The sequence below is a fragment of the Paenibacillus ihumii genome (assembly GCF_001403875.1).
Classification (GTDB): domain Bacteria; phylum Bacillota; class Bacilli; order Paenibacillales; family Paenibacillaceae; genus Fontibacillus; species Fontibacillus ihumii.
Map to the genome: position 1 here is coordinate 56798 of NZ_LN884295.1, position 57671 is coordinate 114468.

A 57671-nucleotide genomic window follows, 5' to 3' on the forward strand; every position below is an offset into this window, starting at 1 on the left:
ATTTTTATTAATATCTAACCTATATTATCTTGTAATGATAAAGCAAGGTCAATATTTGCAGCAGTGACGTTCAGTGAAGTTTGCATGAAGGAATCATGAACAGGCCTGTAGCCGATTGGCCGCGTCATGCTTCGCGCACCGCGCGGTAAAAGGCTGTGCACGGTGCGCGGGAATGGCTCGCGGTATGCGATATTGGCTCACCGGGCATTGTTTCGGCTCACTGTATGCGAGAATGGCTCACCAGGCACTGTTACAACTCTTATATACGAGAGTGCTGCTTAATCATCTGCCTCAACGAAGCAGACGCAGCCCATTCAGAATGACGAGAAGCGTGCTTCCCTCATGACCGATTACGCCAAGAGGAAGCGACAGTCCCTGGACGAAGTTTCCGACAATTAGCATCAGTATGATGCCAACGGCGAAGACGAGATTCTGCTTCACGATCCGACGAGCTCGGCGAGCCAGGGCAACGGTCTCGGACACCATCTCTAAGTTGTCGTTCATCAGCACGACATCCGCGACCTCTAAGGCTGCCCCGGTTCCGCCTCCCCCCATAGCCATGCCAACGGTCGCTGCGGCCAGAGCCGGAGCATCGTTGACGCCGTCCCCGACCATGACAATATGACCGTGTTTTTCCCGCAGACTCTTGATATGGTTGACTTTATCTTCCGGCAGCAAATCACCGAACACTTGATCCACGCCTGCCGCTTTCGCTATCGCCTCAGCCGTTTCACTGCGGTCGCCCGTCAGCATCACCGTAGCTATCCCCATTTCGCGCAGCTTGGAAATCGCCGCAACGGCCTGGGGACGAATGACATCTTGGAGAGCAACAAGGCCTACGTAATTATCGTCCTGCATAATCACCGAGACGGTATTGCCCTCTGCGGCTAACTCTCTCAGCCGATCCAGCAGCTCAGCTGGCATGGCCGAATCCTGCTCATCCGCCTTGCCGATCCGCCACAGCCGTCCATCTACCTTAGCCTCAATTCCCCAGCCGATGATGGACTTCATGTCCTCGGCCGCCTTGATCTGCAGGCCTTCGCTAACAGCTCTGCTTACTATGGCCCTGGCAAGCGGATGCTCAGACAGGCTCTCCGCCGATGCGCAAGCCGCCAGTACCTCAAGGCGGTCATATTCGCCAGCTACGAACAATTCCGTAACAACCGGCTGTCCCGCTGTCAGTGTACCAGTCTTGTCAAAAGCAACAACCTTCGTATTTCCTAAATTGTCCATATGTGCCCCGCCTTTGAAGAGTACACCCTTTCTGGCGCTCTTGGACATAGCCGAGAGCATGGCCGGCATGATCGAGGAAACCAGCGCGCAAGGCGAAGCTACAACGAGAAAGACCATAGCTTTATAGAAGGTAAGCGACCAGCTCCAACCGAACAGCAGCGGAGCAAGTAAAATAAGAGCTGCTGTCGATGCTACGACAGCCTTGGCATAGATCCCTTCCAACCGCTTGATGAAACGCTGAGACTCCGGCGCCTCATTCTGAGCCTGCTCGACCAGCGCGATAATTTTAGCAAACAGGGTTCCCTCAGCCGGGCTTGTTACTTCTACATATAGGGCTCCTTCCCCATTCAGCGTTCCGGCATATACGCTGTCTCCGATCACTTTATCGACCGGAATGGACTCTCCGGTAATGGTGGCTTGGTTGACGGCCGAGCCGCCACTGCGCACCAAACCGTCTGCTGGAATTACCTCGCCTGGCTTAACAAGCAGTAAATCGCCGATCGCCAATTCCTCCACGGGAACGACCTTCATGCCGTCTTGACCGACTTTTACCGCCGTTTCCGGCTTCAAGGAAATAAGCTCGGATATATCCTTCTGGCTGCGCTCGCTTGCAAAGGACTCAAGCGCACCGCTCAAAGCGAAGATAAAAATCAGCATCGCGCCCTCATTCCAGTATCCGATCGAGGCAGCCCCAAGCGCCGCGGCGATCATCAACAGATTGACGTCCAGATCGCGTTCCTTGATTAACGTCTCCAATCCTTCCTTAGCCTTCAGGAACCCTCCTGTAAAATAAGCAGCAATATAAAGAATCACGGATATCGTTTGCGAAAAGGTTCCCACGCCCCAGGCCGTCAACATAAGCAGACCGCTTCCCAAAGCAAAAACGATCTCGCGGTGTCTCAGCATGTTCAACAGCGTGTGGCGGCGGCGCCTTCTCGGATCAGGTGTATTGGCAGATTGCTGAATGGAGGTAACTCCCTTATGAATAGCTTGCATGTAAATCTCCTCCTTTAAGGTGATGTCTAATTGAGAATGAATACTATTGTTAATGCCCTTAAAATGGCACATGCTGCCCCGGGATGATCCCGGAGCAGCATGTAATTGAGAACGATAATCATTTTTGCATTAGAACAATAATTTTTCCTTAATGAAACTTTGGCTTTATTTTAACCCTTTTTTTGTTTTATGTAAATAGGCGAATAGGAAAATAAAGCTAAATAGGTTACATAGGCTAAATTAATGCGTATGGTTCGCTGCATGACGGCGGTCGGTAGACTGGTTAGTATCTACCTCTCCCTAGTTGGCTTGGTTGACAGGTATGATTTCATTGAAGTTAGTTGGCTGGCTGGTGGATTTCATCGGAGTTAGCTGTATTTCATGCATCTAGCTTGACCTTGATTAGAGCAATATTGCAAAATAGATGCATTTCTCGCATCTAAAACTCATCTTTTTACCTTTATAACCCAAAACCCTTCGATCTAAATGCAACAAATCCAGCTAGTTATAATCCGCGACTAGAGAACATCATTTTAAATACAACAATGCAGTTAGTTACGTCCGTGCATTATATACATATCCCACGTGCATATTGACGTATCCGAACGGGGGCAATGTGTGCGTATCCCTACGTACCTTGTGTGTATCCCCATGTGAATTATGTACCTAATCTCTCGTGCATCATGTACGTACCCCCGCGTGAATTGTTTACGTCCTACATGCTTGTATACATGTCCCCACGTGAATTGTTACGTTCTCCGCACTCTTCCCTCTTCAACAACCCACTCCAACCTTTTGCACCGGGCGCAGTTGCCAGCGCGCGTATGGTTCGCTGCATGACGGCGGTCGGTCGACCACAACTACAACCACGGCAGACACAACATTACTGCTATAACACTACTGCAAATACATTACGCCACTATACTACTGCCACTACACTGCTGCTGCTACATTACTGCTACTACATTTACTGCTACTACACTACTGTCATAACGCCACAGCTACAGTACTGTGATAACACTACCGCTACAGTACTGCTGCTATAACACTACTTCACCACGTACTTCCACAACATTACTTCCACTACGCTAGCAGCCACTGCCAAATTCTTTTAATGTCCAGTTCCCATAAAAAAACTGCTCCCGAAAGTTCAAAGGCAAACTTTCGGGAGCAGCTTCAATTCGTTAGTCTAACGGAGTATGAAACATAATTAGGCCTGGCTGGCCTCAATCGCTTGATCCAGATCATAGAGAATGTCCTCAATCGACTCCGTGCCAATCGACAAGCGAATGAGTCCAGGAGTAACGCCTGCCGACAATTGCTCCTCCGGAGACAACTGCAGATGCGTCGTGCTAGCCGGATGGATGATCAGGGACTTGGAATCGCCGACATTGGCCAAATGCGAGAACAGCTTCACGCTGTTGATCAGCTTGCGGCCTGCCTCTACGCCGCCCTTGATTTCGAAGGTAAGGATGGCGCCTTGGCCTTTTGGCAGGTATTTCTGTGCGAGCGCATAGGATTCATGGCTAGGAAGCCCCGCGTAGCTCACCCATTCGACGTTTGGATGTGCTTCCAGATGCTTCGCCACCTTTAGCGCGTTCTCGCTATGACGCTCTACGCGAAGGTGAAGCGTCTCGAGACCTTGGAGCAGCAGCCAGGCGTTGAATGGGGACAAGGATGCGCCAAGATCGCGCTGCAGTTGAACGCGAGCTTTAATAATATAAGCCAACGGGCCAAGCGCTTCCGTATAGACGACACCGTTATAGCTCGGATCCGGCTCGGTCAGTCCCGGGAATTTGCCGCTGGCCTTCCAGTCGAATTTCCCGCCGTCAACAATGACCCCGCCGATGGAAGTTCCGTGCCCGCCGATGAACTTCGTTGCCGAATGCACGACGATATCCGCTCCGTGCTTAATCGGCTGAAGCAGATAAGGGCTTGGGAAGGTGTTGTCCACAATAAGCGGAATGCCATGCTCATGGGCAATCGCAGCGACCGCCTCGATATCCAGGACGTCCCCCTTCGGGTTGCCGATGGTCTCCGCATAGAGAGCTTTGGTCTTGTCTGTAATCGCTGCGCGGAAATTCTCCGGGTTCGACGAATCCACGAAGGTCACCTTGATTCCCAGCTTGGCCAGCGTAGTGGAGAACAGGTTATACGTTCCGCCGTACAAGGTTGCGGAGGATACGATTTCATCCCCGGCCCCTGCAATGTTGAGAATGGAAAACGTAATCGCCGCCTGTCCGGAGCTCGTGGCTAGAGCGCCGACGCCGCCTTCGAGCGCCGCGATTCTTTTCTCGAACACATCGTTCGTCGGGTTCATGATACGGGAGTATATGTTGCCGAATTCCTTTAAGCCGAACAAATTGGCCGCATGCTCCGTATCGCGGAAGCCATAGGATGTTGTTTGATACAGCGGGACCGCGCGCGAATAAGTAGTGGGATCAATTTCCTGACCCGCATGAACCGCAAGTGTTTCAAGACCGAGTTGACGCTCTTCAGACATAGTTAAATCCTCCTTTAAATTTGCATATCCCAAAAGGATGTCATTGTTTTTTCATATTCTCTCACATAATGAATCGTTTGAAAATACCAAATCCGATAAAATTCCTATGAATTGTTTAATTTCTCAATCTGCTGTGGACAACAAACGTTCCACTGCAATAGAAACAAACGCTTCTCTGCAATGAAAGCAAACGTTTCTCTGCTGGGACAGTAAACACAGCTCCGCTGTGGACAGCAAGCATACAGCGCACAGCTCCCGGCGCGCGGTGCCTGTCATAACGGTGGACAACAAATAAGCCGACGGCTGAGAGCCGCGGCTTGTTTGTTCATATGTGCATGGAAATGTGCATACTGTTCATAATTTATATGAACAAGGCCAAATTCGCACACATATCCACATTTAAGGCCTGCAGAACACCCCGCTTCCTCCCCAATTAGGGTTGTCCACATGTGGATGATTGTCCGCCCCGGAGCTTCGCCGACAATTTCCGCACGAAATAGGCATCCTCCATAGAAGGCAGAACCTCCTCCATGCCGGGATAGGGGAGCTCATCCGCAACCAGCCTTACAAAGAGACCCTCCTCCTGTTCCCTCATAAAAATCACAGTCTGCTCGGGAAAGCGGTGCATCTGCTTCCTCTCCACAACGCCTTCCCAAACCTTCAAGGGGAGATTCCACTTCCACTCCGCTGCCCTGCCTTCAAAGCGAAGCCTGCCATTCTCCAGCCACAATATGCGGTTCGCAGACGCTTCCCATTCATTCATTTCATGGATGGCAGCTACGACGACCCGGCCCAATGCATAGCGGGTCAAATAGGTAATCGCCATTTTGCGCTCCCCTGAATCGAGCGCATTCAGCGGCTCATCGAGGAAGAGGAATTTAGGCTGGGCCAGCAGCGACTGAGCGATCGCAATCCTTCTCTGCACGCCGATCGACAGCCGTTTGATCCGGGTGTTCCGGTACGACTCCAGCCGAAAATCCCGGATCAGACGGTCGACCATCTCGATATGGAACACTCCCTTCAGTTCGGCAAGATAAACGAGCAGCTTCTGCGTCGTCATCTCCTCATACAGCTCGAGATCTGAGGGAACGTAACCGATCTGGCTGCGAATGAGCGGCAGGTGATCGGCCGCTTCCCGGTCCTGGTAGGCGATCCTGCCCTTCCGCGGCTTATCCACCGTAGCCAGCAGCTTTAGCAGCGTCGACTTCCCGGCCCCGTTAGAGCCGACGAGCAGCGTTAGCCCCGGGTATAACCGCAGCTGTTCAATCTCCAGCGCAAAGGTGCCCACAGGCTGCCGCATATAGTCAATGGATATCATGGCCTGCACCCGCATTCATCTCGAATTTTACTTTCCGGCTGCGGTAATAAGAGCGAAGCAGCAGCAGCACGCCTACTCCCAGCAGCACGCCATCGATCAATGCCCGGTACTCGACGCGCAGCATATAAGAACTCGAATTATCGATGTAGATGAACCATAACGCATACACGCCCAGAGCGCAGGCCAGAGCATAATAAATTCCTTTGCGGAACAGAACATACATCGCCGCCCCGCTCGTCAGCAGCGTAATACCGAGCCACTGCAGCAGAAAAGGCCCCAGCGGCAGAACAATCTCGCCCGCCTGGAATATCCGGATGCTGACGACGATTGAGCTGATGAAGGCCCAGCCGACGATCAAGGCGATGACCATCAGCATCCGGCTGTACATGACGAGCGACGGAGGATAAGGGGTGATGCTCTCGATCGACCGCATTCCGGGATCCCAGGTCCGATAGCTGAATAGCATGGAAGCAATCAGCATAAGCGGTGTAATAACAGGAAACAGCGAGCCCGGCATTACCCCGATGGATACCACCGGCTGATAGGGATCAACGAGAAGCACGAGCATCAGAAACACCGCTGAACTGGACAATATCAATGATTTGCGATTCAGGCGAAATTGGCTGCGCAGCAGCTTTCGCAAGGTCGGTGCTTCGACCTGCTCATTGAACTGGAGCGACTCTGAGCCATGTTCTGCCTTGAGCGCGTCGAATTCGGGCTGCAGCCTGCGAATCAGCTCCGCCGTCTCCGCTGGGGATGGCGGAGGCTGCATCGCGCGCCGCAGCGGCTCCTGCAGCTGCTGCTCCAGCAGCTCAAGCTCTTTATCGATAGACGGATTCATGAAGCGGCACCTCCTTCTCCTTGTTTGGTTGGTTGCGCCTTCCCGCTGGCGGGGAAAATAGACCCGGATCGGAGCCTTTAGCCAATACGCGTTTTAATTTGCGTAAGGCTCCGTATAAATGCGACTTGACGGAGCTGAGGGGGATTTCCATCAGCTCCGCGATTTCCTGCAGCTTCAGGTCATGGAAGAAGCGCATTCTCACTACTTCCTGCTGAATATCCGGCAAATGCTCTAGCGTCGCGGCAATCTGCCTTGCCGTCTCCTGCCTTTCCAGCAGCTCCTCCGCGCCGGGGCCAGGATCGGCATCCTCCGGCATGTCCTCGGCTGCGGTATGCTCCGAGCGGAAGGCGGCGCTGCGCCAGTAATCCCGGCACAGGTTCAGCGCCACCTTATAAAGCCAGGCCCGCAGCTGCTCCATCCCGCCATGCTGCCGCAAATGGCGGATAAGCCGGATGAATGTCTCCTGGACGATATCCTCGGCTTTGCTGCGATCCTTCAGCTGCTGGGTCACGTAATTCAGCAGAGGGCCATGGTAGCGGGTAACAAGAAGCTCGAAGGCCTCCTGCTCCCCCAGCGCCATCCGCTCCGTTAATTGCTGATCGGAAATCATTGCTCCCCCCCTCTCTCTCTTTTTATCTATAGAAAAAATAGCGAGCCAAAATCCGCCCTATTCCTCATCCCTGCCAATCCAGCGTTCCCGTACGCCGATCAACCCGAGGGCCACAAGCAGGATCAGAACTGCAAAGGCCCCAAGAATAAAGCGATTCAGCAAAAACGAGGAATCTTCCGGCAAATAGGCCGTGTACAGCGTTTTGCCTCCAAGAATGCTTCCCGCGCTCATCGTATCCAGCACCCATAAAGCAAATGAAAGGGCCATGCCCCCGTAGAGCTTCTGGAACCAAACGATGCCGAGGACCGCTACGGAAGCAAGCAGCATATAGGCCGGCAGCGTCTGCAGCAGTAGGGCCAGCCCTCCTGTCTTCCGGAATGCGGCCTCACCGCCGCTCCAGGAATGCATGTCGGTCACGATGGCTCCGAATTTAATTCGGTATACAGCCATCCAGCCCATTCCCGCCAAGGCGGAGAGCACAAGAGCCAGCACCCACTTCCTCACAGCCATAAGCCGGAGTGAGACGGGGTAGGTGGCAATGACCTCCATGCCTCCCCCGCCGATTTCCCGCGCAAACAGCAGCACGGTAAGCATAATGACGATCGGGAACATCCCCATTTCCGCAAAATAAACGACCGGCTGGGGATATTTCGCGTCACCAGTCAGGATCACTACCCAATAGGAAAGGTAAATGAGCAGCGTCAAAACAAACAGCGGCTGCTTGCCCATATTCAAGTCGAGCCGCAGATGGCTGCCCAGCGTCTTAAGCCCCGTTTTCACGCTCCATCCCCCTTTTCCACTCCCGCTCCCAGGCTTCATAAGGTATCGGGCGGACTTTGACCGGACTATCCGGAGTCTCTACCGGTATTTCCAGCCCCTGGCTGTAGAAATAATTCAGAATTTCCTTCACTTCACTGATTCTCCCGGCATCTATCGCTTCGCCCACCTGCTTGCCCATGCTGACACCCAAATTGTCGGGGTCTTTATCGGAATTCGCATGAAGCAGCGCGCTAAGCATGCGAAAATCAGCCCGCCCGTCCTCTATGTCTCTATGGCTTAATCCTTCAGCTTCCCTATAATAAACGTACCACATCAAGCTGCGCAGAGGCAGCCGGATATCCTCCCTCGTATTCTCGATTTGATAAGAACCTCTTCGTGTGCCGAGCAGCATTTCGGTCATCAGCAGGCCGGCATAGCCATTATCCCCGCCGCCCCTTGAGAAGATTGCATACATCCCGTTCTCGGCGGTATCAGACATCATCTGCTCGGTCTCGAAGTAGCCCACCTGATGGATTTTCGGCTCAAAATCAACGACCCAGGAAGTGAAGTACTGGTAGTATCCGCTCCATTCCTGCAGTACATGCTTCGCCAGTTCCGTGCTGTTCGGGGTCGTAATGATGCGGCTGGGCAGCGATGGATCGCTGACCTCGACGAAGGGCCCGCCGAATAAACTGATGCCGTCCTTGCCAGGACCCTGAAACGTCTGCGTCTTCCCTTCAGCGGCATAAGGCCGTTCGACGCTGCCCTGCGGTCCCGTCTCCGGCAGGCTCGTATACAGCTTAGAATTGAAGCCTTTAACCGTTAACCTGTACTGGGCATCCGGAAACGAAATTTCCCGGAACACCCAGCCGGCCTGCAGCGAGTTTGACCAATCGTCCTTCACATAGAGATGCTGCTTTCCGGGAAGCGGGTACCAGGCGAAATAACCTGGCAGCATAACGAGATCCCGGCGGGCGAATGCGTAAAAGCCGCCTCTGCCGTTATACTCCATAACTGCTCCAGAATAGCGGAGCTCCAGGAGCACGCTCTCCTGCTGCTGAAGCTCCCCGCTCCATGGCACCGACAGCAGATCTCCCCGCCGGGCAAAGGATACCGGACGGCCCCCGGCTTTGACCTCCGAAACAGTGAACAGCCGGTTGAGCGTCAGATTTATTTCTTGTTCTCCTTGCAATGCCGCCGCTGGAATGTCCAAACGGGCCGTGACAGCCAAGACATCATTCTTTGTTCTCTCCAGCACAAGGTCGTAATTCGCGATCTCAAAAGCCTTATTGGGGTTTTCCCCCAAATCGTCGGCCATCGGGATCGTATCATCCTTGATTTTATCAAAATAGCTGCTGTACCTGCCCTGCCATAATAAACCATAGGGCGCAAAAGCGCCGCAGGCGAGCAGCAGGGACAACCCGGCAACAACCCATTGGCGGATCGCGTGCTTCGTCGGCCGCAGCAGATTGAGAATCGTCACAGCCGCCGCCAGCAGCAGTCCCGCAAAGGCCAGGACAAACAGGCCGGACTTCAGCAGCTCATCGACCTCAAGACTGTACCCCCACAGCTCATATCCCCGTTTCCCTTGGACAAACAGCTCGCTCAAATGGAAAATCCCCAGAATATATAGATGGTACCTCTCCACGATAAACAGCTGCATAAAAAACGTCCCGAACATCCAGGCGCAAAAGCCGATCAGGTAGACGACGCGATTCGGCAGACATACCGCGAGGAGCATGGCCAGCGCCAACGTCACCATATATGAAATTTCATAAGACAAGAAGAAATATACACCATGCGCAATGTTGACCGCGGCGTCAACTCCCCTCCCATAAGAGAAGGCGATGAACAGAGCACCAGCCAGCAGGGAAAACAGGGTCAAATACGTTAGGGCAGCCGCATATTTAGCCGTAATCCGCGTGCCGTAGGTCAAGGGCAGGCCCGTACTCCACTCGTAGCTGGGGCGGCGAATGTCGCGCCGAATGGCTATAATGCCCAGAAGCATGGCAATGCCCAGCGTAAGCGTATGAACAAGGGAATTGAAGCCATAGGCCTCGTTAAACAGATTATTAAACGGCGAGGCCGCGGATAGAAACCAGGCATAAATTATGCCAAAAAAGGCCGGCAGCACCATAAGCCATACATTGCGAAAAATAGGGTTCCACTCCAGTGCAAATTGCCGCCGCCATTTCACCATGGGCGCATCGCCCCTTCCTCCTGCCTGGATCTTAACAGCGCCAGATAGCCGTCCTCCAGAGTAGGCCGGACTGCCACCGCCTCCATCCCTAGGGGCGGAGCGTCGGCAATGACTCGGCAGAGCAGCCCTTCATCCGTTCGCCGCGTTGAAACTACCGACATCGGATCGAGCTCGGAGAATAGGCCCTCCTCCACGATGCCTTCCCACACCTTGCCCTGGCCGGAGGCCTGCAATTCCGCCAAATCCCCGGAGAAACGGACTCCGCCCTGATCAAGCACGGCGATCTGCCGGCAGTTGCTCTCGATGTCCGCGACGATATGCGTGGACAGAAGCACGATTCGGCCCAGGCTGAAGCGCGTGAGCAGATTGCGGAAGCGTACGCGCTCCTCCGGGTCCAGCCCCGCGGTCGGCTCATCTACAATCAGTACCTGTGGCGAGCCGAGCAGTGCCTGGGCGATTCCCAGGCGCCTTCTCATGCCGCCGGAATACGTGCGGATGCGTTTATGCGCCTTCTCAGCGAGGTTGACCTCCTCCAGCAGCCGGGCCGTCTCCGCCCTGCGCTTGCGGGGATCGCTCATCCCCTTCATTACGGCGACGTAATCCAAGAACTCGGCGCCGGTCAGCTGAGGATACACCTGAAACTGCTGCGGCAAATATCCGATCATCGCCCGGATATCCTCCGCCTGCTTCAGCGAGATCCCATGAATCAGCGCATCCCCTGAGCTGGGGCGGATCAATGTCGCAAGGATGCGCATCAGCGAGGTTTTGCCTGCCCCATTCGGACCGAGAAGGCCGACCATGCCCTCGCGGAGCGTCAAATTGACGTCATCCAGCGCCAGATGACCCTTTCGGTACATTTTATATAAATGGTTGATCTCGATCATGCGTGAATTTCCTCATTTCATAACGGTAATGTAATGAATCGCCCCGCGCGGTTGGCAACTGTTACTGTAACGGGATTCGGAATGAAAAAGTTCGGGTTCCTGGCGGATTTTATTAATTTTCTTAGACCGATGGCCGATTTTTTGCTAGAGTCTATATAGCCGTGCAAGTCGGCTGAAGGGAGAGTATCATGCTGTATTCTGTTGTATCCACCATGCTGCAAGTCATCGTGCCGATCTCGATTCCCGTCATTTCCGGCGCGCTGCTCAAGCGATTCCAGAAGCTCGATACTAAGCCGCTGGTCTCGCTATACTTGTATTTCCTGAACCCGGCCCTGATTCTTGATACGCTCGCCAAAGCAGATATTTCGTATCAGGATATTTACCAGACGCTCGGCTTCTCGCTGCTGAATCTCATCCTGCTCTGGTTAGTCGCCGTCATCGCAGGCCGGCTGCTTAAGCTTCCATCCGACGAGCGGGCGGGGCTGACCCTGGTTTCTACCTTTACGAACAGTGTTAATTACGGCCTTCCGCTCGTTCTGCTCGCATTCGGGCAGCTCGGTCTGGACAAAGCCTCAGTCTACGTCATCGGACAAATGATCATCGTAAATACGATAGGTGTGTATTTGGCTGCACGCTCCAATTTCTCTATCCAGGCAGCCGTGAAATCCGTGTTCACCCTGCCGTCCATCTATGCTGCCGCTGCCGCTATTTTACTCAGGGTAACCGGGATCTCGCTGCCCTCTGGAATCGCTCAAGGCATTACGATGGCCGCCGCGGCGTATTCCCCCGTCGTGCTCGCCATTCTCGGCGCCCAGATGGTCGGTGTAGCCGGCGTCCCGATGAATTCCGGCTCAAGGCGCGCGTTCCGGTCAGGTATTGCGATCCGGATGCTGCTGTCGCCGGCCGTAGCGCTGCTCGCCTTGTGGCTGCTGCAAATCGAGGGGATACTGTTCGCGGTATTGTTCATTCTCGCCTACATGCCTGCGGCGGTGAACGCTTCCGCGCTAGCGGAGAAATTCGGCGCATCGCCGCAGACCGTAGCCAAATGCGTTCTGTGGACAACGATCACTTCCTTCATAACTCTGCCGGTTCTGATTGTTCTGCTGCAATAAGTAATTGCAAAAGGCCAGCCCGTTGCGGGGCTGGCCTCTATTTCACGCTGATTTTGGTCCTGTAGATATGTTGTACTGATGCTGTTTCATGCTGTTTCATGCTGTTTCATGTATTTTCGTACTGCTTACTGGTTCATGACATTTCATGCTGGCTCAGGCTGTTTCACGCATCATAGTTATACCGTCTACTGGATCATGATATTTCGCGTGCTTCACACCCTTAAATACAGACTGATCCCGATGTGGCTCCGATCTCCTCACGGATCTCCCGTAGGGATTTCCTGCACGGACTGCATGCCTGATCTCCTACACAGACCTGCTGACTCGGATGCTGTACCCGCTGCATCTGACGTATCCCTGCCCTTAATACAAGCTGGCAATAGGCACGCCGGCCGGCAGCTTGTAGGGATTGTCTTTATTAATATGGTCATAGAACATGATCCCGTTCAAATGATCGATTTCATGCTGCATGACGATAGCATCGAAGCCTTTGAAGCGCAGCTTCAGCTCCTTGCCTTCCCCGTCATAGGCTTTAATCTGCACCTTCTCATACCGGGGGACGAATCCCTGCACGCTTCGGTCGACGGACAGGCAGCCCTCGCTTTCCGGCAAATAGATCATCGCCTCCGAGTGGCTGATGATTTTCGGATTGTACAGGGCATATTCCCGGGATTGCCCGTTGTCATCGGTAAGATAAGCCGCGAACATCCGTTTATTGAGGCCAATCTGGTTGGCCGAGAGCCCGACGCCCGCCCGAAGCTTATATTTTTTGGACAGCTCGGGATCCTGGCTGTTTTTCAAAAATTGCAGCATCGCGGCCATCTCTTCCTTGTCTTCCTCCGTCGGCGGGATGCTTACAGGCTCGGTCACCACCCGCAGAATGTCATTTCCTTCTCTTACGATATCGTCCATGGTGATTAAATAGTCTTTAGTGAATTTACTCATAAATCAACAACTCATCCACCTTTATTGCCCGATTTGCGTCAATCAGAGCTTATTTGTATTTATGCCAATCCATATTGCTGTTATTCAGCAAATATTCAAAATCATTCTCCAGCTTCTTCTGCTCCGCCCTGCGAGCCGCTTCAGCCTGCTTCCTGGCCGCGGCCTTTCGCTCATCTTCCTCGCGCCTCAAGCTTTCGGCCTGTTCCTTAAGCTTGCTGACCGTATCCGCCCCGAGCAGGTCCTTTAGCGTCGCGGGCTTGTCGCTCGCGGAAGCGCCGGAAGCCGCGGAAGGCCTTGCATTTCTTCTCTTGGCCATTATCGGTTCACCTCAATTTCTGACTTTCTCAATAAGTACGCGGTTCATGCCTGCCTAAAGTATCATACGGTGAAAATATTTTGTCAACAGCTCTAAAGCCTGACCGGGAGTTGATTTTCTTCCGATTTCCGAGCCGTCTATGCTGCCTGCAAAAATAAGACCCGGACTTTTTAAATGCTATTTTAAAAAAATTACCAGTTTTTTGTTTAGGGTGAGGGCAAATAAGTGTAATTCTACAATATGCCCATTCACAAGGCTTGGAGGAGAGATAACATGAGAAACGAACCAAACAATAACCATCAGCCCGACAACAGACGGACAAACCCGGCCAATGCCCGGATCAAGGCGCTGCAGAAGCTGAAAGCCGAGCAGATCAATGCCTGGAAGCCGGTCAAAATTGAAATGGCACAGTACTGGATTGAGCATGAGAAGGTACAAACGCAGCGGAAAATGACCCGGGGCGCGATCCATTTCTGCAATTTCGGCGAAAATATCGGCTGCGAGCAAAATGAGGAGCGTCCGGTCATTGTCGTATCAAACAACACGGTGAACTCAACGTCCGGCAATGTCATCGTCGTGCCGCTCACCAAAAATCTGAAAACGCGCACCAGCCCGAAGACCGGCCAGCCGATTTTGACGAAAGAAGGCAAACCGATTCCCCGGTTTCAAAGCCATTATTTTCTGTTCAAGAGCAAATACGACTTCCTGGCCTTCGATTCTGCCGCCAAAACAGAGGAAGCTACATCGGTCAGCAAAATCCGCTTGAAGGAGCATCTTGGGAATCTGGATGAGGAGGATATGAACCGGCTGGAGAACCGGCTGAAATGGACCTTTGGCTTTTAAAGTTTCAGCAAAGAGGGATTGACAAAACGCTGCTTAAGAGGTTATTATTGAAACAAGTGATTTGTTCGTAGAGTTTTATTATGTCATCCACCTCGTCGTGGATAAACTCACACGTTACTTACGTGTATTGAGTCAGAAGAGGAGCCTCGGCTCCTCTTTCGTCTTCTTACAAGAACTTATGATCGCGATCATGAACTGCCTGCGATCCGCACATAATAATCCTATGTCGCCCACCCGGTCGTGGGCAAATTCACCCCGCATGGAGGCTCCCTGCGGGGTTTATTTTATTCTCCTGTGTACTATTTAACCAAAGGGGCTATATTCTAACCAAATTTTTGCTCCAGCCCCGTCAGAAAAATTCTCAAATTAAAGTCCAGGCTCCGCTCCACGGACAGAGGCAGGCCGAAGCCTCCCAGCTGCTCAAGCGAGGCGAAGCCATGGATAAGGCTCCGCAATCCCCGAACTGCATGCAGGGCCTCCTCCTCCGTCAGCCCATAAGGCCGCAAGAGCTGAAGCACCAGATCGACAAGGCGCCCTCCTGCCTCTTCGATCTCAGCCCCGTTCACGCCTTGCGGCGCAATCTGGACGCTCTCGTACAGCCCCGGATGCTCGCGGGCGAAACGGAGATAGGCATACGCAAATTGCTCAATGCCTTCCTTCCCCGCCAGCCCTCCTACAGCTTCGCTGACTTCCCCGTAAAGCTGCCCCATGGCATGCAGGGCGAGCAGAGCTCTCAGCTCCTCAAGCCCGCGGATATGATTATAGAGCGACGGGGATCGCACCCCGAGAGAGGCGGCGACCGACGCCAGTGTAACCGCCTGAATTCCCTGGCGGTCGGCAATGTCTACCGCCGCCATCAGTACGGCGTTTGCATCAAGCCCTGGTCTTGGCGGCATGATGATCCCTCCTTCTCCTTAAATATTTGATTCCCGTTCCAGCCGGCGTCTAGCCGTAAGAATCGCTTCCTGAAGCTTTGCAGCCGGATCTCTCAGCATCTCCCCATGCCCTGCCGCAAGCAGGGTTGGCCGCTGCTCCGCCAGCTTGACCGCGCTGGCCAGCGCAGCCTCCCTATTCCAGGTAGCCAGTGCCGGAAAAGGAAAGCTCAAGCGAAGATGTCCTGTAACAGTAAGCCCCCCGCGCGTATGGAAGGCATCACCGGCCAGAAGCGCCCCCGTTCGCTGGTCGAGCAAAGAGATCGAGCCCGGCGTATGGCCAGGAGCGGCAATGACCCGCAGAGAGCCGATGCTGTCGCCCTCCCGGACAAGAAGATCGGGCTGCGTCTGGACGGACTTGGGCAGGCTGCCCCGGATTGGCGTCTGTGGTTCATCGGCCTGGAGCGTACGGTCACCGGCCAGCAGCCGCGCGTCGCGTTCCGAAATGCAGACCTTGGCTTCCGGAAAGCTCTCCTTCAAGCTGTTCAGCGCCCCTATATGATCCTCATGGGCATGGGTCAATACGATCCGGGCCAGCGGTTTGCCGATGGCCTGAATGGCCCGCTTAATGCCGTCTGCACTATAAGGAAGAGCTGCATCGACCAAGGTCAGACTCTCCTCCTCCTCGATCAAATAGCAATTCACCGGAAACAGCCGGGGCATAAACGTCAATTGCCACAAATATTCATCCCGAATTATTCTCATCCGCACTCGCTCCTCACTCAAACTAATACCATTAGTTTTATTTTAACTAATTGTATTAGTTTTGCAAGTATTATTTTTATCCGGCGGAATAGGGTCTTTCCTGCCCGGCCTCCGCTTGCTTAAATCCCCGACCCGGCCAGAAGGAGACTCGGCCCAGAACCGCCGTGATGGACGGGACGAGGAAAGGCCGGACGATGAACGTATCAAGCAGGATGCCGATCGCCGAAATGATGCCAAATTGAACGAGCGCCTGGATCGGCAGCGTCGCCAGTACGGCAAACGTCCCGGCCAGTATCAGTCCTGCTGAGGTGATTACCCCGCCTGTCTCGGTAACTCCGTCTTGAATCGCCTGCTTCAGGGGCATCGTTCTGCTCTTCCGCCAGATACTGGAGATGAGAAATATATTGTAGTCCTCGCCCAGCGCGACGAGAAAAGCGAAGGCATAGAGTGGAATAAGCCCCTGAATCGCCGCGGTGCCCATCACGTCGTGGATGACAAACCAGCCGAGGCCCAGCGCGGAGAAATACGACAGCACGACGGTCAGCACGAGATACAGCGTCGCAACCACGGAGCGCAGATACAGCAGCAGCAGCAGGGCGATCAGCCCGATTACGATGGGAATAATGACGGCCGTATCCCGCTCATTCGTCAGCTCCGTGTCGTACTGAACCGCCGTCTGTCCGGAGATCCACACCTGCTCCTCCGGTGACGTAATGCCTGCGGCATAAAGCATCTTCTCCGCCTCAGCCCGCAGCTCCGGCATAAGGGCCATCGCTTCGTTCGAGTACGGATTTAGGTCCATCTCAATATCTATGGCCTGAATATCCGGGTTCCCGCTCCCCTGGACAGGGTCGGATACCTTGCTGATATAAGAAAGGCTTGAGAAGGTCTCCTTAAGAGGCACTTCGTTTCCCTCGGTATGGACCATAAGCTTGATCGGCGCCAGCTCTCCCGGGGTGAATTTGTCGGCGATAACGGCGAACCCCTCCCGCGACGGGCTGCTCTCGGGGAAGGTGGATAATAAATCCACAGTATACTCGATCCGGGTCGAATTGACCGCGCAGACCCCGAGGAAAATCACCGTTACCGCGATAATCGCCCATGGCCGGCGCGTAACCGCACGGCCGATCCAGCCCCCTTGACGCTTGGCTGCCGCCGGGGCGGGAGCCGGGACAGGCTTGCCCTTCCTTTCCGCTCTTTCGGCAATCATTTCCGGCGTCCGGGGCACGAACGGATAGAAGGAGACGCGGCCCAGAATAGCAAGCAGTGCGGGCACAAGCGTCAGGCTGGCTGCCCCCATAATCAGGATCGACAAGCTGAACGGTACGGCAAACCGGTGAACCGCGCCGTATTGGGCGAACAGAAGCACGAGCAGGGCGATGACGACCGTGAAGCCGCTCATGGCGATCGCTCCAGCCGAATCCTTGAATGCGCGAACCAGCGCCTTCGATTTATCGCGTTCCTCCCCGAGAATTTGCCGGAAGCGGGAAATGAGGAACAGGCAGTAATCCGTGCCTGCCCCGAACAGGAGCACCGTCATGATAGAAATGCCCTGCGAATCGACGGTGATCCAGCCGAGGTCGGCCATTTTACCCAAGATGGGACTGGCTGCCCCATATGCAAAGCCTACCCCGATCAAAGGGATCATCGCCAGAACCGGCGACTTGTAGATCAGCAGCAGAAGCACGAGCACAAGCAGCACGGTCGCGATCAGCAGGGATACGTCTGCACTGGAGAATAGGCTGACCGCGTCGATCGAGATTCCCGCCGGCCCGGACACCCGGGCGGACAGACCTTCCAAATCCCCTAGATCTGCCGAGAACGGATCGGCAGCATAAATTTCCCTAGACTGCTCCCGGATCCTCTCCATTCCCGCCTTCAGCGTATCCGTATCCGCTGCCTGGCTAAAGAATAGCGGCAGCACGAACGCCGTTCCATCTTCAGAGGCCTGCTTCTGCAGCACGGGCAGCGGCATCAGGTGAAAAGGCGGCACCGCCTCCTGCCCTTCAAGCGGATGGTCCGTCAGATAGGCCGACAGCTGCTGCAGGCCCCCGAAGTCCTCCTCAGTCAGCCCGCTGTTCCTTTGCCATACGAGCAGTGCCGGAATCCCCGAATCGGTCGGGAACTCCTGTTCAGCCAGCTGCTGAGCCTGTACGGAAGGCATTGACGCCTCCAGGTTGGCCGCATTATTGTCCTCCTTCTCGTTAACACCGGGCCAGATCACCGTCAAGGCTCCAACGAGAACGATCCAGACCGCCAAAGTAATCCATTTCGTGATGCTTCCCGCAAACCAGCGTCCGAGCCGCTCCAGCAGGTTATCCATCGCTTCCCTCAACTCCATTCCTTTTTATATTTGTGAACAAGTGATATAAATCATAAAGTAATTATATATACCGGAAGGTTAATTATCAATCGCCTATTCAAAAGATCCGGGCCCCTCCAAAAGATGACTTGCTATCCCCCTCTTATGGTATAATTGTTCGTCAGTACAAGTTATTGAGGTGACCTTGATGAAAGCCCCGAACAAGAAGCCCTTGGGGAGACCTCCCGTTCAGCAGGAAGGCCTTCCCACTTCCCAGCATATTCTCATGACTGCCTCTACCCTGTTTATGGAGAAAGGCTTCGAATCCGTCACCATGAATATGGTGGCAGAGCATTCCGGCGTAACCAAAGCTTCCGTCTATTATTACTATCCAACCAAAAACGAGCTGTTCGTCGCCTGCATGGTCGCCGTCCTCGTCAATGTGAAGCAGCGCATCGAAGCTTTGCTGGCTCGGCCGGGCTCTTTCCGGGAGCGGCTTGAGCTCATTGCCCAGAATTATTTACGGGTTCCCCAGGTTCATATGGACGGGATGGCGGAGAAGGTGAAGCATCATTTAAACGAGGAGCAGCACGAGCGGCTGAACAAGCATGAAAATGCGCTGTACAAAGCATTGGAGAAAGGCTTCGCCGATGCCGCCGAGCGGGGAGAGATTTACTGCGAGAAGCCATTGGTTGCAGCACATCTATATGTGTCTATGCTAAAGGTCGGCGAGCGGCGCTATTCAAATAACGAGGCGTTATTCGAGTCGAACGAAGAAGCCGCAGCAACAATCGTCGCCTTTGTATGGCGAGGCCTTCATCAATAAATTGGCAAAAGGAGAGTTCGCATGGCCTTCGGTATTACCCGCCAGGAGTTGAATGCCTGGAAACGGCGCGTCTCGCAGGGAGAGATCGCATATTTGACGCATTACTGGCTTGAGCCGCGCTTTCCAGGAATTACGACCGTCACTAAGGTCGGATGCAGCGATTTGGACCGGCTGGCCGCCTGGTGCAGGGATAACGGGCTCAATCCGAAATACATCCACCGCCGGGATGCCTATCCCCATTTCGATTTGATCGGCCCCAAGCAGGTAGAGATTCTAACCAGGGAAGGGCTCCATGATCAGCTTGAAAGATTCAATCTCCTATCAGAATATTAAAAGCAGGCCCCATTCATGCTATGGCGGCCTGCCTTTTGTGTATTATCCCCTTAAGCTTGTTCCCCAGTTACAGTTAATCCTACCCGGTGAACGAGCTCCGAGCTTTCCTTATTCAGCCCGATGAGCTCCGCAGTCTTGCCCAGCTCCCGGTATTTGGCCATGACCTTGAAAATCGCCTGAACGGCCGAATGATCCCAGACATGGGATTTGGTGAAGTCGATCCGGATATGGTCCGGATCCCCCGTCACATCGAACTCGTTCAAAAAGCCGGAGACGGTGCCAAAGAACATTTGGCCCTTCACCTCGTATGTCTTGATGCCCGCTTGTTCTTCTGAAATGATCCGGATCTTGGCCATCCTCCAGGCAAATATAAGTGCGCTGAGCAGCACGCCAATCCCTACGCCAATGGAAAGATTATTCGTGGCTACGACGGCCGCGACCGTAACGATCATCACGAACCCGTCCGAATACGGGATATTCCGACGCATGGATCGCAGATAGCCCCAATCGAATGTGCCGATGCAAACCATGAACATTACGCCAACCAAGGCCGCCATAGGGATCGCCTTGACGACATCGCCGAGCACGATGATGAGAAACAACAGGCCGACCCCGGATACCAGAGTCGACAAGCGGGTTCGACCGCCGGATTTAACGTTGATCATCGACTGGCCGATCATGGCGCAGCCTGCCATTCCCCCGAAGAAGCCAGTTACAACGTTCGCAAGCCCCTGTCCCTTCATCTCCCGGTTTTTATCACTGGACGTATCGGTGATTTCATCGATCAGGCTTGCGGTCATCAATGACTCAAGCAGCCCGACGATGGCTAGCGATAAGGATACCGGGAAGATCACCTTGAACATGTCCCAGGACAGGCTCACTTCCGGAAGATGAAATACCGGCAGCGCGCTCGTAATCGTCCCCATGTCTCCCACCGTTTTGACATCCAGGCCAAGCAGCATCGTTATGACGGACACGATGATAATAGCGGCCAGAGCCGAAGGAAAAGCCTTCGTAATCCGGGGAAACACGTAAATAATAACTAGCGTCAGAGCAACCAGGGCGTACATGACCCAGCCCTCGCCTGTAAAATAATTCAGCTGAGCTATGAAGATCAGGATTGCCAGCGCATTAACGAACCCTACCATAACGGAATGCGGCAGAAACGTAATTAATCTCCCAAGTTTTAGCGCGCCAAGAATAATTTGAATAATGCCTGCGAGAATCGTAGCCGCAAAAAGATACTCGATCCCATAGTCGCGGACAAGCCCTCCCATCAGCAGAGCCATCGCTCCTGTGGCTGCCGATATCATTCCTGGTCTGCCCCCTGCAAAGGCAATCACTACAGCGATGAAAAAAGAAGCATACAGCCCGACCATCGGGCTAACGCCGGCCAGGAGCGAGAATGCGATCGCCTCTGGAATCAAAGCAAAAGCAACCGTCAGACCGGACAGCAGATCTGCCCGTGTATTCGAGAACCATGCCGCTCTCATATTTACTGTTTTCAACAATGATGTAATCCTCCCGTTTCTTTAAAAAATGTCCGGTGCAACGCTCACGAACTCGATTATATAAAATTTTATTAAGAGTTCACAAATGGCTAAGCCTTGATGTAAGCGTTGTCATATTATGAATGCTTTTTATTCCTGCTTCATAGGGGGAGTTTGCTGGCCTTATCCTTCCCAGTGCAAAAAGCACCCTGCATAAGACTTATACAGAGTGCTGCATCATGTGCGTATCCTGTCGCTTCATCCTGTCATCCAAAGTATTTCGCGATAATTTCGGAAATAGCCGTGCTCTTGATCGGCTTGCTGATATAATCGTCCATTCCGGCATTCAGGCAATTCTCCCGGTCGCCCTTCAGAGCATTGGCGGTGACAGCGACAATGACCGGCCATTTATCCGCCGGTACCGTCTCCTTGATGACCCGCGTAGCTTCAAATCCATTAAGCTCGGGCATATGGACATCCATAAAAATGAGATCAAACTCCTCGTAAGCGACCTTCTGGATCACTTCAATCCCGTTCGAGACGATTGTGATTCGATGTCCGAGCCGTTCCAGCATTTTTTTCAGTACGATCTGGTTGATTTCATTATCTTCGGCCACGAGTACCTTGAGCGCCGGGGCATGCATTCTGTCCATGCTGGTTCCCACGGCGTTGTTGGCGCTGACCGAATCCTTCGCTGGCACACGCAGAGCGATATGGAAGACAAAAGTAGCGCCCTGCCTTTCCTCGGGCTCGACCCAAATATCTCCATCCATGAGCCCAATTAGCCGCTTCGTTATCGCCAGGCCTAGTCCCGTGCCCTCATAGTTCCGGGTCATGAAATGGTCAAGCTGGGAGAAGGGCTCGAACAGGTCTGATATTTTGTCCTTGGGAATGCCAATCCCGGTATCCTTGACCATGATCTTCAATCTGACGTATCCGTCCTGACTCTCCATCGGATCCACCGTTATCGATACTCCGCCGTTAAAAGTAAATTTCACCGCATTTCCGACCAAATTGAGGAAAATCTGCTTCAAGCGGTCGGGATCCCCGATCAGCGCTTCCGGAACCGCCGGGTGGACGTTGAATTCCATCTTCAGCCCCTTCTCCCTGGCCCTGGGCGCTAGCACGTCCAGCGTCTCGGAAATGCATTTGCGGATGTCGAACTTCTCCTTATGCAGTACAGTTTTACCGGATTCGATTTTGGCAAAATCAAGAATATCGTTAATGATGCTCAGCAGGGTATCGCCGCTCTTGCGGATAATATCCAGATACTCCCTCTGGGTGCTGTCCAGCTCCGTCGTTTCAAGCAGCAAATCCGTCATGCCGATCACCCCGTTCATCGGCGTCCGTATTTCATGGCTCATCATGGCCAGGAATTCGCTCTTGGCTTTGTTCGTGCTTTCCGCCGCTTCCTTGGCGATGAGCAGCCTTTTCTGCTCGGAAATATCCTTTGCAATAATATAAAAGCCGACATTCTCATTATTGACAATAATCGGCGCAATCGTCGTCAGCACCTCTACCGTCTCGCCCTGTTTATTCTGAAGCTTGTCGATCAGCTTCTCGATGCTCGGATCGTTAATCGCATCCTTCAGAATTCGCTTAACGTATTTCTCGCCGATAAAGCGGGAGAAGCTCTTGCCGGCCATCTCTTCAATCGCATAGCCGGTCATCTTCACGGCCATAATGTTGGCATTGATAATATTTCCTTCCAGATCAAGAGAGAACACGGCGTCATGATTATACTTCTTCAATGAAGTATAGCGTTCAACGGTTTCCTGGAATTTACGTTCAATGTTCTTGCGCTCCGTAATGTCCTGCACCGTTCCGTTCATCTTAACGGGATTGTGGTGTTCATCGTAAGATACGATACCTTTTAAACAATAATAGCCCCAAGCGCCGTCAGCATATTTGTATTGGAACTCGAAGTCGAGCTTGCCCTCTTCAACAGCCTGCCGAACCGCCTGTATCAACCGTTCCCTCTCATCTTCCTGCATCATAGCGATGAGTTCATCCGCAGTCACCGTGGAGCCCTTCTTGATGTTGAACATTTCATATACATAGTCGAACAGGATGATTTGATCCTTCTCTACATCCCACTCCCAGCTGCCAATCAGCGCGGTCCGCATCGTCTCCGACAGGAAGGCTCGCTCGTATTTCCACTTCGAAATGTCCCGGCCTATAGCCAGAATGACAGGCTTGCCGGAATCCTCACTGACCTGGGTAATACTAAACTCGTACCATATATATTTGCCATCCTTATGCTTAAGCCTCAGCTCAAGCATTCCCCCGTTCCGCATAATCTCCCGCCTGGTCGGAAGAGCCCGGTCGTCGGGATGGCAGAGCTTTCGGTAGCTTTCACCTAACAATTCCTCAGGAGCATAGCCGAGAGCGGACTCGACCGATGGCGAGACATACTCGCAAACCCCTTCTTCATTACAGCAATAAACAATATCTCTTGCTTGATGAATGATTTGTCTGTAGAACTGGTCTGTGAAAACCGGCCTGCACCTGGCTTGCTTCTCCTTCATCCCTGCACTGTAACCGCCGTTCTCATCCCGATTTGAAATCTCTTGCAGATTCTCGCGATTAGACTGCTGTCCCTCTCCTCTGATGTTCATATTTCTGCCTCCGTCCAGTAGGATGTCGTACATCAATAGAATTCAATTGAATATGAATACAGATCAGCTGCAACAGACTTGTTTCATACTAAATAACAAACATTGTTTTAAAAGTCAATTTGGGTCGTGATATACAAAAAATAATTATAGTTGAATTTTCTCTTTTCAAGAAGGCCAAAATGAATTATTGTTGCTAAGGGGCTTTTTGCCCTGGAAAGAGAAACCATATAGTTTGAGGTGATTATTTTGTCAACAACGGGGCAAGCTTCAAAACCCGGAAGTCTTTTTCGCAATCGGTTATACCAGACCATTCTCATCTCAAATGTCCTTCTGCAAATTGGAATTTGGGTCAGAAATTTTGCCATTCTAATGTTTGTAACAGATCAAACGAATCAAGATCCGCTGGCAATATCATTAATATACGTCGTCGAGTTTGCTCCGATTTTCGTGTTTTCCTTTATCGGCGGAGCATTTGCCGACAGATGGCTGCCGAAGCGCACGATTATTTGGTGTGACTTTCTGTCCGCGCTTTCCGTATTCGGCGTCCTGCTGACGCTGATGTACGGCTCCTGGGAGGCCGTCTATCTGGCTACCTTTGTGTCCGCCATATTATCGCAGTTTTCTCAGCCATCCGTGATGAAGCTGTTCAAGCAGCACGTTCATCCGGATCAATTGCAGCAAGGCATGGCTTTGTTCCAATCGCTGGTTGCGATCTTCATGGTCGCCGGTCCCGTGCTGGGCATCTTTGCTTACCATCAATTCGGAATATATAATTCAATCGCCGTCATGGGCGTGGCCTTCCTGCTCTCCGCCCTCGTCATGTTCCGGCTGCCGCCTGACGAGAAGCCGGAACACAAGCCGGTGCGTACGACAAACATCCGCCAGGAGCTGGCCGATGGCTTCCGTTATGTATGGCGCAGCAAGGTGCTGAAAGTGCTCGGGGCAACCTTTGCGATTGCCGGCTTTGCGGTTGGAACGATTCAGACCCTCGGATTATTTATCGTTACCGAAAGATTGGGCCAGCCTAAAGAATTCCTGCAATTCCTGATGATGGTCAACGGTGTTGCTATGTTTATAGGGGGCATCGTCATTATGATGCTGACAAAGAAGTTCGCCCCGCAGCTGCTGCTTGCCTTCGGAATAACGGTCAGTGCCGTATGTATTGTCGGCATGGGCTTATCGACCAGCATTCCTCTGACGCTATTTCTGCAGTTCATCAACGGCCTCACCTTTCCATGCATTCAGATCGGCATCAATACGATGATTCTTCAGAATACCGAGCAGTCCTACGTCGGCCGGGTTAACGGTGTGCTCAGCCCGATGTTTACGGGGATGATGGTCATCATGATGTCCCTGGCCGGACCGCTTAAGAAAATGTTTCCGCTCGTCGAAATTTACACCGTGTCGGGATGCGTTATGCTTATCGGCGCCCTGATTCTAGTACCGATCTTCAAGCATAGACCGGCAGCGATCACAATGGATGTGGCTGCCGAAGCAGTCGCTGGCGCCGGTACAGGTTCAGCAGAGGTCACGGTCTCCGGCTCGGCTGAGCAAAGCTAAGCCTAGCGCGAGCGGTTGGAGCGTTCATTGCAGCGGCCTTTTATGGCCGCTTCGACGTATAAAGTTTAATTACCCGAATAGAACAGGGATTAATACGATACGGTTAAATAAAAAAAGTCCGAAGCAGAAATCTGCCTCTGGACTTTTTTTATTTAAGGCTGTGTGTTCAACGCCAGCGCTGATCATCCAACGTTACTAATGAATTAGCGCTTGTTGAAAATATCCGTCAATACCGGGACGATTTGCGATTTTCGGGACACTACGCCCTTCAGCACCGCTTTGTTGTCGACGAGCTTCACGCCATAAGCTTCTTCCACCGCAGCCGCATCCTTGCCCACGGCCACGCCTACGGAGTCATTGTTCAGAATGTCCGTTACCACAAACAGGAACAGGTCAAGCCCCTTTTTCTCCACGATGCCTGCCAGCGCAGCTTCCAGCTCAGCCTGACGGGACAATACATCATTTACGTCAACAGCGTTGACTTGAGCAATTTCCACCTTGGAGCTGCCCATCTCAAATTCCTTCGCATCCAGGGAAATCAGGTCCTCGATCGATTTGTCGCTTAGATCCGCCCCTGCCTTGAGCATATCCAGGCCGTACTCTTCTGAGTTCACACCGGCGATTTCAGCCAGCTCGCGAGCTGCTGCAACGTCCTGCTCAGTGCAGGTCGGGGATTTGAAGAGCAGAGAATCGGAAATGATAGCCGACAGCATCAAGCCTGCGATATTCGCCGGAACCTCGATGCCGTTCTCTTTATACATTTTGTTCAGAATCGTTGCCGTGCAGCCCACAGGCTCCGCACGGTAGTACAGCGGCCCGCTCGTCTCAAAGTTGGCAATCCGGTGGTGGTCGATGACTTCAGCCACCCGCACCTGCTCGATGTCCGAGACGCTTTGCTGGCGTTCATTATGGTCTACAAGAATGACATCCTTCACTTCCCCTGCTACGCTCTCCACAATGCGAGGCGCCTTGAAGCCAAAACGATCCAAAGCGAACTGTGTCTCCCCATTTACGCTTCCAAGAGCGACGGCTTCCACATTCCAGCCCAGCTTGGATTTCAGATCCGCATAAGCGATGGCAGAGCAAATCGTATCCGTGTCCGGATTTTTGTGACCGAAAATCAATACTTTGTCCATCTTAATACTCTCCTTTTAGTCATTAGCTTAGAAAAGTATATCCTACAAGGCCTCGGACAATCAAGATGATAGAGTCCTAGATTCAAATATTTTACATCGATTAAGGCCAATTTTGCCAAAATAGCGGCTGCGAATTAAGGAGCGGCTCAGATTGCTTTCAGCTAACTTTCAGATACTCTCTCTATAATAGAGAGAACTATTTTACAAGGCGCTATTGCATGGAGGAGGCTACAACTATGAGTCACATACAAGGCCTAAAAATTATGCTCGTTGACGACGAGCCTCACATCGTTCAATTTCTGGAGCTTGGACTCATGAATGAAGGCTTCGAGGTGCGGAGCGTGCACGACGGTCTAAGCGCCATCAATTTGGCCGCCGAATTCCAGCCGCATCTCATTGTTCTGGACGTAATGATGCCCGGCATGGACGGATGGGAGGTCTGCCGCCTGCTGAAGAAAACCGGACTGCACGCCTCCATTATCATGCTGACGGCAAAGGATGAGGTGGAAGACCGGGTAAAAGGACTGACGATCGGAGCGGACGATTACGTCGTCAAGCCATTCAGCTTTGAAGAGCTGCTGGCCCGCATCGGCGCCCGCCTGCGCAATCAATTCCCGGCGTTGATCGGAGAAGCTGCAATCGGTCCGTTCAGGCTCAATGACAAGAAGAAGGAAATCATCTACCGGGAGCAAGTGCTGGAGCTCTCGCCCACGGAATACGAGCTGCTTAAATATCTCGTGATCAATCATGGCATCGTGCTGAGCAAAACAACAATTCTGGATAAGGTGTGGGGCTATGATTTCGGCGGCGAGGAGAACATCGTCGAGGTGTATATCCGATCGCTGCGGGACAAATTGAATGATAAAGAGCATCGCCTTATCCGGACATTGCGCGGTGCAGGATACAGGATCGATATATGAGCAGGCTTAAGCTGATTCCAGGCCGCATTTGGAGCATGGCAGCCCCCCGCTCTCTCCGGATCCAGCTGCTGTCCCGTTCCCTGCTCGTGCTGGCGGTGCTGCTTCTGCTGATCGGTGCGCTGCAGTACGTCATCATGAAGGACTTCCTGTACCGGAATCAGGCAGAGACGATGACTTCCCAAATGCGCGGGCTGCCCAAGGAGCTCTTCGGCGTTCCCGGCTTCGTACCCGAACGCTGGAACCTTCGTGTGCCTGAGCTGGACGGGGAGGAATCCTCCGATGCTCCCTCCGCTGCAGGCAGGGCAATGGACGGTTCCGATCATCCCGGCAATCAGCCGTTACTATTCCTGCCCGACATGTCCATTGCCTATATTTCGGAGGACGGCGAATTCACCGATTGGACGGGAGCTGCAGACAGGGTCTCCCCTCAATTGCCCACGGAGAAATATGCCGCTCTGCAGGAGCAGTTCCGGCATAGTGGGCACAGCGGCTATGAGGTGGTGCAGGATGAGACGGGCCGCGAGCAGCTCGTCGTATTCCGTCCGGCCGGCGGACCTGGCGCTCCGTACGGGCTGATCCAGGTCGGCAAGGATACCGCGCCGCTGCAGAGCATCGTCCTGCGGCAGCTCCTGACGTTCGCCGGACTGTCCGCCCTGGCTCTGGCCTGCGGCCTGATGCTCTACCTGCCGCTGCTGCGCCGGACGCTGCACCCGCTGAACCGCATGGTGCGGACCGTCGAGGACGTCAATGCCGGCAACCTGAGCATCCGCTTCCCCTCCAGGCAAGGGCAAGCGGAGATCGATGCGCTTGCCCACTCGTTCAACGGAATGCTCGAGCGGCTTGAAGTTTCCTTCGACAGCGAGCGGGAGGCGAAGGAGCAGATGCGCCGCTTCATCGCGGATGCCTCCCATGAGCTGCGGACGCCGCTTACGTCAATCCATGGATTCCTGGAGGTGCTGCTGCGCGGAGCGGCGGCCCATCCGGAGCAGCTGGAGGCCTCCCTGAAGAGCATGCTCGGCGAATCCACGAGAATGAAGAAGCTCGTCGAGGATTTGCTGCTGCTCGCCAAGCTGGATCGCCGGCCCGAGCTGGAGCTTCGTGAGACGCGGCTGGATTCGCTCATTTCGGAGATGGAGCCCCATTTGCGCATGCTCGCCAAGCAGCGGACGGTTCGCTTCGTCCTCACCGGAGGGGTTGGAGGAAGGTATGACGCTAACGCGGTCAAACAGGTGATCCTTAACCTGTTCAGCAACGCGGTGCAGCACACCGACCCCGAGCAGGGAGTCATTACCGTAACGCTGACCGCTTCGCATATGGAGGCTATGCTGTCTATTCGCGACAACGGATGCGGCATTCCGCCGGAGCATTTGCCGCACGTCTTCGACCGCTTCTACCGCAGCGACTCCTCGAGGTCGCGAAGCCGCAGGAGTCACGGGGGGGCGGGGCTCGGCCTCTCGATTACCCGTTCGATCGTAGAGGCGCATGGCGGAAGCATCCATGCCATCAGTCCGCCCGGCGAAGGCGCTGCATTTGAGGTGAAACTGCCGCTGAACGCGCACTGCGGACATTGTAAGTAGAGCGGGAACCGCAGAAGGCCCGGGCAGACACTTCATAAGGTGTCCTGCCCGGGCCTTTTCCCTACAACTGTTTTTCCGCTATTCTTCGCTATCCTTCGCTATCCACTTCTAGCAATCCGCTCCCAATCGCATATTCCTTGAACTTGTTGTAATCGCTCAGCCTGCATTCCATGGCAAGCTTTGTTCCCTCAGCCTCGTAGCTGGTGGATTCGATATCCGCATTCTCGTTGAAATAGGAGACGACCGCGCCTTGATCATACGGGATAAGCATCTCGCAGCGGATATAATCCTTGAAAATCCCCTTCCGGATGCACTGCACCAATTCCTCGATGCCGATTCGCGGCTTAGCGGCCATATAAATCCGGTCATCTTCAACCTTCGGTACGGGATGCTCGGTCAGGTCGCTCTTGTTATAAGCATAGATCGTCGGAATATCGGTAATGCCGATTTCCTTCAGCGTCTCATTCGTAATTTGGATGAGCCGGTTATATTCCGGGTTGCTGTAATCGACGACATGGATCAGCAGGTCGGCCTCCGCCACCTCCTCCAGCGTGGAGCGAAACGCCTTAACCAGATGATGCGGAAGCTTGCTGACGAATCCGACTGTATCCGTAAGCAAGAAAGCTTTGTTATCCGGCAGCGGGATGTTCCGCACCGAGGTCTCCAGCGTGGCAAACAGCATATCCTTCTCGAATACCTGCTTCTCCGCCGCCGGATTGTACCGCTCCATCAGCGCGTTCATGATCGTCGATTTGCCGGCGTTGGTGTAGCCAACCAGAGACACGACAGGCAGGTCCTTCTTCTTGCGCTGCTTGCGCTGCGTCTGGCGATGGGCCACGAGCTCCTCGAGCTCTTTGCTCAGCACCGTGATCTTCTCTTCAATCCGCCGGCGATCCAGCTCCAGCCGGGTCTCCCCTGCCCCGCGGTTCTTCGTGCCCACGCCGCCGCTCTGCCGGCCGAGGGACTCTCTCATCCCGACAAGACGCGGCAGCATGTATTTCATGTGCGCGATCTCAACCTGGAGCTGTGCTTCCCTCGTCTTGGCCCGCTGGGCAAAAATATCGAGAATGAGCACCGTCCGGTCGATGACCTTGCACGCCAGATCCGCCTCCAAATTGCGAATTTGCGACGGGGACAGCTCATCGTTAAAAATAACGAGATTGGCCTCCTGCCCTTCAATAAGCGCTCGAAGCTCGCCGATCTTTCCCGTCCCGATGTAATGGGACTTATTTACTTTCGGCAAATTTTGCGTTAATGTGCCAACGGCTTCAATGTGGCACGCCTCCGTCAAATTTGCCAGCTCCTCCATGGAGTATTCGAAATCCTCCTGATGATTCAGATTCACTCCGACCAAAATCGCTTTCTGCTGCAATTGTTCCATATATGCATTCCTCCTCCGGCATTCGATGCCGAGTTCCTGGACAGAACTGTTAAGTGATAAGAATAACGTCGACCGACACTTTTCATGTAGACAGACCGCATCAGCGGCAAGGCTCTGTTGCGATTACAGAATGGTCCAGCTTTGCTGTAAAGTTCTCTATAATCCAAAAAAGACACAGGCATCCCCCTGTGTCATGCAAACAAGACCCGCAAGACATCAAGCCTACGGCAAATAACGCTTCCCGTAAGCGACGTCAGGCACGATCGGCATATTCTATTATAAAGGTTCCCTTTATGATAGCACACCTATCCCGTTTGCCCTGCACAGGGCAGAGCCTTTGAGCACTATTCAGTTAGCCGCGCAAAGTGGTGAAACGGGAATAATGTAAATCACAGGGAACCCTCCGTTCTTGTTCAAAAGTAATACCATATTAACATAATTTGCAAAACTGCACAATGAGGGGGCGGCTTTTCCTTTTGTGCCCTGCCCAGATCTGCTGCAGAGCAAGTCTAAGTCGCGGGATTGCGGAATATTAAACAGTATACGAAACCAATTGCATCTCTATTGCGTTAATATTGTGAAGGAGGCTTGCCATATGCATGATTTTGGTTTCCCGCCGATGGGAGGGGGCGGCTTTTTTAATACGATGTCCACCCTGTTCCCTATCATTTTTATCGTCATATTGGGAATTATCATCGCTACTTTCGTCTCTAACGGAGTAAAATACGCCCAAAACCAACGCTCGCCCCAGAAATCCGTATTCGCTACCATTGTATCCAAGCGGACTTACGTAGAGCATCATTCCAGCCACCATGCAAATGATCATATGCATTCCTCCACATCGCGCACTCACTATTACATCACCCTGCAATTCGATAACGGAGAACGCAAGGAATATCTTGACGTTAAGAACCTGTATGGCCTCGTCGCCGAAGGCGATACTGGATATGCTCTCGTGCAGGGCGAATGGATCGTGGCCTTTGAGCGCAGCGTGGAAGGAAGCCGGGAGAGGGCTTATTAAGGGCTTATTGAAAGCTTATTGAAAGCTTATTGAGGGCTGAGGGCTGATTGAGGGAGATTGACGATAAGCTCAAGCGTGAAAGCCGGTTCCTCGCTTAGAGAAACCGGTTTTTTGCCGCTCATAAAGTTCTTGAAATATAGAGATTCAATAAAAGAAAGCTGGTGTTCTCATCTACATGAACAAGCTGCTGAGGCCGCTGCCATTTCTTCTCGCACTAACTCTGCTGTGTATTCTTACAGCTCTTCTGCTGCCAATAACCGAAAAGGCAATTATCCTAGCTTCCGTTATATTCTCGGCTTACCTGCTGGCGACCCTCATTCACGAATCGGGTCACTTGCTGGCAGGCGCTTGGGCGGGGCTGAAGCCGAAGGAGATGATTGTCGGCCCATTCCGCATCGCTTTTACCGGACGTTCCATCGTCCTGCGTTCCAACGATAGTTGGCTGTGCTTTGGGGGAACGATGCGCTTTGCCGCCCCCTCCAGCAATCTAGAAGAGGTGGCAAGAAAATGGTCCTGGATGGCTCTTGGCGGACCCGCAGGAAATCTGCTCACCGCTCTTCTAATTCTGCTCCTTGCCCCCACCCCCTATTTGTGGGCGGAGTGTTTACTGTGGATAAGCTTTGGTCTCGCGGCTGCAACACTTTTTCCTTTATCCAATGGAGTCAGCCATTCCGATGGAAGGCTGTTCCTGATTCTGTATAAGAAATCGGCCAGGGCGAGCCTATTGATAGCCGGTGTTATTCTGCAGAAGGATTACCTGTCCGAGCGCCGGCCCGCCGAATGGAATCCGAGAATTACCGACACAGCCGCCCGGTTGCTATGCGACCTACCGGAACGGACGTTAGAACAGCTCGCTGAGGAGAGCGAGCTGCGGATGTTTCTCTATTATCATTTTGCCGATAAAGAACAACCGAAGGAAGCGGTAGAATATATCCAGCCCGTCAGCTTGACCAAGCATCCTTCTGCCGCCACCCCATTAAGCCGCATCATGATCGACAGCCTGTATGCTGTGCATCTTCTAACGCATTCTCCGTGCAGCACTGAATCCCGTCAGGAAGCAGAGGCGCTTGTCAAAGGCCTGTCTGACCGCGAGCCCTACAGCTACCACAAAGCCTGGGCGGCCTTGCTGTCCACACAGGGACAAACGGAAGAAGCAGCCAGACACTTAACTCAAGCTCAAATTCTTCTGCATCGCTGGTTCAGGCCGTTTGGAACTTATCATTTCGAACTGGCCTCCTTATCGCAAATTCAAGATCGCCTGGACAAAGCTTCCAAAGCCGCAAAGAATTAATTGACCGGCAGCCCTTGGGCTTGGGCATAATGGCCCCAATGCGGCCTGCGGCCGTCGATATCGCGATACCCGTACTCATCGGACAAGCTCCAGCTTGACCAGACCTGGCCCGCTTTGGCCGCCACCTGGGGATCGGCAGCGAGCGCTGCGATTCCTTGCGCCAGGAAATACGGTGTTTCCGATTCAGCATAATGCGGCTCTTTGGCAATAGCATCCTGCCAATTCTCCTCCTCTACGCCAAAATGCTCCAGCATTTGCTCGGACCGCAGAAATCCCGGCGTCACCGCTAATGCAGTCACATTATAGGGACGGAGCTCTTCGTGCATAGCGGCTGCCAGGTGGATCGGGGATATTTTGGCCAGGCTGTAATATAGATTGCCGCGATAGTTGTAGCTTACCCCGTCCGTCACTTCAATGATCAGCCCTGATTTCCTTGCAACCATTAACGGCGCACCATAGTAGCTCGTAATCATATGGCCTGTGACCGCCCGTTCCTGCATGAGCAGCCCCTTTGCCAGCGAGGCTTCCCAGAATGGAACTCCCCATTCAGTTAAATGCTCGCCGCCCCATAAATCATTCACAAGGATGTCCAGCCGTCCATCCTGCTCCGCGCTAACCCGCTCGAACAAGGCTTTTACCTCTTCTTCCACCGTATGGTCTGTCCGGACCGGAATTCCCTTGCCTCCGCAAGCCGTTACCAGTTCGGCCGTCTCCTCGATCGTCTCCGAGCGCTGCAGATCGGAAGGGTTCCCGCGAACGCTCCGCCCTGTGCAGTATACGGTAGCCCCCGCCGCGCCTAGCGTTACCGCGATCGCCCGCCCAGCCCCTCTTGTCGCGCCAGTCACGACGGCAACCTTGCCCTGCAGCGAATTTTGCTCTACGCTCGCCATTAAGCTGGCCAGCCGTTCCTTTTCCATTTTGATATTCATATTGATCCATTCCCTCCCCGGTGATTTGTATAGACTTCCTCTTTAGCTTACTCCAGAATATATGACATCTTTTGTCTTATATCACGGCCGAAAGAAGCCTGAATTAAAAATAAGACCCACTGACAGGATGATGAACATGCCCGCGGGTCTCTCTTGGGTCGTGCTGAACCATTTATGATCAAACTATCAAGCTTGCAAGCCATGTTACTGCTTGGTATCCAGCGGCTCCAGCTGAGCCTCGATCTGCTCGCGCTTCGCCTCCAGAAATGGCGGGAGAGCGAGTGATTCGCCCAAACGCTCGATATCCTCGTCCGTGTCAAAGCCCGGACCATCGGTGGCGATTTCGAACAAAATACCATTCGGCTCTCTGAAATACAGCGACCGGAAATAGAAGCGGTCCACAAAGCCAGAGCTTGGAATCCTCGCCGCTTTAAGCCGGGTGACCCAGGCGCGCAGCTCCTCCTCATCCTCCACGCGGAAAGCCACATGGTGCACCCCGCCGCGGCCAAGGCGCTCTTTGGGCAGATCATTTCGCTCCTCGATGTGTACTTCGGCCCCTGTGCCGCCTTCCCCGGTCTCAAATACTTGAATATCCGGCTGTCCGGCAATACTGGACGGATATTCTCCTTTCTTCCTAAAGCCCATCAGCCCGGTGAGCACCAAGATCGTTTGCTCGGGGTTTGCTACGGTGAATTGCACCGGACCTAGGCCCGTAATCCCGTATTCCGCAGGTACGGCGCTTTTTTCCCAAGGTATGCCGCCCTGAACGCCTTCATTGTGTTCATCAGAAACGAGAATTAATCTTTGGCCCTCAAAATCGGTGAAGGCCAGCGCCGCTCTTCCCGCCCGCTTGGTAATGTCTCCACGCTCCACGCCATGCTCATCCAGCCTTTTGCTCCAATAAGCTAGCGCTGCATCATTCGGAACGCGCAGGGAGATAGCCGAAATGCTGTTGTTCCCGTCCCGGTTGCGGCCCGCCATTGGGATTTCGAAGAACGTCAGCTCTGTTCCCGGATTTCCTCTGCCATCTCCGTAGAACAGGTGATATACGGAAACATCGTCCTGATTCACTGTCTTCTTGACCAACCTAAGCCCCAACACCTTCGTGTAAAAATCAAAGTTGTTCTGGGCATTCGCCGTAATGGCCGATACGTGATGAATTCCTTTAAAATGCATCATGATCCCTCCATGTTAGTAGATTGCACATGCTGCTGCGATCTATTCTTGTTCCAGTGGGAAATGCTGAATCTCCCGCAAATATTGGTTTGCTATGTGGAAGACGAATTTTTAAGCTTTATATAAGTTTTTTTAATTATTTCGATAGTTAAGTAAATCAGAACCACATTTAAAAGATATAAATGCCCTCGTAATGAAACAAATTGAGTAAACATATCCCATGTGTACAGTTGATATTTTTGCCTTGGCAAGTTTTCGCTGAAATAGTATAAAAACCTAATCGGAAAACCTATTGCATAAGTGCTATCACCGACTAATTTAAAATTCGAAATAGATATAGAAAAAAACGGCAATGCCATGCTTATTATTAAAGTCGTTACAGCAGATTTATTCAATTCTCGCTTATCTTTTCTCGCTCTCAACGTTAGAATACTCCCCCCTCTCTAATTCTTATTCCAAAAAAGGATGGATAAAAATTCGAAGAAAACATAGCAAAACCAGCACCGAAGTGGTACTGGGTTGCTTTTTTATGGAAACTGTATTCGTTTTGCAGCAAGGCTCTCTTCTGGGGGCAGATTTCTGTTGCCGGTCGAGCCTACTCAGTCACAAAGCCGTGAATGAGTGCTGGTACTGTTGCCTGCTCGGCAATCGTGATATTCGCATAGATTCTCTCAATAACCTCATCGACGTTGTCGCGGTTGGCGTGAATCGTTACCAGAGACTCTCCCGCCGCTACCTTGTCGCCGATTTTCTTGTTCAGCATCAGGCCGACCGCCAGATCGATTTCCGATTCCTTCGTAGCGCGTCCCGCTCCGAGAAGCATAGCCGCCGTACCGATCTCATCGGCGACGATGGAGGCGACGACGCCGCTCTGCTTGGCCGGCACCTCAATCCGGTACGCCGCTGTCGGCAGCTTACCGGGATCATCGACGATGGAGGCGTCCCCGCCCTGATTGGCGATGAATTCCTTAAATTTGGCCAGCGCCTTGCCGCTGGAAATCGCCTCCCTCAGCTGCTCCTCCGCTTCCTCCAGCGAAGCGGCCTTGCCTGCCAGAAAGACCATTTGACGGCCAAGGGCCAGGCACAGCTCCTCCAAATCCTTCGGCCCGCGGCCGCGAAGGGTGTCGATCGCTTCGCGAACCTCCAGGGCGTTGCCAATCGCTGCGCCGAGCGGCTGGCTCATGTCGGAGATGACCGCCATCGTTCTGCGGCCGACATTGTTGCCGATGCTGACCATGGCATGCGCAAGCTCCTTGGCGTCCTCCACGGTCTTCATAAATGCGCCGGCCCCTGTCTTCACATCCAGAACGATCGCATCCGAGCCTGCGGCAATCTTCTTGCTCATAATGGAGCTGGCGATCAGCGGGATCGAATTGACCGTGGCTGTTACGTCGCGCAGCGCGTATAGCTTCTTGTCCGCTGGCGTCAGATTGCCGCTCTGGCCGACGACCGCGATTCTATACTCGTTGACGAGCCTGACGAATTCCTCCCTGCCGATTTCAACATGAAAGCCGGGGATAGATTCCAGCTTATCGGTCGTGCCGCCGGTATGGCCCAGCCCCCGCCCCGACATTTTGGCCACGGGGATGCCCAGCGCGGCGACCAGCGGAGCGAGGATAAGCGTCGTCGTATCCCCGACGCCCCCGGTGGAGTGCTTGTCAACCTTCACGCCTTCGATCCCTGACAGGTTAATTGTATCGCCAGAGCGAACCATCGCCATCGTCAAATCAGCCCGTTCACGCTCGCTCATATCCTGGAAATAGATCGCCATGGCCAGCGCGCTCACCTGATAATCGGGAATCTCGCCCCGCGTATAACCCTCGATGATGAAATTAATTTCCTCGGTCGTGAGCTCCTGCCCATCGCGCTTCTTCTCAATCAAGTCCACCATTCTCATCGCAGATTCTCCTCATTATGATCTGATTGGCTGCTCTCGCATAGCATCCCATAACCTGACTTGCATCCAGCAATCCGGGCTCGAGCTGCTTTATCGCCGGAAACTGTATGAAACTAAAGAAAATTACAATGAAGCGGCCGTTTCCAGGGCAACCTCCATCATGTCATGGAAGGTTGTCTGCCGTTCTTCCGCCGTGGTCTCTTCCCCAGTAATCAAATGATCGCTCACGGTGAGAATCGTGAGTGCGTTCACCCCGAACTTGGCTGCGATGGTATAGAGGGCGGTCGTCTCCATTTCTACGCCCAGCACCCCGTAATCCATCAGCTTCTGTACGATGGATTGGTCATCGCGGTAGAACATGTCGGAGGTAAATACATTGCCGACATGCATATTCAGCCCTTTGGCGAGCCCGCGTTCATACGCAGCCTTAAGCAGCTGAAAGCTGGCGATTGGCGAGTAGTCATAGCCGCCGAAGGCATGGCGGTTCATGCTCGAATCCGTGCATGAGGCCTGGGCGAGGATAACCTCCCGCACGCGGACATGCTCCTGCATTGCGCCGCATGTGCCGACGCGCATCAGATTTTTGACGCCATATTCCTGGATCAGCTCATGAACATAGATCCCTATGGACGGAATGCCCATTCCGGTACCCTGCACGGACACCCGCTTTCCTTGATAGGTCCCCGTAAATCCGAGCATGCCTCGTACTTCGTTGTAACAAGTCACGTCGCTCAAATAGGTCTCCGCGATATATTTCGCCCGCAGCGGATCGCCCGGCAGCAGAATCGTATCCGCAACGTCTCCCGGCTTGGCTCCAATGTGTACGCTCATCGTGGCTTCCTCCTATCCTCGATATGGTTACTGCAATTCGTTCAAAAAGCTTGCCCCGTGCTCCGGCAGCTTGACGCCGAAGTTGTCCGCTACGGTAGCTCCGATATCCGCGAAGGTTCTGCGCAGCGGCAATTCCTTTCCTCCTCCGGCAAAAGACTTGGAATACACCAGCAGCGGCACGTATTCTCGCGTATGATCCGTTCCTTTATATGTCGGGTCGTTGCCGTGATCTGCCGTAATGATCAGCAGGTCGTCGTCCTGGAGCAGCTCGAATACCTCCGGCAGGCGGGCATCGTATTCCTCTAGCGCCTGTCCGTAGCCTTTCGGATTACGCCGATGGCCATAGACGGCGTCGAAATCAACCAGATTCAGGAAGGATAACCCGTTGAACGGCGTCTTGATCGTCTCGATCAGCTTATCCATGCCGTCCATGTTGGACACGGTGCGCACCGCCTTGGTCACCCCTTCCCCGTCATAAATATCGGAAATTTTGCCCAGGGCGATCACGTCGAAACCGCGATCCTTCAGCTCATTCATCGTCGTACGTCCAAACGGCTTTAGCGCATAGTCATGCCGGTTCGATGTCCGCGTGAAATTGCCCGGCTCGCCGACAAACGGACGGGCGATAATCCGGCCCAGCATATAAGGATCGTCCAAAGTGATCTCGCGGCAGAACTCGCAAATTTCGTAGAGCTCTTCTAGCGGCACTACCTCTTCATGAGCGGCGATCTGCAGCACAGAATCGGCGGAGGTATAAACGATCAGCGCGCCCGTCTTCATATGCTCCTCGCCCAGCTCGGCAATAATCTCCGTCCCGCTGGCCGGTTTGTTGCCGATGACGCTGCGGCCCGTCTTCTCCTCGATGCGGCGAATGAGCTCCTCGGGGAAGCCGTCCGGAAAGACGCGGAACGGCGTATCGATGTACAGACCCATAATCTCCCAATGTCCAGTCATCGTATCTTTACCCCGCGAGGCCTCCTGCATTTTCGTATAATACGCCAGCGGCTGAACCGCTTGAGGCACGCCCAGAATCGGCTCGATGTTAGACAAGCCGAGCTTGGCCATGTTCGGCATGTTAAGCCCGCCGCAGGCCTCGGCAATATGCCCGAGTGTATCCGCTCCCAAGTCGTCGAATTCGGCAGCATCCGGCGCTTCGCCGATCCCGACGGAGTCCAGGACGATCAGGTGGATTCTTTTGAATTTTGCCATGCTCTCTCACTGCTTCCTTTCTGCGCTATGATGCGTTGATCAGATGTAACCCGGCTGAGTTATGCTCCTGCTGGTTGTTGCTCCTTAGATCAGGGCACATCGTGCGAACTGCTCCCTGTCGCGCACGATGCGGATCCGGGGCATGCTTGGATGGCTGCCGGCCATATACTACTACTGAGTTAATGATGTGGCAGGCTCGCTGGGGCTGAGTTTATGCTGCGACAGGTGCTGTGCCCGGACAAACTTAATGACAGGTCTTATGCTGTGACAGGCTTTATGCTGCGACAGATTTCATGCTATTGCTGAGGTTAGGCTACGGACGATCTTAAGCTTCTGCTGCTCCGCTGCTTCTGACGAGTCTCGCTGATTCGTGAGAAGCGTCTAGCAGCCTTAATATGCTCGCGACTATGCACGCAGGGAGCAAAGCAGTGCGTACGATGTACAGTTGTCAGATGTACAGTACCTGTGTACAGTACGATGTGCAGTTCGTTGTGCAGTTCGATGTACGGTACGATATACAGCACGTTGTTCAGTAAAATATAATACGGTGTACAATGCCTGTATCGATGACGCCAGCCGCAGCGGCTTAGTAAGCGCTGCTGCCCTGCTCTCCCTTCACGATCTGCACCCCGGAGCTTGCACCGATGCGGGTGGCGCCGGCTTTAACCATCCGGTGAACGTCCTCCAGGCTGCGAATTCCTCCGGAGGCTTTTACGCCTATATCAGGGCCTACCGTCCGGCGCATCAGAGCTACATCCTCCACCGACGCCCCGCCGCCCTGGAAGCCGGTAGACGTCTTCACGAAATCGGCACCGGCCTGCACGGCCAGCCTGCAGGCTCGCACCTTCTCCTCATCCGTCAGCAGAGAGGTCTCAATAATCACTTTAACCAAAGCCTTGCCCGCTGCCGCATCAACAACGGCCCGAATATCGCGAAGAACGGCATCATCATCCCCAGATTTCAGTGCCCCGATAGGTATAACCATATCGACCTCGGCAGCCCCGCTGCGAATTGCTTCTTCTGTCTCGTAAGCCTTCGTCCTGGAAGTGGAGGCGCCAAGCGGAAAACCGATGACGGTGCACACCTTCACTCCGGTACCCGCCAGCTGCTCTGCGGCAAAGGCTATCCAAGCGGGATTCACGCACACGGAAGCAAAGCCGTACTCCTTCGCTTCATTCGCAAGCTGCCTGATATCTTCTAACGTTGCGTCCGAACGCAGCAGCGTATGATCGATAATGCCAGCTATACTCAAAAATACGCTCTCCTCTATCGTTTGTTTTGATCCATTAAATGATGCAGGAATGAACTATACTACCCCAATCTTAACACCCGGATGAACGAATGTATATCGCCTTGTGAAATTATGTTCAAGTCGCGTTTCCTCTTATTGTTCCCGTTTTGGATTCCGTATTCAGCAGTCCCCGCGGCTGCAAGGCATTCTCTCACAAAGCTTCGTTAATGGATGGGCTGCCATTGCTTTTTCAACCATTAATGCGCCTCGCCTCCCTTGCACCCTCGCCAGCAGCCACAGCCGGATTACAGTCTGGCGCCGGAGCCGGACTGCCCCAGATCGCGGAGCGTAGGGCAATGCCCGCAAGGCCGATCAGCGCGGTAACCGCTCCAATGAGCAGAAAAGCAACGCCCGCCCGGGTTGCCTGGATCAGAACGCCCCCCACCAAAGGAGCGACCAGCATCACCAGACTGGTGATCGTGCTCTGAATGCCATACACCCGGCCGATCAGCTGCTCGGAGGTTTCTTTTTGCAGGATATAATTTTGCGTTACCATGTACATGCCGTTGCCGATGCCGATCATCATGCCGAGTCCGAGAAGCAGCAGCACGCCGGTTCCCGGAGGGCACAGCCCCAGAAGGGCGATCCCGGCGCCAATCAATATATAACCCCCGCCCAGACCCCAGCCGTAACTGATCCGATTCAACCGGTTGAGAACGACAAGCACGGCCACCGCCCCGGCGCCAATCGCGGATACCAGCCAGCCAATCAACGATTCATTGACAGGATCAATCGTGCGCAGCAGAGTCGGGAACTGGTAATCGATCATCAACAGGGCGGTCAAGCCGACAAAGCCGAATATCATCGTGTACCGCACTTTTTTGGCCTGAAAAAGATACAGCCAGCCCTCCCGCCAATTCTGCAGAAAAGCAGCCCAAGCCCCAGAACGGGGACCTTCGGTTCTTCCCGCCGCCTCTGTCCTCCGGGAGACCGGAAGGCTGCGCAAAGGGAGCAACAGCGCCGCCGACAGCAGCCGCGCACCGGCATTGAGCATAATGCACGCCTGCGGCGATAATGCAGTCAGCGTCATCGCGCCGAGCAGCGGTCCGGCCACCTTCGAGGACTGGTTGACTAGGCCGTTGAAGGACGTTGCCTGGAACAGCAGCGCCGGCGGCACGACCTGTCGGGTCAACGCTTGCTGTGCAGGCACGTGGAATACGCTGCAGGCCGCGCGGAGGGCCAGCAAAGGGAGCAGCCAGGCTATATGAGGCGCGGCGAGAATGCATAGTGTGAGCCCCGCGGTGATCAGGTCGCAGACCAGCATAAGGCGTGCTTTGCGCACCCGGTCTGCAACCGTTCCGGCGAAGGAGCCGAGCAGCACCGCTGGCAGCGCCATCGTTACCGGGATGAGGGCGAGCAGCATCGGATCGGCGCCCCAGCGGTAAGCGACGAGCACCTGGATGGCCAGCGCGTCGAACCAGTCGCCAAAGGAGGCGAGCGCATATGCCGCAAACATACGCCTGAAGTCTCGGATCGATAACAGGGAGTAACGTTGATTTCGCGTCATAGGCGAATCTTTCCTTTCTGATCGTTAGTCTCCCTATCCTATCTCCGAAATGTCAGAGGAAGATCAGACGGCCTGAAATTCCAGACAACTGGCTATGATAATGCAAGAGCTCGCCCGATGACGGCTTCCATCCCCTCTCTGTGCTTGGATAAACCCATCTCCTGATCCAGGGCTGCAAAGAGAGCCGTGTATTTGCGCTCCATTTCGAGTCCAGGGCGATTTCGCGCGAGATACCCCATGATTTGGCAAAGTGAAATGGCCCGCAGCGGAACGTTCAGTGACATGTCCAGCACATCCAGGCCTTCATCGAACAGCTGCTCTGCCTCCTTCTCCCGGCCGCTCGCCAAGCACAGCAATCCCTGCACGATCCGGAAGCGCCCGATTTCACGCAAATACGGCGTATCCTTAAGCAGACCCGTCAAGCGTTCCGACACCGTGTTCGCCCGCTCCAGCTCCCCGGCCAGCACATAGACGTAAATTTCCATAATGGCTACCGGCATAACAAAGCCGCTGAGCCCCTCCGCTTCCACTATCCTTCTCGTCTCTTCGAAGCGCTTGATCGCCTCGGTCGCAAGCCCGGCGTCGGCATACACCTCAAGAATATTAAGAATGCGCATTTCCCGATGCTCCTCCGCGGAGAGAATGCGCCGCGACAGAGCCTGCTCGCAATAGCGAAGCACCTGCTCCGGCGGCGGATTGGTCCCGCGGTACAGAATCAGCAGCCAGTACAGCCGGGTCTGCAGCGGCACTTCATCTGCTTCCAGAAACCAGGCGGTATCCCCCTGAATGAATTTCAGATAGACAGTGTAGAACGGATCCAGCTCAAAGCCGAGAATGTCCTGCTGGGTCGCTAGTGCCAGCATGGATTTGCCCTGCCCGAACAAATGATACTTCTTGAAAATGTCCCGTACCGAGGAGTTGACCTCACGGTCGCCTAACGACGGATTGATCACGGATGCTTGCTCCCTGACGGTCAGGCTGTAGCCGTATCCCCGCACCGTATTGATCCGGATATGCGCCCAAGGGGAGAGCTTCTTCCTCAGGCGATATATATGATCATCGACCGTCCGCTCCACCGGGAACTCCAGCGCCCATACCCGGTCAAGGAGCTGGTCGCGCGTAAATACGCGGTCGCGGTGACGGTACAGAAACTGCAGGAGGGCAAACTCCTTTGGCAGCAGCCCGATGCTCTGGACACCCCATTTAATCTTATAGCCGGAAGGATCGAATATCAGTCGCTCCATAACTACCCCTTCTTCATATGTTGTATTAAATTTATCATAATCCATTCCCCCGTTCCTGAGAAATAAGAGCAGTCGATCGTGCCGAAAAGAGCAAAATCCCCCAAGGGAGCAGCGGGGATTAATTCAGGCCGCTCCTTGGGGGATTCATAATTGTAATTTTATAGCATTGCAGGCGTACGCTTTGACTTCTGCGGAAAATCGGGCAATTCGTTCACGGAGACGACTTCATTCGTCTTCTTCTCCGGCCGCTTCCAATACTGTTCATTGCCGGGAAGATCGTCGAACCAAGACGCATCCTTCGGACAATCGAGGATCATCAATTTACCGTAATCCCCGTCGCGGGACTGATGGTATTTCAAGTAGGCCTTGCCGTTTTCAATCGCGAGAATTTCGATCTTGCCGGACGTATGGCTCATCGACAATCTGACTCGTTTGCCCAGGCCTGATGTTCTCGCCTTCGCCTCCTCGACGATCCGATAGACCTCTTCCAGGGTAAGTACAAAATCACGGTTTCCTGCAACCGGTCTGTTCACGAAGAAGTAGTACGGCGTAACCCCCGCCCAGGACAGCTTATCCAGCAGCTCGCCAAGCACTGCAGGGTCATCGTTGATGCCTTTCAGGACCGGAGTCTGGTTGACTACGATCGCGCCGGCCTCATGCAGTGCCTGAAAGCCGCGTCTCGCTTCCGGCGTAATCTCACGCGGATGGTTGATATGGGCCATGACGTAAATCCGCTGTTCCGGCGTGGAATAGGTGCGAATCACGTCAAGAAGCTCCTCGTCCTCGTAAATGCGCATCGGATTAAACACCGGAATCTTGGAGCCGAGGCGAATGATTTTAACGTGCTTGATTTCACGAAGCTGGGCAAGGATTCCCCGCAGCTTCTCCGTCGCCAGGATAAGGCTGTCTCCGCCGGTCAACAGAACGTTGTTGATCTCAGGATGCTTGGCGATATAATCGATCCCCGGCTGGACATCGGACATGGCCTCCTTCACGTCATTGCGGAACAGGCGCTTGCGGAAGCAATACCGGCAATACGCCCCGCACACCTCCGATACAATCAGCAGGGCGGTCGTTGTATACTTGTGCTGACAGCCGGGCACGACGTAGTTGGTATCCTCGTCAGAGGCATCCCAGCGGCCATATTCCTCGAGCTCTCCCTCATTTGGAATGACCAGCTTGCGAATCGGGTCATGAGGATCGCTCCAGTCGATCAGATTCAAATAATAATCGTTCACCCGAAATACGAATTTCTCCGTAATCGGTTTCAAACGTTCGCGCTCCTCTTCAGGAATCATCGTCAGTCTGTCCAGGTTGGTAATGTACTTTGTTTTCGTCTTAGTCATTGTACTTCCTCCTTCCTAGTAATCAACAAAAAAAGACCCCGGAACGGGGGGTCTGGGCACAGCTTCGCCAGCAAGGGTCAGAAGACAAAAACAGACCCCGAAAAAACAGGGTCTAAAGAGACGTAATAATGATCTTATAACAGACCCATCCACTGCTGACGAGGTTAGCTGACGGACTCGGGTAAGATGGTACCCTACACCTCATAGGAATGAGTGATTCGCCCCATAAAAAGAACTGGTTCCCCCGCTTTCTTGGCTCCTACCAAGAAACTAAGCGTGTGTCTATGATAAAGTGTGCGGGCGAGATTGTCAACCTTAGGGCAATTAACAATAGAATTGGAATAATTATAATATTCTTAAAATTTGACGTTTAATGTTATTTTCTGTCATCCTCCCTGTCATGGTCCGTTCGGGGTCAAGCTTTTGGTGAGGCGGCTTAAACTGCGCCGCTATTTCATAAGTCGCCAGCTCGGAGCTAATGATTGGGCTGTCTTCCGGTTTAAGCTCCCTGACTTTGCTGTGCGGCGTTCGCGCAGCTCTGCTTGCTGACCATTTGTCAAAATACCGGCGATCCTCCCATGTCGTGCAAACCTGCAGCTCGTCGCATTCCTGGCTGTTATCCTTGATCAGCACTTCCATGAGCAGGAAGCCTTCAAAAGCATGAACCGGTAAAGGCATCCTGAAGCGGGACAATACTTCATTTGCCCTGCCTTTTCGCACCCGGATCGTTTGGATGGCCTTCATCATCACCATCATTTTCCGACCACTTCTTTCGATAGGAATGAACTTAAATACTCATAGACGAAAATAGCGGCATTCCCCCCAGCCTCGGCGTGGCGAATCAGCGATATACCGTGCGGGCCTTTGGCATAGACGGTCTCGGGGTGATTTTCAACAATCGCTTTAACGACGTTCAGCTCTCCAAGCATAGCCGCAGCAAAAATATCCATCCGTGCCCCGTTCGCCAGGAGCAGCCTTGCAATGCTGAAATTCCCGGTATGCGACGCGGCGCCGAGGGCGCTCTCCCAATCGCCGCTCCCCCAATCGATGACCCCATGAACAAGCGCGGGCTCCTGCTTGAGCAGCCTTGCCACCTCGTCATAATCGCCATGCGCCGCTACAATAAATTCACGTACCAGCTCATGATTTAAAGGCCCTCTTGGCATGTATAACCCTCCTTGCCCGTTCTCTGCGAACCTCTCGCTCTCTGTTTCTGTTCATCGATCGCTCGTTGCCGCTCGCCCTCTCTTTGGCACACCGCCGCACTGACAATGAGAAGCCATGATATATATACCAATAATGCCTGGTTCATCTTTCATTCCTCCACCCGCGTAATTGATAACCATTCTCAATGATCGATTAATTCTATTTTATTGATAATGATTCTCATTGTCAATAAAGAGGGTGGAATCTTTCCCTCTAATAAACTAAAATACGTATTTATGACTAGATGGCCAGGATCAAGTAACCAGATGTAATTCATGCAGTTAGTTCATCGATTTTGGCCGTGTTGGCGGGAACTTACTGTAAAACCTACATTTAGATTTGAGCTATTTCGGCGAATTCGCTCCACTCACGCAAACTAACTGCATGTTCTGCATTTAGCCTATGGTTTTTTGGATAAAACAGCTTAACTAGCTGTATGAAATACATTTAGTTTTAAATTTCAATAAATGGGTACTTGGTTGGGATTCTGAAAGGCGAAGAAATGTATACGGGTACAAGTTACTTGCTCCGTGTCTTTTAGAACAACCGGAATTTTATCTAAGGGAGATCAAATCATGTTAAGGAACAGCACGCCATCTTAAGGAAAGCACGTCATCCTAAGGAAGAGTACGTCCTATCGTTTGTGTAAAAGAGCTTGGCCTCCTCCAGAAACAACGTAATCTTCGCAGCCTGTACCTCCCTATTCAACACCAAAAAGATCAGCCTGAATTTTATATCAAGCTGATCCTTACGCATCAGCAAGCTGTATTATTTGGCCGAAGGTGCAAACCCATTGCAAAATAACTAGCCCTCTACGATGATCTCCAAGTCCGCGAACGCATTCGGCACCTGCACCCTAAGCTCCTGGTGTTGCGTTCCTGATTCAATTCATTCTTCGGAATGAGCGAGACGATGCTCCAGCCTTGGTTGCTGGTCGCCTTCGTCCAATAATAGGCCTCATAAGTGCCTGATGCTGCCTGTGAGCCTTGCCCCGGGAACATACTGTTCACCGGGAAAACGCCTTCATTTTCACTAAAAGCAATCCGGCCGTCATTGTCCAAAATGAGCAGCCTCCGGGAATCACTCTTCCGGTTCTCGGGGGCAAACAAAGTCTCTAGCGCGTTGCGCCCGGTCTCTATGTACAAATATACGTCCTGATCCGGCAAATTGACCTTACGCATCGTGCTGAATACGTATTGGTTGATGGATCCGTTATAGCTTTTATGAGGCCCGAAATAGGTGATTTCGGAATACTGAGCCATCAGAGGCAGCTCATCCGGCTTGAATTCGCTGCGCAGCCGGAAATTCTCGAAATCATAGGTTTCCGTCTCTGGATAGTAGTACATCATCAAGCCGACATTCGGGTTGGAGAAAGTTATGACGTTCAATTCCGCTTTGATACTGTTGCGGAGCTGTATCTGCTGGTAGGAATCCGTCTCATGAAACAGCTCCTCAAGGAGCTTGTTCGTCCCTCCTCCAAAAGCAAGCTGCTGCGAGACATGGTTCATATTGTTCAGCGTATTCTCCAGCACAATAAGCTCCTGGTTAAGATTGTTCTGAAGCGCTGCCTCCACCTTATTTCCGAGAATTGAATTGATCGTATAGAAGGATATGAAGCCGAGACATATGAACGGAATCAAGCTGCTGATCAGAAAAATGGCGATGATCCGGTTTTTGAACGTTACCTGCTTGAGCCGCTCCATCATAAAGTTCCTGCGCATGCGCCCTCCCCCTGCTGACTTTATTGATGTGAATCAAACAAATTCATTTTCTTGAAGTCAATGATTTTATCCGAACCGGCAAGATAACAAGAGTTCCTATCAACGACAAAAAACGCTGACTCAGGCGGTCAGCGCTCTTTATTAAGCTATGCTCATATTTTCTATACGGTAGATGCCGCTTGATTCAGCATATATTTCTCGACGACTTTAGCTACACCGTCCTCCATATTCGTATCGGTCACATAGTCAGCCGCTGCTTTAATCTCGTCGGGAGCATTGCCCATCGCCACGCCAAGCCCGGCAAATTCAATCATGGCCAGATCATTATAGCTGTCCCCGATCGCAATGACTTCTTCCCGCTGAATGCCCAGCTTCTGGATGAGATGGTGCAGGCTTGTCCCCTTATCTACGCCGGCTTCCGTAAACTCCAGGAAGAACGGCTTGGACCGTACGACGTTAAGCTCCCCTTCCAGCTTAGGCTGCAGCTTGCGTTCCAGAGCGATCAGCTTCTCCGGGTCGTCGACCATCAGTACCTTCACGACCGGCTCCTGAACCGCTGCCGCAAAATCCGCTACCTCCACAATCGGCATCCCCGTAATTTCGCCTTCAATATCCGTATATTTATTATGGGCCGGCGTTACGATATCATCGCCAACGTAAGTGTGAATCCACCCCCCCTCCTGCTTGCTGATGGCGTAGAGCTCATGCGCCGTTTCTGGCGACAAGGTGCTGCTGAACAAGACCTCCTGGGTTGCACAATTGGTGATTTTGGCTCCGTTAAAGGATAGGATAAAGCTTCCGTACTTCTCCAGCTCTAACTCCTTCGCGATATGCGTCATGGCAAAGGTCGGGCGGCCAGAGGCCAGCACCACTTTGATTCCCGCTTCCTGCGCATTCATCAGCGCCTGCTTCGTGCGCGGCGAAATCGTGTGATCATCCCGCAGCAGCGTATCATCCAAATCCAGCACGATCATTCTATAATTCATCTCTCTAGTCCCCTTCACTCATTCTGTCAGTAGCTATGAAGCTAGCGATTCATTATCGCAATATACATAGCATACCATCTCCTGGTGAGCTTGAGGGCATTATTTCACTAAAAACAAAAATGGCCCCGGACCGCATTCCAACGATCTCCGGGGCATATTCGAGCTCAACGAACGATCCCAATTATATTAATCTATCCGCTAAATATAGACTCAACTACAATATAGACCGAACTACAATATAGACCCGTTCACCACAATATACACATCGAAGCATGGCTCTGCAACGATCGGTGGCTGAATGGACATCGTGTATCCGGTGGAGACTTGAATCATCTTGTTCCGCTGGATGTAGTCCACCAGCTCCGCGAATACCCGATCCAGACCATCGGGATTTCCGGTGTACCTGGTATATACCGCGTCCACGAGCTGAAATACCGGCTTGAAGCCGTAAGGCTGCGGCAAATCTAATGGCCGGTCAACTGGGAACATAAACTCCATGTCCAGAACCTGCTCCTCCTGATCGTTATCCATTGCGAAGGTAGCGGAGATCATGGGCCCATTGCGTTTAGCCCCGCTGTCCTTCAACACGGCAACGAATTGGCCCAGCTCTTGATCTATCTCGGATTGCTTCATTCTTGCGCGATAGGAAGCCACATTCTCGAATTTGATGCTTTTCCCGGTCTCAATTTGAATCGTCTGCTCCATCTTGCATACCTCCCGATTTTTATAAAATCATAATTATTTGTTTTCAGCGGAGCCGAACAATTCCAAAATGCTATTCTTATTTGGAAATCGACCGCTCTTCCGTTCCAAAGCGGTGCTGTGCAGCCCTTTGAATCCACTGAATCCGGTGCTCAAACGAAGGATGCGTCTGCAGCTTCTCCAGCCATCTGTGGATGGATAATACCGAATGGTTCAATTCGGCAAGTTTGGTCAGAGCCGAAATCAATACATTTGCCGGTACTCCCATTCTAAGCGCGTATTCGTCTGCGTCCCTCTCCAGCCTTCTGGATATATGGGAGCCTATGAACCATAGGTAGCCCAGCATCAGAGCCAAAATAAAAATAACCCCGATCGGTATCGGTATATGAAATCCACTGGCCTCTGCCCGGTCCATCAGCGACGTCATTCCTAAAAACAAAGGAATCGCCGCAACGAATAACAAGGCTTTGATCCATAAATGGAGCCTTACGATATGCCCGATCTCATGGGCAAGGATGGCATTTACTTCATCTTCCGAAAGGTTCTCTAGCAGGTAGCTGGCTACGAACACCCGCTTATGAATTAAGCCGCAGACGAGGGCGTTAGCTACTTTGCTGTCGGTCGTCGGCCATTCGAACACCTGCACCCGCTTCATATCGTGCTTGTTCAAAAAGCCCTCGATAGACTTTTTCTTTCCTTCATCCTTCAACGGCTTGGCCGATAAGGTGAAGCGAAGCAGATAGGGGTGCGCAAGGTTGTACACCGCAATTCCGATTAATATGAAAAGGCAGGACCATAAATTGCTTAACTCGATCGTTATCCAATTAAATCTAAGCGGCAGCACAACGAGTGCCGGCAAATATAGAAGCATGCTGGATTTGACGGCCACCGCCACTTCTTCCCGCATGGAGGTTCCAACATCTCGAACGATTCTGCTCACCCGGTGATACATGGCCTGGCTCAGAATCGTACTCAGCATTAAATAAGCAAACGGCAGCGTCGTGATGAGAACATAATTTAGCTTCGTCTTCGGCAATAAGCTGGTCAGCAGCATAATGATCGCAACCATCGAAATCACGTAATATATGTAATGAACGGATTTGATTGTCCCGAAAAAATACAAGGCCCGTTCCTTGGAACCCGTTGCCCTGTAACGCTGAATCGCAAGATTGCCAAGCATCATGGCAATCACTGCATTAAACAAATAAATAATAATAGATAGAATGATCTTCAGTGCAATCATGTTCTCACTCCGTAGTAACAGCCTGTGGATTCAAATGAAATTTATCCTATGAACGACGATTCAGCCGGGCTGAATGGCCCGACTGAAATCATCCTTTAAGCATGATCCTTCTGCATCAGCTTGTCCAAAAAGGCTGCTGCCGGATTGGACAGCCAAATGGCGATTACCACCAGAACGTAAGGAGATAAGCTGCAGCTCCGCCAACCGCTCCAGCAGCTCCGCCTACGAGCGCTCCTGGCCCAGCGCCGACTCCGCCCGCCAAAGCTCCGCTAGCCGCTCCGCCGATAGCACCGCTGGCCGCTCCGCCGACTACCGATTTCCCCAGATCACTCCAGCTGAAATCACCGCCGCCGTCAATCGCCATCATTTCATTGAAGGACAGTTCGTTGAAGCCGTTCAGTTGCATCACAGAATCCATAATTTCTCCTCCTTAAATTAATATTTACTTTAGTTATAGAGCTGTGCCATATATGTAAAGATAACTAAAGTACGCCGCTGATTACTTCCCTCTGTTATTTTTTCTTTTCACATACAAGCTATAAATAAATACAACGACAAACCCTATAATAAACGAGAAGATAATAATACCTAGCATGGTATTTACCCTCTTTCTGTTTAGTCTTCTACTAGTCATTATCACTAACTATATTATTGATAATATTACAAATAAAGTAAATATCCCCTGAGGGATATTTTACAGTAACATCCTATAAATTAAATTATTTTACTATAGACGATTACCATACTCGCAGCACCTTGACCTTGCCGTCCTGAATTTCCAGCTCCATCTGTGCTTTAGGAGAGCCTGTCTGCTCTAGCATCTGAACCTTCTGCTCTTCATTTAGATCCACGATAATGCGATCCTTATGCTTGCGCGCCTGTCTGCTCCAATTGCTCATGACGTCGTGATAATCAAATAAAAAGGATGGGTTCCCTGTGCCTGTCTTTTTGGAATAGCTGCCAGCTCCTGAATAAGAAGGAGATCGTTCGATGAGCGGAGCCTGCTGCAGATCCTGGATTAAATGAGCTGTAATCGGCGCGCCTGTCTTCAGCTCAATATCAAGGAAAGCCGGCATGCTGTTGCACTCGATAAGCACGAATTCACCATCAGGAGTCCTTCTCAGATCTATGCCGCTGAACCGGAGTCCCAGCTGCTGCATCGCCTTGTCGCAGAAGCGGATGATCGCCTCAGGCAGGTCGACGCTCTCATACTGCACTTCCCCGGAATGATATTCCGGATCGGTTCGATAATCGAGAATATCGGGATTCGATTTGATAATCTTATGTGCTGATATGACTTGTCCGGCCAGCATATTGACGCGAATGTCATCCCCGGGGACTTCCTCTTGGAATATCGTAGGCTCATTGCTGATGGCGTCCAGCTGCTCCAGCAGCTCCGGGGTCACCTTCCTGCAATAGCTGCCGCCAGGAAGAGGCTTGCATACCGCCTTCTTCACCTCGGAAATGAAATTGCGGGCAATGTCCGGATTCGAGGTAATGCAGGTTCTGGGCAGCGGAACGCCGATCCGGTGAAGAGTATTCAACTGATTGTATTTAGATGAGCTGGTAGGCGCGTTAATGACTCTGGCCCCTTCCTCGTGAAGCACGCGCAGCCACGTCCGTACCGATTCGACTTGGGCGGAGAACTGGACCTGATTATTGTATCTCTCGGCCGCACTCCCCCCGGTAAGCTGATTCGGATTATGCGTCATAATACTGCGGAAATAGGCGGAGCGAATTCTTCTCAACGGCTCGCCATTATAGATAAGCTCGCCGTTAACAGCCCCGTAATCGTTCAGATGAGGCGAGCCGAATTCCTTATATTCGATCCCCATTTCTTTTAATTTCATCACCATATGACGGCAGTGAAAATCGTTCATCGGATTGATCACGAAGATCGTCATGCTTCTCCTCCTTATCTATTGGGAAGTTAAATCATTTTTATTGGCACTAATAGGACAAAGGGGATAATGTCTTAATGACAATTACCCCCTTTGTAACTAAATTAGAAGCATTCTTCGCCAATGGCCAGCGTAGTTGCGTCGACTTCTTCGCCGATCGCCAGCGTCGTGAAGATAGGACCGCCTCCGCCTTCTTCGCCAACAGCCATCGTCGTCAGGATCGGGTCATTGGTACCCTCCTCGCCGAGAGCCAGCGTCGTAACGATGTTACGATCCAAGCCTCCGCCATCGATATTTTGCATTTCCTCTGGGGAAATTTCGACGGCGTTGATTTCGACATTAAAATGAGAGCTGATTGAATCTTTTTGCATTGGGTCGAGTGTAATTTTCATTATTTTCACCTCCTTTCCAGCTGCCAGAGATCTATCACTGCTTCAAGTCTAGCTTTTTCAAAATATATTCAAGAACCGTCTCGCTTCTCGTAATGATTTGCGCTTCGGCCATCATCCCTGTCTTGATGTAGGCTTCCTCTCCTTTTCTGCTCCGCAGCGGCTTGCTCTGGACATCGGCTTCGACAGTGTAATAGCTGTTGCCGTCCTGCTGATTCATCACAGCATCCCCGCTGATGGAGCGAACCGTCCCCTGCAGCATACCGTAGTCTCTGGAAGGAAGGGCAATGAAGCTATATTTGATCGTATCGCCCACGTTGATGTTCGCCACGTCCTGATTGGAGATAGCCAGCTTCATCATGAATTCAGAGTCGTTCTCCGGCAGGATCGTCAGCAGTTCCGTCCCCGTCTGCAGCAAATCTCCCGCATTAAGATCGGTAATCACATTTACGGTGCCGTCGATCGGAGCTCGGATGACGTAATCTCTGAGGGTAAAATCCAGGTTCTGCAGCCGTTCCTCCAGGCTCTTTACGCGCTCCTGCTCAGATTCGATGGATTGGGCCAGCTGCAAATATAGAGCATCCCGCTCGCCCTGCAACTTCTCCAATAACTGATCATTCTCATTCATGGCCGTAATGAGCGCCAATTCAAAGCCGTTGATATAATCGCTGGCCTGCAGCCGAACCTCCTCCAGCTTCTGCTTGGCCTCGCTGCCGTCGCCATCATGCCGGATCGCCATTTTGTACAGCTCGGATGCGGCCTGCTCCTGCAGCGCATACTGTTCCTTCTTGATCTGGTAGTCTTGGAATTTGTAGAAGTACTCCGTATCTGGAGGCAGCAGGTTCGTTCCTGAGGCAATGGATTGCTTGAGCTGCTGCAGCTGGTTTCGTTTCTCCTCAGCTTGTTCAAGCTGTCCCTTCAGCCGGATCAGGTCGACGCGTATTTTCTGCTTTGCGGAATGGCCATCCAGCAAATTCATCAGATGTGCCGACGGATCGGCGTCATCCGAATAATCCGGCGTGCTGCCCGCAAGGATCTGGCTCCTGAACTGCACAAGCTCCTCCAGCTGCGCCTTCGCGTCCCTTAAATCTTGCTCTGCAGCGAGCTTGTCCGCTTCAATCTGATCCTTATGCAGAGTGTACAAAATATCTCCGGCCTTCACCTTCTGCCCCGCCGCGTACTGAACACTCTCCACGGTACCCGCAGCCTTATTCTGGATCCGGCTTACCTTCTCGTTCGGACGCACTACGCCGCTTGCTTTGACGACGATGTCGATTTTGCTGATGGAGGCCCAAATCAGGCCGATAGCTAGAATAAAGACCAGGAAACCGATAAATATCGAAATAAACGGGCTCGTCTTCGCCTCCATGATCTCACGGCTATCAGTAATTTCCCCTATATCCCTAATGACTGCTCTCATATCGTCCTACCTACTTCCATGCGTTGTTGCTCACGATAGGATCCCTGTCCATCCACCGATTCCTGCTATTTGCTGATCGGCTCCAGCATGCCTTGTCCCTCCATTCCTTGCTCCTGCATCCCTTCCGGAATCTGATCCTTCCACAGCTCGTAGTACTTGCCCCGCTGACTCATGAGTTCGGCATGCGTTCCCGCTTCGATGATTTCACCCTGATCCATGACGAAAATGCGGTTGCAGCGCATAATTGTGCTCAATCGGTGAGCGATAATGATCGTGGTAACATCGTTCAAATTATGTATCGTCTCCGAAATTGCCTTCTCCGTCGTCGAATCCAGATTACTCGTCGCTTCATCCATAATCAGGATGTCAGGCTGCTTCAGGAGTGCTCTCGCAATAGCAAGGCGCTGCCTCTGCCCGCCGGACAAGTTGGATGCATCCTCCTCCAGTACGGTGTTGTATCTTAACGGCAGCTCGTTAATGAAGTCATGGGCCTTGGCTATCTTCGCTGCTTCTACGATCCGCTCCAGCTCCGCCTCCTCCTCAATCCCGAGGCAGAGATTCTCGCGGATCGTGCCGCTGAAGAAAAACGTATCCTGCGTAATATAAGCAATCTTCTCGCGGAGCGTATCGATGTTAATATCCTTAATATTGTTGCCGTTGATGAGGATATCGCCCTTCTCCGGAGTATAAAACCGCATTAGCAGCTGAATCAGCGTCGTCTTGCCGGAGCCGCTCTCGCCAACGAAAGCTACCTTCTCCCCGGGAGAAATAGTCAGGCTCACGTTCTTCAGGACAAGCTGCCTTGTACCATACCGGAAATCCAGCCCCTGCAGCTTCAATTCCCCTTTCAACGAGGCCGGGCTGATCTTTCGTTCCTCGTCCTCTTTCTTCTCTGGCTCAAGATCCAATATCTCTCCGAGCCGGTCCGCCGCAACTACTGCGGTCTGCACCATCGGCTGCAGGTTGATCAAATTCTGGATCGGCTCCAGGAAATAAGCGAGCAGCGCATTAAAAGTAATTAACTGGCCCATCGATAAATTCCCGTGGATGACCTGGTACGCTCCTGCCCATAAAATGACAATTCCTCCGATTGCCTGAACCATCCCCTTGAGCGATGACTGCATATTATTGAAGAATCCGAAGCGAAAGACGCTCCGCAGCAGCACAACAAATTTCTTCTCCGTCTCGAAATTCGCCTTCTGTTCGGCGCTGTAGGCCTTGACCGTCTCGATGCCGTTAATCGATTCCACCAGATAAGAGTTCAACTGGGCATTATCCTCCATTTGCTTGCGGTTCATCCGCTCAAAAGGTTTGTGGAATGCCCATACCAGCACGATATACAGCGGGATCATGGCCGAGGTCACCCCAAACAGAAACGGGCTCTGGGAGTATAGGATGAACCCGCCGATCAGCACCATGATGACGTCGATCATGATCGTAAGCGTTGCTCCCGATATGGCGTCCCTTACTTTGGAGGCATCCATCAGCCTGGAAATAATCTCGCCGGTCTTGCGGGTGCCGAAGAAGTTCATCGGCAGCTTAAGCACATGCTGGTAGTATCCAAGAATCAAAGAAATGTCCAATTTCTGGCTTAAATATAACAGCAAATGATTGCGGAAAGCGCTTAACAATATTTTGAAAAGAGTTATAGTGATTACGCCGATGGAGACCATGTGCAGCGTCTTGTCCAAACCATGGGGCAAAATTTCATCCAGCAAAAATTTAAAGTAAAAAGCACCGAGAATTCCTAGTACGGTATAAAGAATTGAAGCCATAAAAAGGCTGAAGATAAGCTTTCGTTGAGGAATTAACAAACTAAAGAACCGGGGGAATAAGCCTTTCGTTTCATCCCCCTTCTGAAAGGTAGGCGCGGGAACCATCAGGATCAGCACGCCTGTCCAGAGCTTGAAAAATTCCTCGGGCGTATACTTTAGGATTCCTTTTGCCGGATCGGCAATGATGAGTTCCTTTTTCGTGACTTTATGTATGACGACGTAATGGAGCAGTGTCTGATCCACAATGACATGGGCGATTGCCGGCAAAGGAAACGGTTCGAAAATGGATTCCTGCTCGGCCCTGACCGCTTTGGCTGTAAACCCGAGGCTCTCGGCCGCTTTGATCACACCGTAGACGTTCGTGCCTCTCTTATCCGTTCCGGCTACCTCCCGGATCCGAGAGAGCGGAATCTTCAGTCCGTATTGCTTGGAAATGGTTGCGAGGCAGGCGGCACCGCAGTCCTTGATATCGAATTGCTTGATGCAGTGGTATTTGTTGAAAAATATCATTTCAAATCGTCCCATCCGCAATTTAGTTGTGGACATATGTTTAATTAATCACCTAAATTATACCATTTATGGGTTATACCATGTAAATGTCCCTTTAGGGACATTTCGAGCCTTATTCCCCGCTGTTCAAGGGGTAAAACTTGAGAATGAACTCTCCCTTGTCTCCCACATTGGTTTTTTTATAGACATTTTTCAGCGTATTTTTCACGGTTCCAGGAGCAATGTACAGCATTTGGGCAATTTGCTCCACCGAATGGTTATGCATCCATAGGTAGCCGATTTCCTTCTCCCGCTTGGTGAGCCCGCATTTATGGAAAGCATGGTAGACCGCTTCCTTCCTAAGCTCGGGATCAGGCCATCTTCCCTTGATGCGATCTATCAATTGCTGCAGCAGCGGAATAACATATGTAAGATCCTCATTGACGGAAAGGGACATATCCAGGTATCCTTTAATCTCTCCATTAATAGAAATCGGGGCACAGATGCAGGACCAGTCAGCAAATATCTTTAAATGATGCTCCTCCCCGCGAATAATGGCGATGCGGCCGCTTTCCATCGCGACGGACACTGCGTTGATGCCTGCATGCTGCATATCAAATCTGCTGCCTACAGTAACGTTATGCTCCTTCAGTGAATCGATCACGAGCCCGGATCCGTTGAGGCTCAGCGTCACGCCCTCTGTATCCGTCAATATAAAAATAAACGGCCTGATCAGGAACGGATAAAGCGCTTCCAACTCTTCTTCAACGACGGTTATCATTTCCTTGTGGGCATCCGCTCTTCGCTTGATTTCCTCTTCCGGAATAGAGCTCAATTGGTCCATATAAATATGATGCCCGCTAAGCGCAAAGGAGCAATTCCACTGCTGAATCGTTCTATTGCTCATGTCCTGCAAATAGACCCAATGGCCGTCCGGTAACGCTGCCTGACAGTTAAAGACGCTTTTCAAAATATCTCTCCTTTCCTATTTCATACAAATATTTTACCATAATATATTCAAAAAATAACCTTTTAACTATAATGGTAAATTAAGTGTAATAGATATTTAGTCCCACACTTCAAGTGATATTTATATCCACAACGAAAATTGAATAGAAAAAAACGCCGGGCTTGGCGTTTTATTTGAAATAGGCTGATTTTTATGGATCGTCCTGCAAAAAGCAAAGAAGAACCCGATGGGCTGCGGGTTCTCTCTGCCTATGAAATAAATTGGCGGGACCGGCTAATCCTTCACCGGATGCGCCATGACGCTCATCAGCGCCAGCTCCGGCTGCGTCGAGTCGAGCCGGCTGTATTGAATAATGACGGGAACGTCGCTCTCCACAGTGAGCGCATAAGGTACTCCTGCAGGGATCTTCTCTCCCCCGCTCTCCAGGGAGGAGGTACGGATATGCTTCGAGCGCCGCCCTTCCACGATGGCTTCAATGCCCTCCAGCGGCTCGCGGTCTTCATAATAAACAGTAATGCCGAGCTTCGCCGCCGCCTCGCCGCAATTCAGCACGCAAATGCTTTCGTGACTCACCAGCTCTCCGCGGCTGTCCGGCGGGATATACCCGTCAGGAATGACCCAAAAGCGATGTCCCTTCGCTTGAACTCCCATATCAGCATCTCCCTTCCTAGTACTGTAATTACGTGAATGCGTTCCGTACGGCCGCTTCAGCTGTACGGGTCTTCTTTGGAGCGCAGCAGCTGTGCCAGGAACGCCAGAGCGAGCCCCTGTCCCCAGCCTTGGATGC

At 52.4% G+C, this 57671-nt stretch carries 50 protein-coding genes and 1 riboswitch (1 of these 51 cut by a window edge); of the genes, 9 read left to right on the top strand and 41 right to left on the bottom strand.

The window, feature by feature from the left end; all coding sequences use genetic code 11:
- Positions 1 to 291 precede the first annotated feature (291 nt).
- The 8 genes from BN2762_RS01280 to BN2762_RS01315 all read right to left on the bottom strand — a co-directional run bounded on the left by BN2762_RS01280 (position 292) and on the right by BN2762_RS01315 (position 11344).
- Positions 292 to 2229, bottom strand: a complete 1938-nt coding sequence (locus tag BN2762_RS01280; protein ID WP_055105253.1) for a heavy metal translocating P-type ATPase — start codon at positions 2227 to 2229, stop codon at positions 292 to 294.
- Between the two features lie 1210 nt (positions 2230 to 3439).
- Positions 3440 to 4732, bottom strand: a complete 1293-nt coding sequence (locus tag BN2762_RS01285) for a homocysteine synthase (RefSeq protein ID WP_055105254.1) — start codon at positions 4730 to 4732, stop codon at positions 3440 to 3442.
- 433 nt (positions 4733 to 5165) lie between these two features.
- Positions 5166 to 6050, bottom strand: a complete 885-nt coding sequence (locus BN2762_RS01290) for an ATP-binding cassette domain-containing protein (protein ID WP_055105255.1) — start codon at positions 6048 to 6050, stop codon at positions 5166 to 5168.
- A complete protein-coding gene (locus BN2762_RS01295) occupies positions 6037 to 6891 on the bottom strand; it encodes a hypothetical protein (RefSeq protein ID WP_055105256.1) in 855 nt (284 codons plus the stop codon). The genes BN2762_RS01290 and BN2762_RS01295 overlap by 14 nt, the downstream gene beginning before the upstream one ends.
- The gene (locus BN2762_RS01300; RefSeq protein ID WP_074048544.1) at positions 6872 to 7501 is read right to left on the bottom strand and encodes an RNA polymerase sigma factor; all 630 of its coding nucleotides are present in this window, start codon (positions 7499 to 7501) and stop codon (positions 6872 to 6874) included. Before BN2762_RS01300 ends, BN2762_RS01295 begins: the two co-directional genes overlap by 20 nt.
- A gap of 57 nt (positions 7502 to 7558) precedes the next feature.
- The gene (locus BN2762_RS01305; RefSeq protein ID WP_055105257.1) at positions 7559 to 8281 is read right to left on the bottom strand and encodes a hypothetical protein; all 723 of its coding nucleotides are present in this window, start codon (positions 8279 to 8281) and stop codon (positions 7559 to 7561) included.
- Positions 8265 to 10460: a G protein-coupled receptor family protein gene (locus tag BN2762_RS01310; RefSeq protein ID WP_055105258.1), complete on the bottom strand. Its 2196-nt coding sequence runs from the start codon at positions 10458 to 10460 to the stop codon at positions 8265 to 8267. The genes BN2762_RS01305 and BN2762_RS01310 overlap by 17 nt, the downstream gene beginning before the upstream one ends.
- Positions 10454 to 11344 carry an ABC transporter ATP-binding protein gene (locus tag BN2762_RS01315; RefSeq protein ID WP_055105259.1) on the bottom strand — a complete coding sequence of 297 codons (891 nt, stop codon included), beginning with the start codon at positions 11342 to 11344 and terminating at the stop codon, positions 10454 to 10456. The genes BN2762_RS01310 and BN2762_RS01315 overlap by 7 nt, the downstream gene beginning before the upstream one ends.
- Before the next feature lie 188 nt (positions 11345 to 11532).
- On the opposite strand from BN2762_RS01315, the gene BN2762_RS01320 reads away from it, so the two are divergent.
- Positions 11533 to 12456: an AEC family transporter gene (locus BN2762_RS01320; protein ID WP_055105260.1), complete on the top strand. Its 924-nt coding sequence runs from the start codon at positions 11533 to 11535 to the stop codon at positions 12454 to 12456.
- Between the two features lie 363 nt (positions 12457 to 12819).
- Here the strand turns inward: BN2762_RS01320 and def are convergent, their stop codons facing one another.
- Entirely contained in the window at positions 12820 to 13401 is a 582-nt protein-coding gene (gene def / locus BN2762_RS01325) for a peptide deformylase (protein WP_055105261.1), read from the bottom strand.
- Positions 13402 to 13450: 49 nt separating this feature from the next.
- Positions 13451 to 13717, bottom strand: a complete 267-nt coding sequence (locus BN2762_RS01330) for a YqkE family protein (RefSeq protein ID WP_055105262.1) — start codon at positions 13715 to 13717, stop codon at positions 13451 to 13453.
- A 273-nt stretch (positions 13718 to 13990) separates the two neighbouring features.
- On the opposite strand from BN2762_RS01330, the gene BN2762_RS01335 reads away from it, so the two are divergent.
- Positions 13991 to 14560 (top strand): type II toxin-antitoxin system PemK/MazF family toxin, encoded by a 570-nt coding sequence (locus BN2762_RS01335; protein ID WP_055105263.1) that lies wholly within the window; start codon positions 13991 to 13993, stop codon positions 14558 to 14560.
- A gap of 323 nt (positions 14561 to 14883) precedes the next feature.
- Here the strand turns inward: BN2762_RS01335 and BN2762_RS01340 are convergent, their stop codons facing one another.
- The 3 genes from BN2762_RS01340 to BN2762_RS01350 all read right to left on the bottom strand — a co-directional run bounded on the left by BN2762_RS01340 (position 14884) and on the right by BN2762_RS01350 (position 18520).
- Positions 14884 to 15456, bottom strand: coding sequence for a TetR/AcrR family transcriptional regulator (locus BN2762_RS01340; protein ID WP_055105264.1), 573 nt, complete (start codon positions 15454 to 15456; stop codon positions 14884 to 14886).
- 18 nt (positions 15457 to 15474) lie between these two features.
- On the bottom strand, positions 15475 to 16197 hold the full coding sequence (locus BN2762_RS01345; RefSeq protein ID WP_055105265.1) for an MBL fold metallo-hydrolase: 723 nt from the start codon (positions 16195 to 16197) through the stop codon (positions 15475 to 15477).
- 76 nt (positions 16198 to 16273) lie between these two features.
- Complete coding sequence (locus tag BN2762_RS01350; protein WP_055105266.1) at positions 16274 to 18520, bottom strand: MMPL family transporter; 2247 nt, start codon at positions 18518 to 18520, stop codon at positions 16274 to 16276.
- 187 nt (positions 18521 to 18707) lie between these two features.
- On the opposite strand from BN2762_RS01350, the gene BN2762_RS01355 reads away from it, so the two are divergent.
- Together BN2762_RS01355 and BN2762_RS01360 are read left to right on the top strand one after the other, a co-directional pair.
- Entirely contained in the window at positions 18708 to 19325 is a 618-nt protein-coding gene (locus BN2762_RS01355) for a TetR/AcrR family transcriptional regulator (RefSeq protein ID WP_055105267.1), read from the top strand.
- 21 nt (positions 19326 to 19346) lie between these two features.
- Complete coding sequence (locus BN2762_RS01360) at positions 19347 to 19658, top strand: hypothetical protein (protein ID WP_055105268.1); 312 nt, start codon at positions 19347 to 19349, stop codon at positions 19656 to 19658.
- Positions 19659 to 19708: 50 nt separating this feature from the next.
- Here the strand turns inward: BN2762_RS01360 and BN2762_RS01365 are convergent, their stop codons facing one another.
- Both BN2762_RS01365 and BN2762_RS01370 read right to left on the bottom strand, forming a co-directional pair.
- On the bottom strand, positions 19709 to 21151 hold the full coding sequence (locus BN2762_RS01365; protein ID WP_055105354.1) for a SulP family inorganic anion transporter: 1443 nt from the start codon (positions 21149 to 21151) through the stop codon (positions 19709 to 19711).
- Between the two features lie 263 nt (positions 21152 to 21414).
- Positions 21415 to 23766, bottom strand: coding sequence for a PAS domain-containing hybrid sensor histidine kinase/response regulator (locus BN2762_RS01370; protein WP_055105269.1), 2352 nt, complete (start codon positions 23764 to 23766; stop codon positions 21415 to 21417).
- A 246-nt stretch (positions 23767 to 24012) separates the two neighbouring features.
- Between BN2762_RS01370 and BN2762_RS01375 the strand changes: the two genes are divergently transcribed.
- Positions 24013 to 25326: an MFS transporter gene (locus BN2762_RS01375; RefSeq protein ID WP_055105270.1), complete on the top strand. Its 1314-nt coding sequence runs from the start codon at positions 24013 to 24015 to the stop codon at positions 25324 to 25326.
- 203 nt (positions 25327 to 25529) lie between these two features.
- Here the strand turns inward: BN2762_RS01375 and BN2762_RS01380 are convergent, their stop codons facing one another.
- Positions 25530 to 26462: a manganese-dependent inorganic pyrophosphatase gene (locus tag BN2762_RS01380; RefSeq protein ID WP_055105271.1), complete on the bottom strand. Its 933-nt coding sequence runs from the start codon at positions 26460 to 26462 to the stop codon at positions 25530 to 25532.
- A 236-nt stretch (positions 26463 to 26698) separates the two neighbouring features.
- On the opposite strand from BN2762_RS01380, the gene BN2762_RS01385 reads away from it, so the two are divergent.
- Both BN2762_RS01385 and BN2762_RS01390 read left to right on the top strand, forming a co-directional pair.
- Positions 26699 to 27382 carry a response regulator transcription factor gene (locus BN2762_RS01385; RefSeq protein WP_055105272.1) on the top strand — a complete coding sequence of 228 codons (684 nt, stop codon included), beginning with the start codon at positions 26699 to 26701 and terminating at the stop codon, positions 27380 to 27382.
- Entirely contained in the window at positions 27379 to 28959 is a 1581-nt protein-coding gene (locus BN2762_RS01390) for a sensor histidine kinase (RefSeq protein ID WP_083484728.1), read from the top strand. Before BN2762_RS01385 ends, BN2762_RS01390 begins: the two co-directional genes overlap by 4 nt.
- An 88-nt stretch (positions 28960 to 29047) precedes the next feature.
- Here BN2762_RS01390 and hflX read toward each other — a convergent pair whose 3' ends face one another.
- A complete protein-coding gene (hflX, locus tag BN2762_RS01395) occupies positions 29048 to 30340 on the bottom strand; it encodes a GTPase HflX (RefSeq protein WP_055105273.1) in 1293 nt (430 codons plus the stop codon).
- Between the two features lie 595 nt (positions 30341 to 30935).
- Here hflX and BN2762_RS01400 point away from each other — a divergent pair.
- Positions 30936 to 31361: a DUF2500 domain-containing protein gene (locus BN2762_RS01400; RefSeq protein WP_083484729.1), complete on the top strand. Its 426-nt coding sequence runs from the start codon at positions 30936 to 30938 to the stop codon at positions 31359 to 31361.
- Positions 31362 to 31536: 175 nt separating this feature from the next.
- On the top strand, positions 31537 to 32652 hold the full coding sequence (locus BN2762_RS01405) for a hypothetical protein (protein WP_055105274.1): 1116 nt from the start codon (positions 31537 to 31539) through the stop codon (positions 32650 to 32652).
- On the opposite strand, the gene BN2762_RS01410 is transcribed toward BN2762_RS01405, so the two are convergent.
- The 24 genes from BN2762_RS01410 to BN2762_RS01520 form a co-directional block, all read right to left on the bottom strand.
- The gene (locus BN2762_RS01410) at positions 32649 to 33542 is read right to left on the bottom strand and encodes an SDR family oxidoreductase (RefSeq protein WP_055105357.1); all 894 of its coding nucleotides are present in this window, start codon (positions 33540 to 33542) and stop codon (positions 32649 to 32651) included. The genes BN2762_RS01405 and BN2762_RS01410 overlap by 4 nt on opposite strands.
- 243 nt (positions 33543 to 33785) lie before the next feature.
- Positions 33786 to 34757: a ring-cleaving dioxygenase gene (locus tag BN2762_RS01415; RefSeq protein ID WP_055105275.1), complete on the bottom strand. Its 972-nt coding sequence runs from the start codon at positions 34755 to 34757 to the stop codon at positions 33786 to 33788.
- Between the two features lie 92 nt (positions 34758 to 34849).
- Positions 34850 to 35179, bottom strand: a complete 330-nt coding sequence (locus BN2762_RS26710) for a hypothetical protein (RefSeq protein ID WP_148499848.1) — start codon at positions 35177 to 35179, stop codon at positions 34850 to 34852.
- A gap of 173 nt (positions 35180 to 35352) precedes the next feature.
- A complete protein-coding gene (locus BN2762_RS01420) occupies positions 35353 to 36654 on the bottom strand; it encodes a pyrimidine-nucleoside phosphorylase (RefSeq protein ID WP_055105276.1) in 1302 nt (433 codons plus the stop codon).
- Positions 36655 to 36777: 123 nt separating this feature from the next.
- Positions 36778 to 37485: a purine-nucleoside phosphorylase gene (gene deoD, locus BN2762_RS01425; RefSeq protein ID WP_055105277.1), complete on the bottom strand. Its 708-nt coding sequence runs from the start codon at positions 37483 to 37485 to the stop codon at positions 36778 to 36780.
- Between the two features lie 27 nt (positions 37486 to 37512).
- Positions 37513 to 38694, bottom strand: coding sequence for a phosphopentomutase (gene deoB, locus BN2762_RS01430; protein WP_055105278.1), 1182 nt, complete (start codon positions 38692 to 38694; stop codon positions 37513 to 37515).
- Positions 38695 to 39280: 586 nt separating this feature from the next.
- Positions 39281 to 39946, bottom strand: coding sequence for a deoxyribose-phosphate aldolase (gene deoC, locus BN2762_RS01435; RefSeq protein WP_055105279.1), 666 nt, complete (start codon positions 39944 to 39946; stop codon positions 39281 to 39283).
- Positions 39947 to 40175: 229 nt separating this feature from the next.
- On the bottom strand, positions 40176 to 41492 hold the full coding sequence (locus tag BN2762_RS01440; protein WP_055105280.1) for an MFS transporter: 1317 nt from the start codon (positions 41490 to 41492) through the stop codon (positions 40176 to 40178).
- A 92-nt stretch (positions 41493 to 41584) separates the two neighbouring features.
- On the bottom strand, positions 41585 to 42736 hold the full coding sequence (locus BN2762_RS01445; protein WP_055105358.1) for a winged helix-turn-helix domain-containing protein: 1152 nt from the start codon (positions 42734 to 42736) through the stop codon (positions 41585 to 41587).
- A 158-nt stretch (positions 42737 to 42894) separates the two neighbouring features.
- Positions 42895 to 44082, bottom strand: a complete 1188-nt coding sequence (locus tag BN2762_RS01450) for a KamA family radical SAM protein (RefSeq protein ID WP_055105281.1) — start codon at positions 44080 to 44082, stop codon at positions 42895 to 42897.
- Between the two features lie 138 nt (positions 44083 to 44220).
- A riboswitch (cyclic di-AMP (ydaO/yuaA leader) is annotated at positions 44221 to 44369 on the bottom strand.
- A gap of 58 nt (positions 44370 to 44427) precedes the next feature.
- A complete protein-coding gene (locus BN2762_RS01455; RefSeq protein WP_074048545.1) occupies positions 44428 to 44838 on the bottom strand; it encodes an antibiotic biosynthesis monooxygenase in 411 nt (136 codons plus the stop codon).
- Positions 44835 to 45248, bottom strand: coding sequence for an ankyrin repeat domain-containing protein (locus BN2762_RS01460; RefSeq protein WP_055105282.1), 414 nt, complete (start codon positions 45246 to 45248; stop codon positions 44835 to 44837). Before BN2762_RS01460 ends, BN2762_RS01455 begins: the two co-directional genes overlap by 4 nt.
- 852 nt (positions 45249 to 46100) lie before the next feature.
- Positions 46101 to 47009: a cache domain-containing protein gene (locus tag BN2762_RS01465; RefSeq protein ID WP_187386457.1), complete on the bottom strand. Its 909-nt coding sequence runs from the start codon at positions 47007 to 47009 to the stop codon at positions 46101 to 46103.
- Between the two features lie 161 nt (positions 47010 to 47170).
- Positions 47171 to 47995, bottom strand: coding sequence for a Cof-type HAD-IIB family hydrolase (locus BN2762_RS01470; RefSeq protein WP_055105283.1), 825 nt, complete (start codon positions 47993 to 47995; stop codon positions 47171 to 47173).
- A 231-nt stretch (positions 47996 to 48226) separates the two neighbouring features.
- The gene (locus BN2762_RS01475; RefSeq protein WP_055105284.1) at positions 48227 to 48700 is read right to left on the bottom strand and encodes a GyrI-like domain-containing protein; all 474 of its coding nucleotides are present in this window, start codon (positions 48698 to 48700) and stop codon (positions 48227 to 48229) included.
- 76 nt (positions 48701 to 48776) lie between these two features.
- Positions 48777 to 49940, bottom strand: a complete 1164-nt coding sequence (locus BN2762_RS01480) for a M48 family metalloprotease (RefSeq protein ID WP_055105285.1) — start codon at positions 49938 to 49940, stop codon at positions 48777 to 48779.
- A gap of 163 nt (positions 49941 to 50103) precedes the next feature.
- On the bottom strand, positions 50104 to 50358 hold the full coding sequence (locus BN2762_RS01485) for a Blp family class II bacteriocin (protein ID WP_148499849.1): 255 nt from the start codon (positions 50356 to 50358) through the stop codon (positions 50104 to 50106).
- Between the two features lie 319 nt (positions 50359 to 50677).
- A complete protein-coding gene (locus tag BN2762_RS01490; RefSeq protein WP_055105286.1) occupies positions 50678 to 51844 on the bottom strand; it encodes an ATP-grasp domain-containing protein in 1167 nt (388 codons plus the stop codon).
- Positions 51845 to 51945: 101 nt separating this feature from the next.
- The gene (locus tag BN2762_RS01495) at positions 51946 to 52233 is read right to left on the bottom strand and encodes a hypothetical protein (RefSeq protein ID WP_055105287.1); all 288 of its coding nucleotides are present in this window, start codon (positions 52231 to 52233) and stop codon (positions 51946 to 51948) included.
- A gap of 34 nt (positions 52234 to 52267) precedes the next feature.
- Positions 52268 to 53650 (bottom strand): beta-barrel domain-containing protein, encoded by a 1383-nt coding sequence (locus BN2762_RS01500; RefSeq protein ID WP_055105288.1) that lies wholly within the window; start codon positions 53648 to 53650, stop codon positions 52268 to 52270.
- A 65-nt stretch (positions 53651 to 53715) separates the two neighbouring features.
- The gene (locus BN2762_RS01505) at positions 53716 to 55971 is read right to left on the bottom strand and encodes a peptidase domain-containing ABC transporter (protein WP_230202398.1); all 2256 of its coding nucleotides are present in this window, start codon (positions 55969 to 55971) and stop codon (positions 53716 to 53718) included.
- A 76-nt stretch (positions 55972 to 56047) separates the two neighbouring features.
- A complete protein-coding gene (locus BN2762_RS01510) occupies positions 56048 to 56884 on the bottom strand; it encodes a helix-turn-helix domain-containing protein (RefSeq protein ID WP_055105290.1) in 837 nt (278 codons plus the stop codon).
- Between the two features lie 273 nt (positions 56885 to 57157).
- The gene (locus BN2762_RS01515; protein ID WP_055105291.1) at positions 57158 to 57535 is read right to left on the bottom strand and encodes a sensory rhodopsin transducer; all 378 of its coding nucleotides are present in this window, start codon (positions 57533 to 57535) and stop codon (positions 57158 to 57160) included.
- A 56-nt stretch (positions 57536 to 57591) separates the two neighbouring features.
- A protein-coding gene (locus tag BN2762_RS01520) for a glycoside hydrolase family 88/105 protein (protein WP_055105292.1) crosses the window boundary here: on the bottom strand, positions 57592 to 57671 show its final stretch. Its footprint extends 955 nt past the window's final position; only the last 80 of its 1035 coding nucleotides appear in the window; its start codon lies beyond the right edge, outside the window; the stop codon is at positions 57592 to 57594.

Bases quoted from the DNA above. Each gene is read 5' to 3' on its own strand.
- BN2762_RS01470 (WP_055105283.1), bottom strand. From the start codon at position 47,995: ATGAATTATAGAATGATCGTGCTGGATTTGGATGATACGCTGCTGCGG.
- BN2762_RS01280 (WP_055105253.1), bottom strand. From the start codon at position 2,229: ATGCAAGCTATTCATAAGGGAGTTACCTCCATTCAGCAATCTGCCAAT.
- BN2762_RS01355 (WP_055105267.1), top strand. From the start codon at position 18,708: ATGAAAGCCCCGAACAAGAAGCCCTTGGGGAGACCTCCCGTTCAGCAG.
- BN2762_RS01310 (WP_055105258.1), bottom strand. From the start codon at position 10,460: ATGGTGAAATGGCGGCGGCAATTTGCACTGGAGTGGAACCCTATTTTT.
- BN2762_RS01455 (WP_074048545.1), bottom strand. From the start codon at position 44,838: ATGATGGTGATGATGAAGGCCATCCAAACGATCCGGGTGCGAAAAGGC.
- BN2762_RS01515 (WP_055105291.1), bottom strand. From the start codon at position 57,535: ATGGGAGTTCAAGCGAAGGGACATCGCTTTTGGGTCATTCCTGACGGG.
- BN2762_RS01340 (WP_055105264.1), bottom strand. From the start codon at position 15,456: ATGCCGCCAAGACCAGGGCTTGATGCAAACGCCGTACTGATGGCGGCG.
- BN2762_RS01400 (WP_083484729.1), top strand. From the start codon at position 30,936: ATGCATGATTTTGGTTTCCCGCCGATGGGAGGGGGCGGCTTTTTTAAT.
- BN2762_RS01290 (WP_055105255.1), bottom strand. From the start codon at position 6,050: ATGATATCCATTGACTATATGCGGCAGCCTGTGGGCACCTTTGCGCTG.
- BN2762_RS01490 (WP_055105286.1), bottom strand. From the start codon at position 51,844: ATGACGATCTTCGTGATCAATCCGATGAACGATTTTCACTGCCGTCAT.
- BN2762_RS01350 (WP_055105266.1), bottom strand. From the start codon at position 18,520: ATGGATAACCTGCTGGAGCGGCTCGGACGCTGGTTTGCGGGAAGCATC.
- BN2762_RS01445 (WP_055105358.1), bottom strand. From the start codon at position 42,736: ATGGAGCGACTGATATTCGATCCTTCCGGCTATAAGATTAAATGGGGT.
- def (WP_055105261.1), bottom strand. From the start codon at position 13,401: ATGAGTAAATTCACTAAAGACTATTTAATCACCATGGACGATATCGTA.
- BN2762_RS01380 (WP_055105271.1), bottom strand. From the start codon at position 26,462: ATGGACAAAGTATTGATTTTCGGTCACAAAAATCCGGACACGGATACG.
- BN2762_RS01475 (WP_055105284.1), bottom strand. From the start codon at position 48,700: ATGGAGCAGACGATTCAAATTGAGACCGGGAAAAGCATCAAATTCGAG.
- BN2762_RS01370 (WP_055105269.1), bottom strand. From the start codon at position 23,766: ATGAACATCAGAGGAGAGGGACAGCAGTCTAATCGCGAGAATCTGCAA.
- BN2762_RS01505 (WP_230202398.1), bottom strand. From the start codon at position 55,971: ATGTCCACAACTAAATTGCGGATGGGACGATTTGAAATGATATTTTTC.
- BN2762_RS01315 (WP_055105259.1), bottom strand. From the start codon at position 11,344: ATGATCGAGATCAACCATTTATATAAAATGTACCGAAAGGGTCATCTG.
- BN2762_RS01480 (WP_055105285.1), bottom strand. From the start codon at position 49,940: ATGATTGCACTGAAGATCATTCTATCTATTATTATTTATTTGTTTAAT.
- BN2762_RS01410 (WP_055105357.1), bottom strand. From the start codon at position 33,542: ATGGCGAGCGTAGAGCAAAATTCGCTGCAGGGCAAGGTTGCCGTCGTG.
- BN2762_RS01345 (WP_055105265.1), bottom strand. From the start codon at position 16,197: ATGAGAATAATTCGGGATGAATATTTGTGGCAATTGACGTTTATGCCC.
- hflX (WP_055105273.1), bottom strand. From the start codon at position 30,340: ATGGAACAATTGCAGCAGAAAGCGATTTTGGTCGGAGTGAATCTGAAT.
- BN2762_RS01360 (WP_055105268.1), top strand. From the start codon at position 19,347: ATGGCCTTCGGTATTACCCGCCAGGAGTTGAATGCCTGGAAACGGCGC.
- BN2762_RS01330 (WP_055105262.1), bottom strand. From the start codon at position 13,717: ATGGCCAAGAGAAGAAATGCAAGGCCTTCCGCGGCTTCCGGCGCTTCC.
- BN2762_RS01405 (WP_055105274.1), top strand. From the start codon at position 31,537: ATGAACAAGCTGCTGAGGCCGCTGCCATTTCTTCTCGCACTAACTCTG.
- BN2762_RS01495 (WP_055105287.1), bottom strand. From the start codon at position 52,233: ATGAAAATTACACTCGACCCAATGCAAAAAGATTCAATCAGCTCTCAT.
- BN2762_RS01335 (WP_055105263.1), top strand. From the start codon at position 13,991: ATGAGAAACGAACCAAACAATAACCATCAGCCCGACAACAGACGGACA.
- deoB (WP_055105278.1), bottom strand. From the start codon at position 38,694: ATGGCAAAATTCAAAAGAATCCACCTGATCGTCCTGGACTCCGTCGGG.
- BN2762_RS01385 (WP_055105272.1), top strand. From the start codon at position 26,699: ATGAGTCACATACAAGGCCTAAAAATTATGCTCGTTGACGACGAGCCT.
- BN2762_RS01450 (WP_055105281.1), bottom strand. From the start codon at position 44,082: ATGACTAAGACGAAAACAAAGTACATTACCAACCTGGACAGACTGACG.
- BN2762_RS01440 (WP_055105280.1), bottom strand. From the start codon at position 41,492: ATGACGCGAAATCAACGTTACTCCCTGTTATCGATCCGAGACTTCAGG.
- BN2762_RS01320 (WP_055105260.1), top strand. From the start codon at position 11,533: ATGCTGTATTCTGTTGTATCCACCATGCTGCAAGTCATCGTGCCGATC.
- BN2762_RS01365 (WP_055105354.1), bottom strand. From the start codon at position 21,151: ATGAGAGCGGCATGGTTCTCGAATACACGGGCAGATCTGCTGTCCGGT.
- BN2762_RS01500 (WP_055105288.1), bottom strand. From the start codon at position 53,650: ATGAGAGCAGTCATTAGGGATATAGGGGAAATTACTGATAGCCGTGAG.
- BN2762_RS01460 (WP_055105282.1), bottom strand. From the start codon at position 45,248: ATGCCAAGAGGGCCTTTAAATCATGAGCTGGTACGTGAATTTATTGTA.
- BN2762_RS01465 (WP_187386457.1), bottom strand. From the start codon at position 47,009: ATGCGCAGGAACTTTATGATGGAGCGGCTCAAGCAGGTAACGTTCAAA.
- BN2762_RS01415 (WP_055105275.1), bottom strand. From the start codon at position 34,757: ATGCATTTTAAAGGAATTCATCACGTATCGGCCATTACGGCGAATGCC.
- BN2762_RS01485 (WP_148499849.1), bottom strand. From the start codon at position 50,358: ATGGATTCTGTGATGCAACTGAACGGCTTCAACGAACTGTCCTTCAAT.
- BN2762_RS01285 (WP_055105254.1), bottom strand. From the start codon at position 4,732: ATGTCTGAAGAGCGTCAACTCGGTCTTGAAACACTTGCGGTTCATGCG.
- BN2762_RS01390 (WP_083484728.1), top strand. From the start codon at position 27,379: ATGAGCAGGCTTAAGCTGATTCCAGGCCGCATTTGGAGCATGGCAGCC.
- BN2762_RS01300 (WP_074048544.1), bottom strand. From the start codon at position 7,501: ATGATTTCCGATCAGCAATTAACGGAGCGGATGGCGCTGGGGGAGCAG.
- BN2762_RS01420 (WP_055105276.1), bottom strand. From the start codon at position 36,654: ATGAGAATGGTGGACTTGATTGAGAAGAAGCGCGATGGGCAGGAGCTC.
- BN2762_RS01295 (WP_055105256.1), bottom strand. From the start codon at position 6,891: ATGAATCCGTCTATCGATAAAGAGCTTGAGCTGCTGGAGCAGCAGCTG.
- deoD (WP_055105277.1), bottom strand. From the start codon at position 37,485: ATGAGCGTACACATTGGAGCCAAGCCGGGAGACGTTGCGGATACGATT.